We start from the raw sequence: 43,105 nt of genomic DNA on the forward strand, positions 1-43,105 counted from the left end.
CCCAGAGGGGAAACGGGCTGTGGCATCAGGTCAAACGCTTTGACAGTGTACCCGCCTGACGGCGGGTAACTGAAGTGACTTTAAACATACAAGGGAATAAATAATGCTCCCGTCGACTGTTTTCTCCCTCGCCCCTGTGGGGAGAGGGCCGGGGTGAGGGGAAGATTCGTTCCTGGCTCTCATCACCGGTACGGCAATAATTACGCCTCTATCAGCCCCTGCCCCAGATAATGTTGCTTATCCGGCACACCCGGCAGCGCGAAGAAATACCCGCCGCCAATCGGCTTCACGTACTCTTCCAACGCCTCGCCGTTCAGCCTGCCCTGCACCGCAAGGAAGCCTTTCTCAAGGTCATGCTGGTAGCAGACGAACAGCAGCCCCATGTCGAGCTGGCCGGACTTGGTGGCGCCCAGCGAATAGCTGTAACCCCGCCGCATAATCAGCCCCGATTGCGTCTCTTTCGTCCTTGGGTTTGCCAGGCGAATGTGAGCATCCAGCGCGATCACATCACCGTCAGGGTCGGCGGCGTAGTCCGGCACATCATGCTCATTTTTCATGCCCAGCGGCGCCCCGCTGTGCTTGTCACGCCCGAAAATAGTCTGCTGCTCTTTCAGCGGCGTGCGGTCCCAGGACTCGACGTGGAACTGAATAATGCGCACGGCCTGATAGCTGCCACCGGTAGCCCAGGCCGGCTCCTGCTGCTGCTTCGTCACCCACACCACGTCGTCCATTAGCGGCTTATCATGGCTGTCCGGGTTAGCCGTGCCGTCTTTGAAGCCCAGCAGGTTAATCGGCGTCTCTTTCCCCCGGCTGCGCGCCGCATGGTTGGAGATGAACCCTTCCCGCTTCCAGCGCACGCTGAGGAGATCTGGCGTGTGCTTAATAATATCGCGCAGCGCATGGATCACCGTGTCGTTGGTGTTGGCGCAAATCTGCAGCAGCAAATCGCCGTGGCACAGGCTGGCATCCAGCGAATCATTCGGGAAGCTGGTCATTGGCTGTAGCTTTTTCGGCATCTGCTTTTGCAGGCCAAAACGCTCGTCAAACAGCGAGCTGCCGGCGGAAACCGTGATCGTCAGGTTATCCGGGTAGATTTCCGCCCCAAGAATACCGGAGTCCATCGGCGGCAATCGTGGATTTGGCGTATCCGGTGCCGGGCCGCCGCTGGTCAGAAAATCAAAGCGAGAAGTCAGCAGGCGGAACAGACGTTCAAGGTCAGCTTTGTCGCTGGCCAGAACGTCAAACGCCACCAGCATCATGGCAGCCTGCTGAGGTGTCAGAATCCCGGCCTGGTGTTCGCCATACAACGGCTGGCTTTCAAGACGACCATCCGGAGGCAGCGTGCCCGGCGAAGAGGCCGGATTCGCCGCATGGGCCGCCATCGGGCAGCCGCCGCCCACGGCAAAAGCGCCCCCAAGGGCGCCCAGTGTTTTCAGCAGCTGGCGGCGCGCCGGTTGGTGCGCGCCGGTGTTATCCTTATTGCTCATGATGCTTAGTCCAGGCCCATCACGCCACGCAGCTGAGACAAATCTTCCGCAAGCGTGGTAATTGGCCCTTTCAGCGCCTTACGATCGTTATCCGTCAGCTTATCGTAGGTTTCAAACCCGTCTTTGGTGCGGTACTTCGCCAGAATGGCGTCAACTTTCTTGAAGTTGGCATCCACTTTCGCCAGCAGCGCCGGGTTCTCTTTGGTCAACTGAGGACGCAGCAGGTCAACAATTTTCTGTGCGCCGTCGACGTTCGCCTGGAAGTCCCACAGGTCAGTGTGGCTGTAGCGATCTTCTTCCCCGCTGATTTTGGTCGCCGCGACTTCTTCAATCAGGCCAGCTGCGCCACCAACCACTTTGCTCGGCGGGAAGGCCAGCTCGGAAACGCGAGTCTGCAGATCCAGCACGTCGGCGTTCAGCTTGTCAGCAAACTGCGCGGCGTCTTTGGTGGTGTTGTCGCCAAACAGGATCTTCTCCAGGCGGTGGAAGCCGGTGAATTTCGGGTCATCCGCTTTTTTCTCGAAATCGTCTTCACGGGCATCGATGCTGCTGTCGAGGTCAGAGAACAGCTCGGCGATCGGCTCAATACGCTCATAATGCTGGCGGGTTGGCGCATACAGGGCTTTGGCTTTCTCTAAATCGCCGGCTTTCACCGCGTCGGTAAAGGCTTTGGTGCCTTTCACCAGCTCAGCAACTTCAGCGGTCACATAAGCTTTGTATTCGGTGATTGGGCCGGTCAGAGCCAGCAGATCGGATTTAGGCGCTTCCTGTTTGCCGGTCGCTTTCACTACCAGCTTGCCTTTCGGGTTGGTCAGAAGGCCGCAGGTCATGTCGTATTCACCCGGCTGCAGGTTGGCGGTCAGTTTCTGGGAGAAGCCCGGTGCGATGTTCTCACGCTCTTCCACCACCATCACCCCTTTCAGGATCTCCCACTCCAGCGCTTTCTGGCTGTTATTCTGGATAATGAACTGGGTTTTCCCGGCGTTCACGGTCACATTCATCGGCTCACACTGTTTATCCGTGACGGTGACTTTTACCTGGGGAATGTCCGCTGCCTGCGCGGCAAACGTGGAAGAGACAAGCGCGAGCAGCGCAACGTGCAGTGCCTTCAGACGAAAATGTTTGGTCATGACCTATCCCTATTAAGCAATGAGTAGTTATCACTGAACGGCGGGTCGGCCCGCCGGAAATCAATTAACGAGCCGTATTGGTCGCCTGGTTGTTCACGCGCGGCGGCATAAAGAACAGCACCAGCGCCGGAATCAGATAGATGAAGTACATCGCCACTTCGCTCACGGTTGGGGTTTCCTGATAGCCAAAAATCCCCTCAAGTAAGGTGCCGGTAAGCGAGTGGGTGGAGAGCGTGTTGCTCATATCAAACGCGATATCCTGGAAGTGGTTCCACAGCCCGGCTTCGTGGAATGCGCGCACGGCGCCGGCGGCAAGGCCTGCGGCGACCAGCAGAATAAACAGACTGGTCCATTTAAAGAATGCCCCCAGGTTGAGGCGAATCCCGCCCCAGTAAATAAGGAAGCCTAAAACGATGGCGGTGGCCAGGCCGAGTATCGCCCCTAGCGGTGGCCAAATGCCAACGTCTTGTTGGAAAGCTGCCAGCAGGAAGAACACCGACTCCAGGCCTTCGCGCGCGACGGCGAAAAAGACCATCATGATCAGCGCCCAGCCGTGGTTGCCTTTGCTGTGCAGCGCGTTATCCACCGCCTGCTCCAGCTGCACCTTGACGTTGCGGGACACTTTACGCATCCAGAACACCATCCAGGTCAGAATAAACACGGCGATCACCGCCACGATCCCCTCAAACAGCTCCTGCTCTTTCTGCGGGAACTCGCCGGTGGTTTCATTGATAAAGATACCGAGGCCCAGGCAAAGTGCAGCGGCGGCAAAAACGCCAATCCACATCACGGCTATCCACTGGCCGCGCTGGGTACGCTTCAGGTAGCTGGCAATCAGGCTGACGATGAGCGCTGCCTCCAGCCCTTCACGCAACATGATGAGAAACGGAACAAACATGCCTGACACCTCAGATGTGAATACAAGTCAATTGACGTAAAGAAAAGTAAACCATAACGATTGTGATTATCATTAGCGCTGAAAAGAAAAACAAGATACGGGGATTACATATTTATGACCAGATGTAAAAAGGGCCGGATTAACCGGCCCTTCAGACTGATGAGAAATCTCTGGCGAGAGAAGGAATATCAGACATCTCGTTAAATAAAACAGGAAAATCAATTCATTGATTTTCGGCTGATAATCACAAAGAGGGAAAAACCACGCTTTTTTCCTCTTTGTCAGCAACTAAAAAGGGCCGGATTAACCGGCCCCTGTAAAATATTACTTGTTACTCTGGCTGCAGCTTGCTCGGCGGCGCGGTGTGATAAACCGCATCGGCTTCGGCGAAGCGTTTCTGCATGGAGGCTGAAGGTGCTTTGCCCAACAGGCTCACCGCCACTATCGCCAGGCTGGCGAAAGCGAAACCTGGAATGATTTCGTACAGCCCCAGCCAGCCAAACTGTTTCCAGACCAGCACGGTTGCCGCCCCGACAATCATCCCCACCAGCGCCCCGTTGCGGGTCATGCGTGACCACATCACCGAGAACAACACCACCGGGCCAAACGCTGCGCCAAAACCGGCCCAGGCATAGCTGACCAGGCCAAGCACGCGGTTTTCCGGGTTAGCGGCCAGGGCAATCGCAACCAGCGCCACCACCAGCACCATCATGCGCCCTACCCACACCAGCTCTTTCTGGCTCGCCCCTTTACGCAGGAAAGCTTTGTACAGATCTTCGGTAATCGCGCTGGAGCACACCAGCAGCTGGCAGCTCAGCGTGGACATCACCGCCGCCAGAATCGCGGAGAGCAGTATCCCGGCAATCCACGGGTTGAACAGAATTTGCGCCAGTTCGATAAACACCCGCTCGCCGTTTTGCGTCACCGCCCCGGCCTGCTCAGGGTTGTTGTTAAAGTAGGCAATCCCGAAGAAGCCCACCGCACAGGCGCCCGCCAGGCAGAGGATCATCCAGGTCATACTGATGCGGCGTGCGTTTACGATGGTGTGGTGTGAATCCGCCGCCATAAAGCGCGCCAGAATATGCGGCTGGCCGAAGTAGCCCAAGCCCCAGCCCATCAGCGAAACGATAGCGACAAAGTTCAGCCCTTTCAGCATATCGACGTTTTCGATGCTCTTCTGCTTGATCACCATCAGGGAATCATCGAGGCCGCCGACAGCAATGATCACCATTACCGGCGTCAAAATCAGAGCAAAGATCATCAGGCTGGCCTGCACGGTATCCGTCCAGCTCACCGCCAGGAATCCCCCCACGAAGGTGTAGAGGATTGTCGCCGCCGCCCCGGCCCACAGCGCCGTTTCGTAGCTCATGCCAAAGGTGCTTTCAAACAGGCGCGCCCCGGCCACAATGCCGGATGCACAATATATGGTGAAGAACAGCAGGATCACCAGCGCCGAGATAATACGCAGCAGGCGGCTGGAGTCTTCAAAGCGCCCGGTAAAGTAATCCGGCAGCGTCAGCGCATTGTTGTTCACTTCAGTGTGAACGCGCAGGCGCCCCGCCACTAATTTCCAGTTGATCCATGCCCCAAGGGTCAGGCCGATGGCGATCCAGCTTTCTGAAATGCCGGAGATGAAGATTGCGCCTGGCAACCCCATTAACAGCCAGCCGCTCATATCCGAGGCGCCCGCCGACAGCGCGGTCACCACGCTCCCGAGACTGCGGCCGCCAAGAATATAGTCGTCAAAGCTGCGGGTTGAACGCCAGGCGATAAAGCCGATGAGAATCATGCCAAAGATATAAACGAGGAAGGTCACCAGCATCGGTGTGCTAATTGTCATTCAGACTTCTCCATAGCTATTACGCCTGCTCTCTCTGACCAGGCTGCTTCGCGCCGGAACGAGGCGCTGTGTTGTTATCGTGATGTAATGGGGAATGCATCCTGCCGGAACCCTTTATTTTTCACAAACGATTTAACACGGCATTTACATCGTTTGCATCTGCCTTAGGTAAGCATTTTTCACCAGGTTGCACTTACTCACACTTTTAGCGGTTGCACCGTTTAAAAGTGTTAACTTCATCAATAAATCTAGCGTTCCGCTTCCCGCCCTGTCAGACGAATTTCTTATCTTACTGGTAACAAATCACCTTTTTTGCGAGCCCTTTATCGGCCTTGATTTAACAAGGTTGCACAAAGTTGCAACTTCATGGATATTGCTGGCTAACAAAGCACAACCCCGAATCATCATTAACCTGGAGACTGTCGTATGGGCACCACCACGATGGGCGTAAAACTGGATGAAGCGACGCGCGAGCGCATTAAAGAGGCCGCCTCGCGCATTGACCGCACCCCACATTGGCTGATTAAGCAGGCGATTTTTAATTACCTGGAGCGACTGGAAAGCAGCGATGAACTGCCTGAGCTGCCAGCCCTGCTGGCCGGGGCGGCCAATGAGAGTGAAGAATCTCCGGTGCAGCCTGAAGAAGTGGCGCAGCCGTTCCTCGACTTTGCCGAGCAAATTCTGCCGCAGTCCGTCAGCCGGGCCGCAATTACCGCCGCGTGGCGTCGCCCTGAAACCGACGCAGTCCCGATGATCCTTGAGCAGGCTCGCCTGGCCCCGGCCATCGCCGAACAGACGCAAAAGCTGGCTTACCAGCTGGCCGACAAGCTGCGCAACCAGAAAACGGCTTCCGGCCGCGCGGGCATGGTTCAGAGCCTGCTGCAGGAGTTCTCCCTGTCTTCTCAGGAAGGCGTGGCGCTGATGTGCCTCGCGGAAGCGCTGCTGCGTATCCCGGATAAAGCCACCCGCGATGCGCTGATCCGCGACAAAATCAGCAACGGTAACTGGCACTCGCACATTGGCCGCAGCCCGTCGCTGTTCGTGAACGCGGCGACCTGGGGTCTGCTGTTTACCGGCCGCCTGGTGTCCACCCATAACGAAGCCAGCCTTTCCCGCTCCCTGAACCGGATCATCAGCAAAAGCGGTGAACCGCTGGTGCGTAAAGGCGTGGACATGGCGATGCGCCTGATGGGCGAGCAGTTCGTGACCGGCGAAACCATCGCCGAAGCGCTGGCTAACGCCCGCAAGCTGGAAGAAAAAGGCTTCCGCTATTCCTACGACATGCTGGGTGAAGCTGCGCTGACTGCCGCCGACGCGCAGGCCTATATGGTTTCCTACCAGCAGGCGATTCACGCCATCGGTAAAGCGTCCAACGGCCGCGGTATTTATGAAGGCCCGGGTATTTCCATCAAGCTTTCCGCCCTGCACCCGCGCTACAGCCGCGCGCAGTACGACCGCGTGATGGAAGAGTTGTACCCACGCCTGAAGTCCCTCACGCTGCTGGCGCGCCAGTACGACGTTGGCATTAACATTGACGCCGAAGAAGCCGATCGCCTGGAGATCTCCCTCGATCTGCTGGAAAAACTCTGCTTTGAACCTGAACTGGCGGGCTGGAACGGCATTGGCTTTGTTATCCAGGCCTACCAAAAACGCTGCCCGTTTGTGATTGATTACCTGGTGGATCTGGCCACCCGCAGCCGTCGCCGTCTGATGATTCGCCTGGTCAAAGGCGCCTACTGGGACAGCGAAATCAAACGCGCCCAGGTCGACGGCCTGGAGGGCTACCCGGTCTATACCCGCAAGGTGTACACCGACATCTCTTACCTCGCCTGCGCCAAGAAACTGCTGGCCGTGCCGAACCTGATTTATCCGCAATTTGCGACCCATAACGCCCACACGCTGGCCGCGATTTATAACCTGGCCGGGCAGAACTATTACCCAGGCCAGTACGAATTCCAGTGCCTGCACGGCATGGGCGAACCGCTGTATGAGCAGGTGGTAGGGAAAATTGCCGACGGCAAACTGAACCGCCCTTGCCGTATTTACGCCCCGGTGGGTACGCACGAAACGCTGCTGGCTTACCTGGTGCGTCGCCTGCTGGAAAACGGCGCCAACACCTCTTTCGTCAACCGTATTGCTGACGCCACCCTGCCGCTGGACGAGCTGGTTGCCGACCCGGTAAGCGCGGTGGAAGCCATGGCCGCCAAAGAAGGCCAGCCAGGATTACCGCACCCTAAAATCGCCCTGCCAAAAGCGCTTTACGGCGCGGAACGTACCAACTCCAGCGGCCTTGATTTGGCTAACGAACACCGCCTGGCGTCGCTTTCTTCCGCCCTGCTGAACAGCGCCGCGCAGAAATGGCAGGCCACGCCTGTGCTGGAACAGCCGGTTATTGAAGGCGAATTAACGCCGGTGAAAAACCCGGCTGAGCCAACCGACATTGTGGGCTACACCCGCGAAGCCACGAGCGAAGAGGTTTCCCTCGCGCTTGAGAATGCCGTCAATCACGCGCCAATCTGGTTTGCCACCCCGCCGCAGGAACGCGCCGCTATTCTCGAACGCGCCGCCGTGATGATGGAAAGCCGCATGCAGCAACTGATCGGCATCCTCGTGCGTGAAGCAGGGAAAACCTTCAGCAACGCCATCGCCGAAGTGCGTGAGGCCGTGGACTTCCTGCACTATTACGCAGGCCAGGTCCGTGACGACTTCGACAATGAAACGCATCGTCCACTTGGCCCGGTGGTCTGTATCAGCCCGTGGAACTTCCCGCTGGCTATCTTTACCGGCCAGATTGCCGCCGCGCTTGCCGCCGGGAACAGCGTCCTGGCCAAGCCTGCGGAACAAACCCCGCTGATTGCCGCTCAGGGCGTGGCGATCCTGCTTGAAGCTGGCGTGCCTGCAGGCGTACTGCAGCTGTTGCCTGGCCGCGGTGAAACCGTCGGGGCACAGCTCACAGGCGACTCGCGCGTACGTGGTGTGATGTTCACCGGCTCAACTGAAGTCGCGTCTCTGCTGCAGCGTAATATCGCCGACCGCCTCGATCCTCAGGGTCGCCCAACGCCGCTGATTGCGGAAACCGGCGGCCTTAACGCGATGATCGTTGACTCCTCCGCGCTGACTGAACAGGTTGTGGTAGACGTAGTTTCTTCCGCCTTCGACAGTGCCGGGCAACGCTGCTCCGCCCTGCGCGTGCTGTGCCTGCAGGAAGACGTGGCAGACCACACGCTGCAAATGCTTCGCGGCGCCATGGCGGAATGCCGTATGGGTAACCCAGGCCGCCTGACCACCGACATTGGGCCAGTGATTGACGCTGAAGCGCAGCAGAATATTGAGAAGCACATCCAGGCGATGCGCGCCAAAGGCCGCACTGTATTCCAGGCCGTGCGTGAAAACAGCGTGGACGCGCGCGAATGGCAGTCCGGCACGTTTGTAGCGCCAACCCTCATCGAGCTGGAAAGCTTCGACGAGATGAAGAAAGAAGTGTTCGGCCCGGTGTTGCACGTGGTGCGCTACAGCCGCAATAATCTTGAGTCGCTGATTAAGCAGATCAATGCCGCAGGCTATGGCCTGACGCTCGGCGTGCATACCCGTATCGACGAGACGATTGCCCAGGTCACCGGCTCCGCCCACGTCGGCAACATGTATGTTAACCGCAACATGGTCGGCGCCGTGGTTGGCGTTCAGCCATTCGGCGGGGAAGGCCTGTCCGGCACAGGCCCTAAAGCCGGTGGTCCGCTGTACCTGTACCGCCTGCTGGCCAGCCGCCCGGAAAATGCGCTGCAAACTACCTTCAACCGCCACGATGCGGAAACCCCAGTGGATGCCTCCCTGAAGAGCGATCTGCAGGTTGCCCATCAGGCACTAAGCGAGTGGGCGACCAACCGCGAGGAGCTGAAAGCCGTTTGCCAGCAGTTTGGCGAGCTGGCGCAAAGCGGAACGCTGCGTGTGCTGCCGGGCCCAACCGGGGAGCGCAACACCTACGCCCTGCTGCCGCGTGAACGCATTCTTTGCGTCGCCGACGATGAGCGCGATGCATTAGTGCAGCTGGCGGCAGTCACCAGCGTGGGCAGCCGCGTGCTGTGGGCGGATGACAGCCTGCATCGCGACCTGGTGAAGCAGTTGCCTAAAGCCGTGCAGCAGCAGGTTGATTTTTCCAAGCAGGAAGATCTGCTGAAGCAGCCGTTTGAGGCGGTGATTTACCACGGCGACTCCGACCAACTGCGCAAACTTTGCGAAGCCGTCGCGGCTCGCACCGGAGCAATTGTTTCCGTTCAGGGCTTCGCGCGCGGGGAAAGTAACATCCTGCTTGAGCGTCTCTACGTAGAGCGTTCACTGAGCGTGAACACCGCTGCTGCCGGCGGCAACGCCAGCCTGATGACAATCGGTTAACACTCCGCTACCCTACGAGGGCTCTCATCTGAGAGCCCTTTTTTATTTGAGGACAGCGAAATGAAACGCGTGTGTTTACTTGTTGGCGGGCTGCTGCTGAGCGGAGTCGCCCTGGCCGACGGCTGTGATTCCGCCGCCACCCAGGCCGATATGAACCAGTGTTATGCCGCAGAGTATAAAAAGCAGGACGAGCGGCTGAATAAAACCTACAAAGAAGTGATGTCCCGGGCAACCGACAAGCAAAAAGAAATGCTCAAAAAGGCGCAGAACGCGTGGATTGCCTTCCGCGATGCAGACTGTGATTTTATGAGTTCTGGCGCGGAACAAGGTTCGGTCTACCCTATGGTACGCGCCAACTGCCTGGCGGATAAAACGCTGGAACGTACCGAGCTGCTGAAGGGCACGCTGGAGTGCGAAGAGGGCGACGTGAGCTGCGTCCTGCCCCCTAAGTAAGCGTCATTACCGCACCCGAATCCCCTCAATAATCATCCGCTGCACGTTTTCCACCGTGCGGCGGAAGAAATCTTCATCCTGCAGCGTGTTGCCGGTGACGGCCTCAACCTGGCTGGCAAAATCCGCATAGTGTTGAGTGGTGGCCCAAAGCATGAAAATCAGGTGGTGCGGATCGATCGCCGCCAGTTTGCCGCTGGCGACCCAGCCCGCAATGATCGCCGATTTCTCGTCCACCAGCGCTTTAAGGTCGCCCGTCAGCTCGCCTTTCAGCAGGGGCGCGCCCTGCAGCATCTCCAGACAAAACAGCTTAGAGGCCTGCGGGTAATCCCTTGAAACTTCGAGCTTGAGGCGAATGTATTCCCCAATTGCCACCAGCGGCTGCAGATCTTCCCGAAAGGCCCGCAGCGGTGCCAGCCAGATGTCCAGGATCTGCTTCAGCACCGCGATGTAGAGCGCTTCTTTGGAAGGGTAGTAATAAAGCAGGTTAGTTTTTGACACTTCGGCCCGCTCGGCTACCTGCTCAAGGCTGGTGCCGTGGATGCCGTATTGCGAAAAAAACGCCAGCGCAGCGTCAAGAATGGCCTGTTTTTTGGCGGCGACGGCTTTCGAGCGGCGTCCAGGGGTTTTGATATCATTGGCAGCGGCCATGCGAGCTCTCCTTTTTTTCGCTGGCCTGAAGTATAGCTCAGACGCCCTCGCCTTCGGTATCTTCCTGCCAGCCGCGCTCCGCGTTTGCCGCTTTCTTACGCTTGAGCTTTAACTCGCTCACCAACACGCCGAGCACGATCAACGCCCCGCCCACCAGAGCAAGCACCGGAAGGCGCTCGCCAGCCATGCGGCCAAAGATCCCCGCCCAAACCGGCTCACCGGTATAAATTACCGTGGCGCGGGTCGGGGACACACTGCGCTGCGCCCAGTTCATTGTTACCTGAATAATGGCGCTGAAAATCCCCAGCCCCAGGGCAATCACCACCAGGCCAGGGCTGAAATGCGGCACGCTTTCCCCGGCTGGGACCATCGCCGCGAACGACACCAGCGAAGCCGTTGCCAACTGCACCACGGTCACACGCTTGATATCCACTTTCCCCGCCCAGGCGCTGATCAGGATTATCTCGGCGGCAATGGCCACGGCACCTATAAGCGTAATGATTTCCCCTGCCCCCAGTGAGAGGCTGGTACCTTCCGGCCCGGCAAGAAAAATCAGGCCAACAAACGCCAGCGCGACGCCAATCCAGGACATCAGTCCCGGCATACGGCCAAGGCAAATCCACTGCAGGAGAGGCACAACGGGCACGTACATCGCGGTAATAAAGGCGGATTTGCTGCTAGGGATCGTCTGGAGCCCCCAGGTCTGCATGCTGTAGCCGATGGCAATCGCCACGCCGATCATCACCCCCGCTTTGATTTCAAGCCAGGTTAATCCGCGCAGCGATTTTAGCGACAGCAGCCCGACGGCAATGGCGGCGGTGGCGAAGCGCAGACCAACAAAGAAAAACGGGTCGCTCATCGTCATGGCGTACTGTACGGCCAGGAACGTACCGCCCCAGAACATGGTGATAAGGATAAGCAGAGCTTCCTGCGGCTTAATGGAGAATTTATAACGGCTTAATGGCGCAGACATGAGGGAGACCGGAAACATCAGGGTGAAAGTCGAGGGTCTATAGTGCTTCCAGTCACATTTTGTTGCAATGGGAAAATAGAAAACCGCCGGCTAACCGGCGGTCGGGGTATTTCAGCGCAAGCGTCAATCCGCCGTGCGCTTCACAAAGTCACGGCTATTTATTTTTGCTGCCGTGGCTATTTTTACCCCCTTTTTGACCAGCTTCTGAGGCGCGCTGCGGATCGTTTTTAAAATTACCGCCGCTGTGCTGGCCACCTTTCCGGCCTGCTTCTGATGCTCTTTCACGGTCTTCAGCGAAATTACCTGAACCACCACGATGGTTTGCCATTTCTAACCTCCGGATTTAGGACATCATATTGCATTCAATAAAAGAGAACGCTTTTGCTACACGGCCAGGCGGGCTTGCCGCCAACGTTACCGCGTGGGTCTAAGCTTAGTGCACCGGCGCGGTCGGACTTCTGTTCAGACATATCCAGAAACATGCCGGTGATCTTATCTTTTTACCCTTCAAACGTAACGCCATAAGCCCCTCTTATCCATGGTCAAAAAACAGCCAATAAAATGTTAGCTAATGCTACAGGGTCAAAATTTCATCTGCGCTTGTGATGTATCAAGGAAAGGTCACTCAGGTTTGCACTCTGCGCCACAGGTCATATCTTTAAAGGAGCGCAGTCAAACTGCAGTTCAACTGAGGAGTGAAGCAAGATGGCTAAAGTACTGGTGCTTTATTATTCAATGTATGGACACATCGAAACTATGGCTAAAGCCGTGGCGGAAGGTGCACAGAAAGTCGATGGGGCGGAAGTGACGATAAAGCGCGTGCCCGAAACCATGGCCCCGGAAGTCTTTGCTAAAGCCGGGGGCAAAACCCATACCGCGCCGGTCGCCACGCCGCAGGAGCTGGCCGACTACGACGCTATCATCTTCGGTACCCCTACCCGCTTCGGCAATATGGCCGGGCAGATGCGAACCTTCCTCGATCAAACGGGCGGTCTTTGGGCTTCCGGCGCGCTTTACGGCAAACTGGGCAGCGTATTCAGCTCCACCGGCACCGGCGGCGGCCAGGAGCAGACCATCACCTCCACCTGGACCACGCTCGCCCACCACGGGATGGTAATTGTGCCTATCGGCTATGCGGCGCAGGAGCTGTTTGATGTTTCTCAAGTCCGCGGCGGCACGCCTTATGGCGCCACAACCATTGCCGGCGGCGACGGCTCACGTCAGCCAAGTCAGGAAGAACTGGCAATTGCCCGTTACCAGGGAGAGCACGTCGCAGGCCTGGCAGTAAAACTGAAAGGTTAACGGAGGAGTGATGACCACATCGCAATCAAAAGCCCATCACGTTGGCGAATGGGCAAATTTACGCCAGACCTCACCCGAAATTGCAGAAGCCATTTTTGAGCTGGCGAAATACGACGAAAAGCTGGCCGAAAAAATTTGGGAAGAAGGGAGCGATGAAGTGCTGGCGCTCGCCTTTGCTAAAACCGATAAGGATTCGCTCTTCTGGGGCGAACAGACCATCGAGCGCAAAAACGTTTAATCTCTCCGCTGCCCCCTTTCGGGGGCAGCCTCTTCTTACTTCACGGCTTCATTAAGCACTTCGCTAAACTTATCCCACGAGCAGTAGCCGTTGGCGTCCGTCGGGCAGCCTTCCAGCTGCAGCGTGACGCGTTTTGGCGGATGCTTCAGGGTTAATACATCGCCATTTCGCAGCTGCTCGGCGCTCTGGTAAACGTATTCCACTTTCAGCAGGTCGCGATTGTTGGTTTTATCATGCCAGCGCTGGAACAGAATATTGCCGCCAATCGGGGTGCGCTCATACTGCCCCGGCAGCTGATAAGGCTTGAACTGCAGCGCGGTCAGCAGCGACGCAATGTTCGAGTCATGCCCCACCATCAGCGTCACTTTCGGCCCGGAAGCGGCCTCTTTTGACGTTAACGCGTTCTGAATGTATTTCACCAGCGGAGCCGCGACGTTACGGGCCACTTCCGGGGAGGTAAACAGCGTATCCTGGTAGCTGTTTTTAAGCTGGGAAAGCACACGCCACTGTTCCGCCGTTTTGATTTTTCCCCATGCCACCTGATCCATCGGGAAACCTTCGTAATATTGCAGCGTGAAGGCATCGACCAGGGCATTGCCCACCTTCAGGGAACCATTAACACCCGGCTCCTGAGTCGCATTAGCGCTAAAGACGTCTTTTGGCTCGTTCAGTTCACACTGCTGTTTCTCTTTGCAGGTTGGCGAGTTTTTATAGCCGACAATGTTCTCCAGCAGTTTATAGCTGTCCGCCAGCTTGTATTCGGTGCGCTGTTTTTCCATCGCCTGAACGGCGTTGGCTTTAAATTCTGGCGAGTCGTTGGTGATCACCGGGTTGAACACCGGGTCCATGGTGCCCATTTTCTCCTGATGGTGCACCGGCACATCGCAGCCAGGGAAAGCCCCGGTGATAAAGAATTGCGCGGTAGCGACGGTGCGCTGGAGGCTATTGGCGTAGGCATAAACGCTTTCCGGCGCAGGGCATTCACCGCTGGTTACCAGATTCTGGCTCGCCAGCCATTCACGCATGTAATGCCCCATATACACTTCCAGCACGCCGCCTTTAGTGGTGAGCTGCCCGCCCGGCACATCCCACTCCGGCCATGCCTGCGCGGTAGACTGTTCAAGCACGCTGCCGTTGTTGGCCAGCGGCGCGCGCAGGTTATGACGGCTCATCAGCAAAACCTGCTGAAGCTGATAGCCGTCCGGCACGGTGTCCGCTGTCGCCAGGCCTGGGGCAAGACAGGCGGCGGCCAGCAATGAGGCAACAATTTTCTTCTTCATTACTTATTCCTCAGGGGGTGATTAATAGAATGTGAAGAATATATTGTGACAGAAAAATGACAGCCGGCCTGCCTGACGGATCGCAAAAGCCCTATTATTCCGTTTGTTGTTTCAGCTGCGCTTCAAAGCGCTGCCGCGAGAGATCCACATAGCGTTGTAACCCGTCTTTGTCGATAAAGGCATTGCTATCTCCGGCGGCCAGTCTGGCCAGTTTCTCTGCCAGGTCAAAGCGCTCCCCTTTATTTGCCACAAAGATGTCCACTTTTTGTGCAGCGAGCGTGGCAAAGCTGCGGCGAATGTCGTTCACCAGCGTCGGATAATTTTTGTTCGCCACCAGATAATAGTCCGGCGTGGCGAGACTGTCGGCATAGATAAGCGAATGCCCGCCAGGCAGCGCAAACAGCCATGACGTACTACCCGGTAGGTGGCCTGGCGTCAGCAGCGCTGTCGCCGTTACGCCGCCCAGCTTTAGCGTCTCGTGGTCATGAACGATTTTATCCGTGGTGGCCGGTGGAAAGGGCAGCGCATCTCCCAGCGCAAAATCCTCTTTGCCTCCCCGCGCCATTTGGTCAGCATTCTCCCTGCTGGCAACCAGCTTTGCCCCGCTCCACTTTTTCAGTTTGGCTATGCCCCCGGCCTGATCGAGCCGGGCATGGCTGTTGAGGATGAACCGCACGTCGCGAATGTCGAATCCCAGAGAAGCAATATTCTCTTTGATGCCCCTGGCACTGGCGTCCAGCGCACCGTCGACGAGAATATGTCCCTCAGGCGTGGTAATCAGAATGGACGAGAGATTTTCGGTGCCTACATACCAGACATTTGCTGCCATGCGGAACGGTTTGACCGGTTTGGCCCAGCCTTCAAACAGCGAATAAGGCGGCGCGGCAGACAGCGGTTGAGCTGGATTTAATGCCGCAGAATTGCCGGCAGAGAAGACTGAAATCATACAGGTAAACAACAGGCTATAACGGTTCACAGGTGGCTCCTTTTTGTCAGGAGGCGCAGTATACTGCCGGGCAATTTAGTCCGATGCAATTGAGAAATGATGGCGTGAATATCCTGCAATTAGACATGAACCTGCTGAAGGTGCTGTACGTGATGTTAATCACCGGCTCGACCAGCCGAACGGCGCAGAAGCTGGCGCTTAGCCCGTCCGCCGTCAGCCATGCGCTCGCCCGCCTGCGTGACGCCCTGGGCGATCCGCTTTTTCGCCGGGAAGGCAATGCCCAGGTTCCCACACCTTTCGCACTCGGTATTAAAGAACGCCTTATCCCTCTCTTCGTGTCTCTGAATGAAGAATTATTTGGCGAAGAGCACGCCGAGGAGCGCCGCTTTCGTCTGGTTCTGCCCCCGGCGCTGAATGTGTTACTCACGCCGGAACTCGCCCGCAAAGGGCATCAGGCCGGGGCGATTATTGAATGCCTGACGTTTGAACGGCGTGCGTGGCGGGAAGAGCTGCTTGAGGGCCGAATAGATTTGCTGATTGCGATTGGCGATCATCAAAAACGCGTCAGCGCCCTGCATTATGAACGCGTAGGCAGCACGCGCCTGATTGCTGTTTTCGGCCAGCCGCTGTCCACCAGACTGAGCGGGCGTGAAGCTCTGGCCTTTGACGAACTGGCGCAGTTTGATCATTTCTACTGCCACCCCTGGCCACAGGGCATTAACGAGCTAGATCGCCAGCAGGCTCGTGCCGGGCTCGAACGCCGCCTGGCCTTTACCTGTAGCGACTACGGCCAGCTTGCTCCCGCCCTGCGCAATGCCCCGCTGATGGCTATCGTGCCGGCCCCATGGTTTGATACCCTGAATGACAAAGCCCAGCTGTTTACGCTGCCGCTGTGCGGCGATCAGGCTATTGGCAGCCTGTTTTTGCAGTACCGGACCTCCACCGTGGAATGGAAGCAGCGCCTGATAGATAGCCTGCGCCGCACGCTGGCCGCCTGGTATCACTGAAATTACCGCTCAGTCTGCCAACAAAAAGTTTTATAATAGAACCTGACAAGCCCATCAGGAGGAATGATGAAACGCAAAAGCCTTGAAGACAGCGTCTGCTCGGTTGCCCGCACGCTGGACGTGATCGGCGACTGGTGGTCATTATTGATTATCCGCGACGCGCTGAACGGCATGTCTCGCTTCGGTGAATTCCAAAAAAATCTCGGCATCGCCAAAAATATGCTGACCGTTCGCCTGAAACAGCTCGTCGATAACGGTATTTTTGAGCTTCGCCCGGCTTCGGACGGCAGCGCCTGGAACGAATACGTGTTGACGGAAAAAGGCCGTGCGCTACAGACCGTTTTAGCGGCACTTTCACAATGGGGCTGCGAAAACCTCTACGCCAAAGATGAGACTCGCAGCGTCCTCGTCGACAGCCAGCAACATCGCCCTATCCGCAAGCTAACCCTGCAGGCCGAAGATGGTCGTGAGCTAAAACCGGAAGAAATCATCACCCTGGCACGCCCTTCCTCCTGACCAATAAGCATCTGTTATTCAGGTGCTTACTCATAGTCCCTTTAGCAATTTCTGCGCATAACGAAAAAATAGCCTCTAATTTGGTTGCATAATAAAACCAACAAATCTATATTCATCTCAAGGTTTCATTATGAAACCATATTAACGTTACTCTACTTCTTGTGAGGTGTTTTATGGCTAGCTCTCGTTCTATTGCGGTAATTACCGGCGCGTCTTCCGGTATTGGTGCGGTTTATGCCGATCGTTTTGCGGCCCGAGGTTTTGATCTGCTGCTGGTTGCCCGGCGCGAAGATCGCCTGCGCGATCTGGCCGCGAAGCTTGAAGCCCGCCACGGCATAACCGTGACTACGCTAAAAGCCGATCTGGTTAACGACCAGGACATTGCCGCCGTTGAGGAGGCCCTGAAAGATCCACGCATCAGCGTGCTGGTTAACAACGCGGGCACCGCCCACAGCGCAGCGTTTACCGCCGCCAGCGTGGAACAGCACCAGGCACTTATCACGCTGAACATCACGGCGTTAACTCGCCTGAGCCATGCCGCCCTGCTCAATTTCCAGCAAAAAAACAGCGGGACGCTGATCAATATCTCCTCGATTCTGGCGGTGCAGAGCTGGGTAGGTAGCGCCGTATACAGCGGCACAAAAGGTTATGTTTTGAACCTGACGAAAGTTCTGCAGGCCGAAGCTGTCGGCACCGGCATTCGTATTCAGGCTGTGCTGCCCGCGGCTACGGCAACGGAAATTTGGGATCGGGCTGGCGTGTCGGTGGACTCCCTGCCGGAAGGTGCAGTCATGAAAGTGGATGATTTGGTGGATTCCGCTCTGGCCGGGCTGGACAGCGGAGAAGCGGTCACCATCCCACCATTGCACGATCTCAGCCTGTGGGAAACCTATGCCACTACGGCGCAGGCGATGTTTGATGCAACGGCAGTTGGGCAGCCGGCACCTCGCTACGCCCGCTAATTTTCACGGGTAGATGTCGGCGGCATCTGCCCATCATTTACTGACAGGCCGTCACGTCTCGCTATAATGAGGCAAATTCCTGCCAATATGATGCTGTGATGAAACTGTTTTACTATTCAGCCGCCGGCATGGTTGCCGCGCTGATTGTGCTCTGGGGAGCGCTGATTGTGGACAGCGCCAATATCCTGCAACACATGTCTGAGCTGATGCACTACATCGAAGATTTGTTCAAACCTCGTGAGCGCTAGCGGTTAAATGTAAGCGCCTGGCCGTGAATTCCCCCGGCAACAGACTCTCCGTCCCAGACGAGGTGGCCATTCACCAGCGTGCTTTCAACCACACCGCCCTGCAAGGTGTGCCCTTCGAAGGGTGACCAGCCGCATTTGTAGGCAATGTTGCTGCCCTCAATACTGGCGCGTTTCCAGGGGTTAATCACCGCCAGATCGGCCCAGTAACCTTCCCGAATATAGCCGCGATCTTTAATCTGAAAACGCTCGGCTACCGCGTGGCTGGTTTTTCTGACGATCAGTTCAGGCGTGAAAATCCCTCTGGCACACATATCAAGCAACGCAGGCAGCGCGTGCTGCACCAGCGGCAATCCCGACGGAGCCGAGAAATAATCATTCTGCTTTTCCGCTAGCAAGTGCGGCGCATGGTCGGTCGCAATAATATCAATCACGCCCGCCTGAACCGCCTGCCATAGTGCCTGCTGGTGTTCCTGGCCCTTCACCGAAGGGTTGCACTTCAGCTTGTGCCCAAGCGCGGCATAATCATCCTGATTAAAATAGAGATGATGGATACAGGCTTCCGCCGTAATTGTTTTTCTGCGTAAGGCCTCGAGCGTGGGTGCAGGTTCAAACAACGCCAGCTCATCAGCCGTGGTGATATGCAGCACATGCAGCCGCGTGCCGTACTTTTTCGCCAATGCAACCGCCCGGGAAGATGAAAGCAGGCAGGCCTCAACCGAGCGAATAGCCGCGTGTTCTGCGGCCGGGATCTGCTCCCCATATCGCTCCCGCCACAGCGCCTCATTACGTTTGATCGTCGGCGTATCTTCGCAATGCGTGGCCACCAGCCCCGGCGCATGCTGGAAAATCGCCTCCAGAATGCGTTCATCATCCACCAGCATGTTGCCGGTGGAGGCACCCATAAACACTTTTACGCCACAGGCCGCACCGGCTGGCAGCGCCTTAAGTTCTTCCAGATTGTCGTTGGTGGCACCGAAATAGAAACTGTAATTGGCCAGTGAACATTCAGCGGCCCGTTGAAATTTGCCTTCCAGCGCCTGCCTGGTGGTGGTCGGCGGTGAAACGTTGGGCATTTCCATATAGCTGGTGATCCCGCCCATCACCGCCGCGCGTGACTCACTGGCTATCGTGCCCTTATGCATCAACCCGGGTTCGCGAAAATGCACCTGATCGTCGATCATGCCCGGCAGCAGCCACTTCCCGGCAAGATCGCGCACATTCCACGTGGCGCGAGCCGGGATCGCAGCGGCTATTTTTTCAATGCGTCCACCCACAATCAGCAAATCACCTTGAAAACGCCGCCCCTCATTCATCATCAGCGCGTTAGTCAATAGCAAAGGTTTCATCAGTCGTTCTCTCCGGCGTAAAAAGGTTGCGCTAGCGTCGGGCAACCATCACAACAATAAACAGCCCGCCAATTCCGGCGGTAATTATGCCGATGGGCAATTCCTGCGGCGCAACCAGCACCCGGCTGGCCAGATCACCGCCGCACAACAAACAGGCCCCGGCCAGGGCACACAAAGGCAGCAGCCTGGCGTGCTTAATGGCGGAAAAATGGCGGCAAAGATGCGGCACCATCAGCCCGACAAAGCCAATCACGCCGGTCAGCGATACAAAAATGGCGGTCGAAAAAGCGCAGCACAGAAAAATTTCGGTGCGCAGGCGGTTGACGTTAATGCCCAGCGAAAATGCGGTGCGATCCCCCGCAAGTAATCCATCCAGCGATCGCCATCTCAGCAGGCAAAATATGGCCAGCAGCAGTAAACCGCCCAACGCAAATCCCAGGTTATCCCACCGCGCCAGCCCCAGGCCGCCGAGCGACCAGAATAAAACCGAGCTGGCCGTGCGCTGGTCACCGGCGAATATCAGGTAGCTGGTTAGCGCCCCGAACAAAAAAGAGATAGCCAGCCCGCAAATAATCAGCGTTTCAGCACCCCGCTCGCGTTTGAGCTGGAATAACGACAGCACCGCGACGGAAGAAAGCAGCCCGCCGCCAAAAGCCGCCGCCGGTAGCGTCCAGACGCCGAAGAAGTCTCCAAAGCGGGTAAAAACCAGCACGGCGCCAGCAGATGCGCCCGAAGAAAGCCCGAACAAAAAAGGATCCGCCAGCTCATTGCGCGTGGCCGTTTGCAGCAGCGCACCCACCACCGCCAGCCCCGCACCGGTCATCAGGGCGAGCAGTGTTCTTGGCAGCCGGATGTCCAGCACAATCCCACGGATCATCGGCGAAATGTCCGTGCCAGTGGGTTGAAGCGCGTTTATCACCTGATTCAGACTGAGCCGGACCGATCCTTCCGTTAAGCTAAGCGCCGTAAACAGCATGACGAGAAACCCAGCCAGACATGCGGCCCGGCAATAACGAGAAGCTAAAAACATCACTGTGCCGTGAACAGAGCGTGAGCGAGCTTCTCAACCGCGGCGATATTTGCCGGGCCAGGCGTCAACTCGGCGTACTGCAGCTTAAGATAGCGGTGTTGTTTCACCGCCGGGGTGAGCTTCATCAGCGGGTGGCGTTCAAGAAACTGCCGCAACGAATCTGCGCCGCCGCCAGTCTGGTAATCCAGCAGGATGATGACATCCGGCTCTGCCGCCGCCACATTTTCCCAGGAGGTTGTGCCCCAGCTGGTGTCCAGCCCTTCCATGGCGTTTTTGCCGCCTGCGGCCTCGATAATGGCCTGCGGCATGGCGTATTTTCCGCTGGTGAACGGCTTGTCTTCCCCGGAGTCATACACAAAGACTTTCAGTGGCCTTGCGCCCGGCTGCGCTTTGGGGAGTGCCGCCAGCCGCGCTTTCCAGCCATCAACCAGCTTCTGAGCAGCCTCCGCCTTACCAAAAATTTTGCCAAGCGTAAGCTCATCGTTATAGAGCAGATCCAGGGTCGCTTTGGTTTTGCTTTCGCCGGAAATCGCGCAGCTTTCGCTGAGCACAAAGGTTTTGATGCCGTATTTGGCAAGGCTCTGGGGTGTGACGTCGCCCCCTACTTTCATGCCGTAATTCCAGCCTGCAAAAAAGAAATCGGGTTCGGCGGCCAGCAGCGTTTCAAGCGAGGGATACTTGGGCGCAAGCTCGGGGATCGTCCCCATTTGCCGCTTAAATTCAGGCGTCATTTTGTACCAGCCGGAGATCCCGGTCAGGCCCACAATCTGCGGTTGCAAATCCAGGGCGAAAGCCATCTCCGACATGTTCAGGTCGTTGATTACCGCCCGCTTTGGTGCTTCGGTAAAGACAATGGGTTTACCGCAGCTAGTGATGGTCACCGGGAAGCCGGAAGCAAAAGCGGCTGAAGAAACAAAGGCAAGCCAGAAGCCTGTAGCGATTTTTAACATCATAGCGATCCCTGAAAATTTATCGTGGGCGTGAAGGTTCAAAAAAACGGACTCGTCTGCCTTGTTGGCCAGGATGGTCGACGGTAAAGCTGTCGAGGCCGAAAATAGGACGAAGGATTTCGGTATTCAGCGCCGCATCGGGCACGTTAAAAGCCTGCTGTTGCCCCGCCGACAAAATAAGGACCTTGTCGGCAAACCCTTCAATTAAGTTGAGATCGTGCAGGACGGCGATAACCGTTGTGCCACGAGCTTTGACCAGCGCCAGCAGTTCTTCCCGCGCCGCCAGGTCCAGGTGATTAGTCGGTTCGTCCAGCAATAGCAGCCGGGACGTTTGCGCCAGCGTTCGCGCCAGAATCGCCCGCTGTCTTTCCCCGCCGGACAGGCAGGCCAGCGATTTATGCCGCATCCCGAGCACACCAACCTCTTTCATCGCCCCACAAACAATGCAGCGGTGTTCTGGCTCGGGCATATCCCGGGCAAACGGGAGCCTGCCTAAGGCGACATAATCTTCAATGGACAAACGCAAATCGGGGAGATCGTTTTGCGACATGACCGCCACGAGCTTTGCCCGCATCAGAGGGGGGAGCTTACTTAAGGCGCGCCCTGCAAGCGTTATCTCCCCTTCGGCCTTTAACTCCTGGCCCAGCGCCCGCAGCAGCGACGTTTTGCCGCTGCCGTTTGGCCCAATTACGCTGAGCCGCTCCCCTTTTCGCAGCTGAAAATGAATCGCCACCGGCCAGGCTGTGCCCTGCGGACGGGCAATCGCCCGCAGGGAAACGCTTAACTCTGGCTCTGCGGATGAAAAAGACATGCTCAGAACTCGTTGCGCAGCAGCTGGTAACCTTCCACCAGCTTGACGTTGGTATTGGCCACCTCTTCAGAAAACTGTACCGAGGCCGGGTCAACCCGAGAATATTGGGTTAAATCAGAGTCGGGCCCTACGCGCTCGGTGGACGGAATATAGGTTTGCGGCGGCAATGTCACCCCATCCACCACCGCGTTGTAGCGAATGACGCAGCCAGTTTGTACGTGGCAGTTAAACAGCACGCTGTTAAAGCCGATAAACACCCGCTCGTCGACCCGACAAGGCCCGTGCACGATCGCCCGGTGGGCAATCGACGTGCCGCTGCCAATGGTCACCGGTGCTCCACTTTTCGAGTGAATAACCACGCCGTCCTGAATATTCGAATGGGAATGGATCACGATAGGATCCATGTCACCTTCGGCGTTAAGCTCGTCGGCGCGGATCACCGCGTAAGGCCCGACATAAACATAGTCATGAATAATGACCCGGCCACAAATAACCGCCGTGGGGTCGATGTACGCTTTGGGAGAGACCTGCGGCAGATGGCCTGAAGGGTTTTTACGCAGCATGATGATTTCCTGTCCAGTGAATACGAGCCACCGCGTTGTGGGCATGGAGGCTTTCCTGATGCTCAACGCGGAGGGTAAAAGCGGCGCTAAAAGAGGCGTCCAGCATCGCCTTGTTCAGGCGGCGAGCGGCGTCTTCGCAAAACATTAAATTTTGGCCGTTGGCCTGGGCGAAAGCTTGCTCGTCACTGCGCTTAACCACCGTTTGTACCGCCGTCCCGAGCGCGGCCTCGCAGCGGTCGATAAGCGCCAGAAACGGCAACGTGGCGACATCCGGCTTCAATTGGCAGCTTACCCACGCCCAGCTTCTTTGGCTGTGGGGCGTACCTGGCATGCCTTTCTCGCCCAGCCAGGCCAGCATTTCATCGACAGACACGCCATCCTTTCGCGAGCCAAAGTCCCGCTGAAACTGCTGCTGAGCGAGATTGCGACTCAGTGCCGCCGAGGCCGGACAGGTAGATGAATACGGGATCCCGACCCGGATCGTGACGGCAAAATCTTCCCCACGCTCCGCCAGGATGCGGATGGGATAAGCTTTCCAGCCAAAGTGATTTGAGGTTAAAGATTTGCGCGACAGCAGCAGTTCGCCGGCAATTTCTACGCTCGCGCGGTCGCTGCTGCGCTGGTGGGAGACCAAAAATTCACCCAGCAAATGGCGCAATACCCCAGGCGTAATTTCGCCCTGAGTTAGCTCATCCAGCAGCAGATAGATTCGGGACATGTGAATGCCCTTTTCCGCTTCCGGGGAACTGAGAAGATTGATCCCGGCGTTGACTTTCGCCGTCAGCGGGCGACCCGCCACTTCCACCGGAAGATCGATTTGTTCCATGCCGACCCAGGACAGAGTCGTGTCGAATTCGTGGCTTCTGAGTGACTGAATATCAGGCAGCATTTTGGGGCATAACATTGGAGTGACCGTCATATCGCACATCGTCTTATTTTGAATTTGTTACGTTATAACATAACAAAACAAATTTATGCAAAGCGACGTTTAACCGTAAAGCGAAACCGTCCGGTCACAGGAGAAAACTCGGTGAAAAACCGCTGACTGGCTCGATATATCTTATAACCGGGCAAGTGTTGCCCGAGTGTTCACACAATGATAGCATCATGTAAACAGCCATTTAGACGGCTAGACTGTTAAACTAAAAAGCATTGAGGAATACCGTATGTGGCAAGAAAGGCTCGCGCAGTTGGTCACCACCTGTCATTGGATTGGCGCTAAGGGCTGGGCTCCGGCGACCGGCGGCAATATGTCCATTCGTCAGGATGCCGAGTGGTGCTGGCTGAGTGAATCCGGGCGCGACAAAGGCAGCCTGACTAGCGAGGATTTCCTGCAGGTAGATATTGCCACTAATCAGGCGCCATCGGGGCGTAAACCCTCCGCCGAAACCGGGCTGCACACGCTGGTTTATCGTCTGTTTCCTGAGGCCAATGTCGTGCTTCACGTTCACACCGTGAACGCCACCGTGCTGTCGAGAATTGAGAAAGGCCCTGCGCTGAACATCAGCGGCTATGAAATGCAAAAAACCCTGACCGGCCAGCAGACGCACCTGGACACGGTGCCCATTGCCATCTTCGATAACGATCAGGATATCGACGCGCTGGCACAACGCATTGCACATTATGCCGAACAGGCTCCCCTGAAATACGGTTTCCTGCTGCGTGGCCACGGCCTGACCTGCTGGGGCAAAGACGTTGCCGAAGCGCGCCGCCAGCTTGAAGGGCTTGAATTCCTGTTCGAATGCGAAATGCAGCGCCGCCTTTACGAGCGCGATTAACCGTTATCTTCCTGTGTCTGTTCGCTAGCGTGAGGCTTGAGGTATGGAGTATTTCCTGGGTATTGATATCGGCACGTCGCGGGTCAAAGCCGTGCTGTTTGACTGCAATTTTCATGCGGTCGCCAGCGCGGCGGAAAACACCTCTCCCACACTTTCCCCACAGGGCTTTGCCGAACAGGATATGGAACAGCTTTGGCTGTCCGTCGTGCGTACGCTACGGCAAGTAGCCGACAGCCCGGCATTGCAGCAAGGCAAACTCAAGGCCATCGGCCTGGCGGGCCAGGGGGAAGGTGTCTGGCTGAGCGACAAAAACGGCGATCCCGTGGGCCCGGGCATACTCTGGAGCGACACCCGCAGCCGGGCGCTGATGGACGAATTATTGCAATCGCCGGGACTCGACAAAGCGCTGTTCGATGAAACTGGCTCTCAGCTGCAGCCGTGTAACACTAGCCTGCAGCTCTGCTGGCTCAAGCGAAATCAGCCCGAACGCCTGGCCGCCGCCGACTATATTTTCTTCGCCAAGGACTGGATTCGCTTCCGGCTGACGCAAGTCGCCGCCCTTGAGCTGACTGATACCAGCGCTTCGCTGCTGAACCAGTCGAGCGGTAAGATTTCCGATTTCGCGCTTCAGGCGCTGGGCATCGACGACCTGAAAACACGTTTTCCGCCCCTGCTTCGCCCTGACGCCCAGGTCGGTAGCTTGAGTGAAGCCGCCGCGCTGCTTTGCGGCCTGCCGCCCGCCACACCGGTTGCTGCAGGCGCACTCGATGTGTGCAGCGCAGCGCTGGGCTGTGGGGCCATTCATGACGGCGATATTTATACCATTCTCGGTACCACCTGCTGCACCGGCGTGGTTTGCCACGGGCGCGAAACCGTCAGCAGCGGCACACGCTTTGTCACCCATACCGAACAGGGCAGCTTTATTAACCTGTTCCCGATGCAGGCCGGGACGCCCAATATCGACTGGCTACAGCAGCACATTTCGCTGACGCCGGACCTGGTGGCGCTGGAAAAAGAGATTGCTGCTATTCCGCCGGGCAGCGGGGGCGTTTTCTGGCAGCCTTATCTGAACGGCGAGCGCGCACCGTTTTACAGTCCTACTGCCCGCGCAGGGTTCTTTGGCGTCGACCAGCACACGTCCCGCGCGGCGCTTCAGCGCGCCGTTTTTGAAGGACTGGCCTACGCGATTGTGGATTCGCTCACGGGCTATGCCAACGAGGGCGATCTTTACCTCACTGGCGGCGGCGCGGCTTCCGCCACGTGGCTGCAAATTATCGCCGACTGTACCGGGCGCACCGTTATTTCCAGCCACTTTAATGAGCTCAGCGCCCGGGGCGCGGCGCTACTGGCAGCCCGAAGCGTAGGCGCGCTGGAACACTATCCGGCTATCGAACAAACCCGCTATCAGCCCCAGCCTCAGGCTCATGCTGCCTATCGGGCGCTGTTCCCGGTGTTCCGCCTGCTGCGCGAACAGCTCCAGCCGGTGTGGCAGGCGAGACACCAGGCTTTACAACGTCTTTCTCAGGATAATGCACAATGAAAATCGTCTTTACCGCCGAGTATGCGGGCAGCCTTGAACCGTTTAGCCAACTGGGCGAACTGATTGTCGAAGGCTGGGCCATCGGTAAACCTAAACTTCAGGCCTCACAGATTATCGACCTCGCCCACGATGCCGAGGTGATTGTCACCAGCTATGACGATATCACCGCCGAAGTGATCCACAGCTGTCCTAAGCTGAAAGTGATTGCCTGCACTCGCGCCAACCCGGTAAATATTGATGTTCTGGCGGCTCGGGCACGTAATATCACCGTGCTTTACACACCAGGACGTAACGCCGATGCCGCCGCCGAACTCACGCTGGGCCTGATGCTCGGCCTGATGCGCCATATTCCACAATCCCATGCAGCCCTGAAGCGCGGCGCATTTACCCGCGAGAGCCAAAGCGAGCAGCAAACCCAGTCTGGCCTGCGCAAAGATGTGGTCTGGGACGTCAGCCCGGAAAGTCCTTATGAAGTGTTCAAGGGCGGTGAACTACGCAATAAAACGCTGGGGCTGATTGGCTATGGCAATATTGGCCGCCGCGTGGCGCGCATTGCCCGCGCTTTTGGGATGAATATTTTGGTGGTGGATCCGTTTGTCGCCGCCGAAGATATTGACGAGCCGGGGCTGCATAAAACCACGCTCGAAGCTCTGTTCCGCGAGTCAGACATTGTCAGCCTGCATTTGAGCAGCGGGCCGCACAGCGACGGCCTGGTCAACGCGTCCCTACTGCAAAGCATGAAGCCGGGCGCGAAGCTTATCAATACGTCCCGCGCCTCCGTGGTGGTGGAAGCCGATCTCATCGAAGCCTTGCGTCACGGGCCACTCGGCGGCGCGGCGCTGGACGTTTACCATCAGGAACCGCTGTGGCGTGACCATCCGTTTATCAGCGAGCTGGATAACGTCATCATTACACCACACATCGCCGGAGCCACCCGGGAAAGTATCCAGAAACACACCGCGATGATTGCCGCCGATCTTCAGCGGTTTGCGGCTGGTGAGCCGCTACTGTACGCCTGGCGCTAAAACAGAAAAACGGCCCCGAAGGGCCGTTTTTTATGCCAGCAAAGGCGTTATCGCCATAAAATCCTGCAAATGCTCCCAGTTCACCACGCCCGCGTCGGAGCCTAATCCGGTCGCCACCAGCGCGGCAGTCGCAGACGCGACCCGGCAGGCTTCATCTTCCGAAAGTCCCCTGGCCAGGGCGGCAATAAACCCGCCGCAATAGCTGTCTCCGCAGCCAGTGGTATCGCTGGCAATCACGCTCCAGGCCGGGAAATGCCGGGTTTTCACGCGGCTGAATAGCCAGGAGCCGCGCACGCTGTCTTTAAAAATGCAGCATTTTGCGCCCAGCCCCAGGAAGAAATCCGCAATCTCTGCTGGCGCCTGTCGCCCGGAGATAAACGCGGCTTCTTCGAGTGCGGGCATAAAATAGTCCACATGAGGCAACAGCGGGCGTAAGAGCGCCAGCGTATTGCTATCCGGTGCGATTAAATCAAAGCTGGTGATGACACCCCGCGCTTTCGCCGCAGCCAGTAAACGAGCGCTCTGGCCGCTATCCATACTCGCAAGTAGCCCGGTGCCACCGTGGTGAAGGTAACGCGTGTTGAGCACCTTATCGAAATCGGCCTCAGCGACGAACAGCTCATCCGATGCGCCCCGGCAGTGCAGCGCAGGCCGCTCGCCGTTCGGACGAATGGGCAAAATCGTCGCCGACGTCTCTTTTTGCGACGTGCGCTGGATCAGCGAGCAGTTAATCCCCAACCGGCGATAGCTGCCCAGAATAAATTCAGCTTTTTCGTCCTCGCCCAGGCAGGCCACGGTTGACGTGCGAATGCCCAGCTTGGCGGCATTCACCAACGCTCCGGCTGCGGTTCCCGCCGGGTTGAGGCGGATTTGCTCAATAAACTGTACGCCACCGCCGGAGGGGATTTCCACTACAGGGCGGCCAGCAATGTCCAGAATGGTCAGGCCCACAAAAACAGCGTCAAATTTGCTCATAACGCCCTCACCGGTGCTGCTGGCGCAGTCGCGCCTGCCAGAATGAAACGGCCAGCGCCACCACCAGGATCACGCCCACCAGCGCATCTTTCACCAGGTAGTTCAGCCCCATCAGGTTAAGCCCATTATCAATAATCGCGAGGAACAGCACGCCGCCAAGCGTCCCCCCCATGCTCACGCGCCCCTGCCGCTGAAAAGCGGTGCCGATAAACACGGCGGCAATAGCATCCATCAGGTAAGACTGCCCGGCGAGAGGCGTGAACTGCCGCAGGTTGGCGGACAGAATAATACCGCCCACAGCACACATTGCCGAAGCGGCAATCAGCACCCAGAACAGGGTTCGCTTATCGGCTATCCCGGCTATACGCGCGGCTTCACTGTTTTGCCCAATCGCACGCACCCGCTTACCAAACAGCGTCCGTTCGGTCAGCAGCCAGGCCGCCAGCCAGACCACCAGCACGATAAGCACCGGCGTGGGGATCCCCCCAACATTACCCACGGCTAAATCGTGATATTCCGGGGCCATGCGCCGCCAGGAAATCGCCCCGCCGCCGTCGGTGTAAATACGCTCGGCGCTGCTGGCAATAAACCAGGTGCCTAGCGTCGCCAGAAACGGCTTAATGCGACAGGCGAGGATAAGAAAAGCGTTGACCAGGCCTATCACCACGCCGCCCAACAGGGCGCACAGTACTGCCACCTGCCAGGGAAGCTGCCAGGTTTTGAGCGCAATTAAAGCCATCATAGCGCCAAAGTCGATAGCCACGCCGACGGAGAGATCGATCGCCCCGGCGCTGACAATCAGCGTCATCGCCAGCGCCACAATCAGCAGAATGGCGCTGCCCTGAAGCAAATTGCTCCAGTTATCCAGCGTCAGGAAAACGGGGTTTGACCAGCTAAACAGGACGATGAAAAACAGCGTGACCAGCGCAAAACCCGCGCGCGACAGCCAGGCCAGCGGTTTTCTCCCGGACTCACCGGTCGGAAGCGTTGCCGCCAGAGCAGAAAAAACTTTCATTATTTGTTGGCTCCTTTCTGCTGCAGGGCTGAAGCCGCAAGCACCACGAGAATCAGCACGCCTTTAATGGCCCCCACCCAGAAAATATTCACCCCCAGCAGCCCCAGGCCGTTAGACAAAGCGTTGACCAGGATAGCGCCCAGTAATGCCCCCCAAACGGTGACTACCCGGCGGCGTGAAAATGCTGCGCCAAGGAAGGTCGCCAGCACCGTCTCCATCAGTAAAGGCGTAGCGGTTCCGCTGGAACTGCCCGACCCCTGCGCCAGCAGCGGGAAGACCGCCAGCCCGGCCGCAACGGCGGCAATAAGCCAGGACGCGAGGATAAGACGGCGCACGTTAAGCCCGGACATCTGCGCCATGTCTTTGCTGCCCCCCGTCGCCTGCAAATGCTGGCCAAAACGGGTGTGATGCAGCAAAAGCTGGAAGCCCACGAAGACCAGCAGCAGATAAATCAGCGCATAAGGGATGCCCAGCACGCTGCCGTCGCGAAACGCCACCATCAGCGGGTCGCTGACGCTAATCCGGCGCTGCCCGGTCAGCAGATCGGTCAGGCCGGTAAAGGCCACCGAAGTTGAGAGCGTCGCCAGCAGTGGGGGCAGCCCGGCGATCAGTACTAACAGCGCATTGATGCCTCCGCACAGCAGACTCAGCGCTGCCACCAGCAGCAGTAGCAGCGGCCACGGCGTCAGCCACTCGCTCATGCCCAGGCTTAACAGCGCCACGCCGAACACGGCGATGGCCGGGAGGGAAAGATCGATCCCGCCGGAAACGACGTCATCTCCTCCGGCAGCAATCACGCAAACAAGGCCAAAACTCAGGATTGCCAGCGGCACGCTTTGCACCAGCATCAGGCTAATGTTCTGCCAGCTAAGGAACCACGGCGATTGAATGCTTAACCAGACCAGCAGGCCAATAAACAGCAGCAGCGGGAATTTTTCAAACAACGCAACGGAGCGACCTGCCCCAAAACGACGAATTTCAGTCATCATGCTGCATGCTCCTGCCCACCGTTAATCGTTGCCAGTAGCGCGTCAAGCGTCAGTCCCTGAGTGGGCAAGTTCGCCACCAGTTTCCCGCGCCACATCACCAGAATGCGGTCGCACAGGCCCAGCAGTTCGGTTGCGTCGCTGGAAGAAACCAGCACCGAACGCCCCTGTTCGGCAAGTTGTCGGGTGCGCTGATAGATATCACTGCGTGCGCCGATATCGACGCCGAGCGTGGGCTCATCAAGAATAAACAGGCGGGCGTCAGTTCCGAGCCAGCGGGCAAGAATCACCTTTTGCTGATTCCCTCCGCTCATAAAGCGCACGGGCAGCGCCGGGAGTGCAGGACGAATACTCAGCCGCGCAATCCAGTCCTGGGCTTTTTGCAGCGCCCGGGAGCGGTGCTCCCAGCCCAACGTTGCCGTGTCCGGCAGCGACGCAAGGTTGATATTATCGGCCGCCGAAAATGGCAGGATCAGCCCCTGATGGCGGCGGTCACGAGGTACAAGCGCCATACCGGCCCGGATAGCCTGCCGCGGGGAGCGAATACGGCGGGAGCGCCCGTCTATGACGATCTCGCCCTTTTTCGCCGTGTTCAGTCCGTAAAGCGTATCCACCAGCACGTCCCTCCCGGCGCCCAGAAGCCCCGCCACGCCGACAATTTCACCTTTGCGGATTTCAAAGCTAATGTCCTGCAACTGCTGCCCGTCAGACAGCGAACGCACTTCAAGCAGCGGTGTTTCTCCAGCCGTGGCATCAGCCTCGTGCTGACGAGGGGTATAAAGTCGGTCAATTTCTCTGCCGACCATCATATGAATGACGACATCAGTATTCTGCAGCAGGTCGCGATCCGGGTAGCCCACGACTTCCCCGTTGCGCAGCACGGTGCCTGCATCACACAGCGCAGCGATTTCGTTGAGATAGTGGGAGATGTACAGAATCGCGATGCCCTGCTCCTTGAGGCGCAGGATCGCGTCAGACACCAGGCTCGCTTCGTGAGCTTCTAGCGGTGCCGTAGGTTCGTCGAAGACCACCAGCTTTGCCGCGCCGTCAATCAGCGCCCTGGCGATTTGCACCAGCTTACGCTCGGCCAGGCTCAGTTGCCTGATCAGACGGTCTGGGTCGAGATCCAGTTGCCAGGTGCGGAGGAAAAAGTCTCTCGCCGCCTCTCGCATACGGCGGCTGTCCAACAGCCCACCCACCCGGCGATATTCCTGCCCCAGAAACACCGACTCGGCAACGGTAAAGTGTGGGATTAGATTGAGTTCCTGATGGATAACGCGTATTCCTTGGGCCTCAATCGCCGCAGGCTTACCAAGCGGAAGCGGGACGCCGTCAAGCGTGGCCTCGCCGCCATCAGCCTGGTAAACCCCAGCAAGAATTTTAATTAAGGTAGATTTGCCCGCGCCGTTTTCACCGATAAGCCCATGAATTTCGCCAGGGCCTATCGTCAGCGTGACCGCGTTTAACGCGGTCACATTGGCAAATCGTTTACTGATGCGGTCCATCACCAGACCGCGCTGCGTTTTTGTCGCGTTCACTACTTCAGCTCACCGTAACCCAGTTTTTTGTACACGGCTTTGGCTTCATCCGGGCCTTTCACCGGGATAACCGGGATAAAGGTCTGAATTGGCAGCTTCTGCCCTGCGAAGTAACGCGCCACGTTTTCGGCAGACGTCTGGCCAATCAGATGAGGCTGCTGGGCAACGTTGGCCACCAGCGGGCTGTCTTTTTCCGCCATGATTTCCAGCGTTTCCGGGCCTGCGTCGATGGCGGTGACCTTCACATCTTTATCACGCCCGGTCTCTTCCAGCGCCTGTACGATACCGATGGCCGGCTGGTCCCAGCAGGCAACATGGATAGCGTCCAGCTTGCCTTTCGGATACTGACTAAGTAATTCGAGGGTTTTCTTACGGGCATCCTCCGGCGAGTTAGCGAATTGTTCTGCCAGCTCCGGTTGAATAATTTTAATGTCCGGGTAGTCCTTCAGGACATATTTCCATTGGTCATAACGTATGCCGCAAATACGTAATGAATTAGAGAAGGCATTAAATACCGCGACATTACCTTTGCCGCCAAGCGCATCAGCCATATAACGACCAATGGTTGAGCCCAAAGTGTAGTTGTCAGATGTCGTGTTATTCACGGAATACTGAGAAACATGGTCAACGGTAAAAACCGGAATACCGGCATCGCGCAATGCTTTAAATTTAGGCTCAACGGCACTGTCGCCCAAAATACTGATTACGGCATCCACCTTACGGGACAGCAGGATATCGTGGTTATTGGCATGAACCTGGTTGTCCCTGCCACCATCAACGCCGATAACCTTGCCGCCCAGTTTTTCCACTTCTTCGGTCGCGCCCTTATAGGCTTCGCGATCCCAGAAGTGCTGAGTTCCTACGACGGCGACCCCGATTGTTTTCCCCTGTAATGAGAGCGTGTCTGCGGCGAAAGCAGCACCTGATGCCAGCGACACCAGGCCTACGGCGGCAGACAGAAGTCTTTTTTTACCCTTCATTGCTATAGTTATCCTGTAGTTATTATTCACACTTACGCCTGATGATCCGGGTTTCAGCCTGGCAGCTAAGGCTTATTCCGCTACACTTATTTGAGGCAATAAATGTCGCGAGCGCCCTGGCCTCCGGCAAAAAAAAGACCATTAAGCGACAGCATGACAACAAGCATTATCAAGCCAAAATAAAAAATAGATATATCTTATACTTTCACAGCCATGTCATTAAGTCACTTTAGAATGAGGTAAACAAACATGAAAAAAACACATGTAAAACAGACAACAAGAAAATAATTCAACCACATTAAAATCACGGGTTAATTATTTTAGCGTGAAAACCAAACCCCTTAAAATAAAATTAAACGATGATATATTCTCGACAGTTAATTATAAATTCTGTCGACTAATATAAATGAAACAGTATTCGCTAAAGTTCGACCAATTTGCCTTATTTTTCATCGCCGGATGAATTTCCTCTTTGTTCCCACCTCCCCGTATGATGCCGCATCAGCCCTATTGAAAACGCATGGTATAAGCATGAAAGCGGAACATCAGCTGGCGGTAATGCACTGGGGAACCTATCAGGTCACCACCGAGGGCGATCGTATCGCCGCCGTTTCTCCCGTCTCATGGGACAAAAATCCTTCCCGCATCGGCCAGTCTCTGGCGGATGCCGTCACCGGGAATACCCGGATTCGTCGCCCGGCGGTTCGTCTCGGCTACCTGCAAAATGGCCCAGCCTCACGCGAAGGCAGAGGGAAAGAGCCGTTTGTTGAGGTGAGCTGGGAACAGGCGTTGGATCTGCTGGCACGGGATCTCCGCTCGGTGCAGGAGCGATGTGGTAACGAAGCGATTTTTGGCGGCTCTTACGGCTGGGCCAGCGCCGGGCGCTTTCACCATGCCCAAAGCCAGCTGCATCGTTTTCTTAAAGGCTTTGGCGGCTACACCGCCAGTACCAATACTTACAGCAGCGCGGCAGGAGAAAGAATTCTGCCACATATTCTTGGCCCGCTGAGCCCCCTGCATAAACAACACACCCATTTCTCCGTGCTGGCAGAACATTGTGAGATGTTTGTGGCCATCGGCGGATTGCCGCTCAGAAATGCTCAGGTTAACGGCGGCGGCGCAAACGACCACATGCTGAAGCACTGGCTTGAACGTCTGGCGCAAAATGGCGTGCAGTTCGTGAACATCAGCCCGGTACAAAACGATCTCAGCGCCGTAGAAAGCGCCCGCTGGCTGGCGATTCGCCCCGGCACCGATACCGCACTGCTGCTGGCGCTTTGCCATACATTGATTGCAGAGTCCCTGCACGATGCAGCCTTTATCCATAGCCATACCGTTGGCTTCGAACAACTGTGCCGCTATCTTTTCGGCGAACACGACGGCGTGCCTAAAACCGCTGACTGGGCGGCAGATATCACCGGCATTGATGCCGAACAAATCTTAACGCTCGCGCGTACCATGGCGGGCAAGCGCACTATGATCAATATTTCCTGGTCCATTCAGCGTGCTCGCCAGGGAGAACAGGCGTACTGGGCAACCGTGGCGCTGACTTCTCTTCTCGGCCAGATAGGCACGCCTGGTGGAGGTTTGGCTTTCGGCTATGCCTGTACCAACCTTGCAGGTGCTGCGCGCGTGCCTTTTTCCGGGCCTCGCCTTCCCGCAGGAGAAAACAAGATAAAAACGGCTATTCCCGTGGCTCGCCTGTCGGACATGTTGTTACATCCCGGCGGTGAATATGAATTTGATGGCAAGCTCTGCCACTATCCCGATATTCGCCTCGTCTATTGGGCTGGCGGCAACGCTTTCCATCATCATCAGGATCTTAACCGCCTCGTTGAAGCCTGGCGTCGGCCGGAAACCATCGTTGCCCACGAGCAGTACTGGACGGCGCAGGCGAAGTTTTCCGACATTGTGTTGCCGGTGACAACATCTCTTGAACGCGACGATATCGGCAGCGGTAGCCATGATGGCTTTATGATTGCCATGCGCCAGCAGATCCCGGCCCTCGCGGAAGCGCAGGATGACTACACTATTTTCTGCGCGCTCGCGAAAAAACTGGGCTTTTACGAGGCCTTCAGCGAAGGGAGGACCGCCGCCGACTGGTTGCCGCATCTGTATGAATCTTCACGGGAGAGAGCGCAGGAAGACGGCGTAGAGCTTCCCACTTTTGACGCCTTCTGGGAGAAGGGAAAACTGGAGTTCACGCCGCCCGCTAAGCCACAAGTTTTTCTGGCCGATTTCCGAGCAGATCCGCAACAATTCCCGCTGTCCACGCCGTCGGGAAAAATTGAGCTTTATTCAGAAACCGTGGCCGGGTTCGGCTACCGGGAGTGCCCGGGCTTTCCCTTCTGGGATGAAGAAGAGGCCGCTTATCAGCAACTGCAGGCCATGCAATGGCCTTTGCACCTGCTTTCCAGCCAGCCACGCACCCGGCTACACAGCCAGTACGACCACGGCAGCGTGAGCCGGGCCACTAAAATTCAGGGGCGAGAGCCGCTGTGGATACACCCGACTGATGCGCACAAACGCGGGATCCAGGAAGGGAAAGTGGTAAGAGTCTTTAATGGCCGGGGGGCCATTCTGGCCGGTGTTCATATCAGCGATCAGATCCTGCCGGGGGTGGTTCAGATCTCAACCGGGGCCTGGTATGACCCAATGGATCCTTCCACGCCGGGCTCTTTAGATAAACACGGCAATCCGAATGTGCTGACCGAGGATCGCGGCTCTTCGCGCCTGGGTCAGGGTTGCAGCGCCCAAAGCTGCCGGGTAGAAATCGAGCTTTGGCAAGAAGCTCTCCCGCCGATTACCGCGTTTGATCCCCCCGCGTTTGTGGCCTGAGAGGTTACGCAAGAGCCTCCCGAAACGTCTCCGCGAGCATCTCTTTCAGAAATGCAACGCAGGCGCTGACTTCGCGGGAGGCTTTATTTATTGGTGGATACAGCAAAAACGCGGTAAACGGTGGCACGGTGTATTCCGGCAGTAGCGCGACAAGCTGGTCGTTTTTCAGCGCTTGTTGGCACACTTGATACTGCAGCACGCCGAGCGCTTCACCTGCCATTAGAAACGTGTAGAGCGGCCGCCAGTGATTGGCGCTGAACACCACGTTCAGCCGGGCGCTAACAATCTGGTTATGTTGCGAAATAAGCGGCAGACGGCTGTCGTTAAACAGGCCGGATACCCGCGCAAAAGCATGGTGAATCAGGTCGTCGGGGGAAGCTGGCGTGCCATTTCGCGCCAGATAATCTGGTGAAGCCACCAGCACCCGCCGCATATTACCCAGCGGATACGCCACAAAATTGCCCTCACCCGGATCACCAAGCCTGAGTGAAATATCAACGCCCTCCGTCACCGGATCGACGACGCGATCGTTCAGGACCAGTTCAATATTCAGTTCCGGGTGTTTTGCTCTCAGCTTTAACAAGGCAGGCATCAGGACTTCTTCACCCGCCCCATAAGGTGCAGCGATGCGAATCAGCCCTTTTAGTCCAGTTCGCTCATCCACAACTGCCAGCGCAAGGTCTGCCGCAGAGATCACCACTTTACTGCGTTCATAGAATAGCGCTCCACTGTCGGTCAGGGACATTCGGCGCGTGTTTCGCCGCAGCAGACGGGTGCCAAGGTGAGCTTCCAGCCGCTCTATCCTCTCACTCACCGCCGGCTGTCCGATGCCGATATCGCGCGCGGCGGCGGACATACTGCCCCGCTCCACCACCCGCACATAGATGCGCATTGCCGCCAAAAGATCCATGCATTGAGTATATCGGTTAATCCGATAGATGAAAGTAGCGGTTGAGACCTACTGCGCCAGTACGATTTAGATAAAACTGATGCCTTGTGGTGCTTATAGCCCCTTTTCAGCCCTTATTAATCAGGAATATCATCATGACAGAAATCAGACTTTATCTTTTCCAGTCCGGCACTCAACGCTGTAAGTATCACGATATCAGGATGAATCAGGGTGAAGGAAGACACTATGAAATCCCTGTCCCCTGGTTTCTTCTGACTCATCCTCAAGGCCACACGATTATTGACGGCGGGCTGGCGGCGGAAGGCCTGGCCGATCCTCTGGCATATTGGGGAAATGCAGTCGAACATTACCAGCCGTTAATGACCGAAGAACAGGGATGTGTGGCTCAGCTCCGTGCGCTGGGCATTCAGCCGGAAGAGATTCGCTATGTATTGCTTTCCCACCTGCACTCTGACCACACCGGCGCGATTGGGCGCTTCCCAAATGCATTGCATATCGTGCAACGGCAGGAATACAACTATGCCTTTCAGCCGGACTGGTTCACCGCAGGCGCCTATTGCCGCAAGGATTTTGCCCGCCCGAATCTGAACTGGCAGTTGCTGGATGAGGACGGTTTTGATTTGTACGGCGACGGGGCGCTGCGCTGCATTTCGACCCCGGGACATTCGCCGGGGCATCAGTCGTTTCTGGTGACGCTCACCAGCGGCCAGACCTTCATGCTGGCGATTGATGCGGCCTATACGCTGGATCATGTTTATGACCGTGCGCTTCCGGGCTTGATGACCTCAGCCAGCGACGCGGCGCGTTCGGTGGCAAAATTGAGGCACCTGACCGAGTGCAACGGGACAAGGCTGATTCCCGGCCACGATCCCGATGTCTGGCCGCAGTTTACCCTGGCACCGGCGTGGTACGAGTAAGTCAGGTTTCATCTTCGCTGAGCGGCACCGGCAAATTAATCGTCATCAGCAACCCGCCTTCCGCTGGCAGGCTGGCGTGGATATCCCCGTGGTGCGCGTGGCAGATTTCTCTGGCAATAGAAAGCCCAAGCCCGCTACCGCCTGAATCTCTTGCCCGCGAACGTTCTCCACGGGTGAAACGCTCAAAAATATGAGGCAGATAATCCCCGGCGACGCCCGGCCCGGTATCAAGAAACTGGATTTCAATGCACTGGTCAAGATGACGAAAACAAATGGACATGCGATCGCCCCTGCTGCAATAGCGAAGCATGTTCTCAATGATAATGGTGAAGACCTGCCCCAGGCGAGCTTCATCCCCTGTGTAATAGAATTCATCCTCCGCCTCAACGGCGACCGACATCCCGGCCGCTTCCAGCTGGGGTTTTAGCCATGCTAGCCGCTCGTTCAGGACTTCAGAAAGCGAAAATACGCCGTGCTGGAGCGAGAGCTGCCCCGCGCTCGCCAGGGAAAGGAAATGCAAATCATCGGTCAGGTGACTGAGGTTTTTTAGCTGGGTCATCACCATATTCAGCTGTTTTTCATCCGCCGGAAACACATGATCGATCATGCCCTGCAGTCGTCCCATCGCGGCGGTGAGCGGTGAACGTAGTTCATGTGCAGCCGCTACGTGCGCGGCCTTCAGTTCCCGCTCGTACAGCGCCAGCTGGCTGATCATTTTATTGAAGTTGCTGGCAAAGCGAGTCACCTCCGCCGGGCATTCATCTACACGTTTCGCCTGTTGATTGAAATCCCCCTGGGCCACTATCTCCGCGACGTCCGTCAGGCTGCGAAACTGCGCGGCAAGCGGGCGCGTGGCTCGTAAACAGCTGACAATCACAAACGGGGTCGCCATCGAAATAAAGATGAACAGCCAGCCCCAGTTGAGAGAGCTGATGGAAGGCGTGCTGTATTCAATTCCCCAGCGAGCGTCCACAATTTGATGGAAACGAACAATGTCTAAATCAGGGTTCGCCCGCAGCGTCAGAAACTCCTGGTAAGCGGCAGGCGACATGTGGTGCACAACCCAGTAATACTGCACCGCGTAGATGCTCCACATCGCCAGCACGATGAAAAACAGGACGCTGACGGCCACCACGATGATACGAATCGATATCCACACCAGGAGCGATTTGCTCTTTTTGTTGTTCATGGTTTGCAGAACCTGTAGCCAATGCCGCGCACGTTCAGAATGAGATTATCGATTCCCGCTGCCTCAAGCTTTTTCCTTAAGTTATAGACATGCGTGTCCACCACTCGCTCCAGAGCGTCACTTTCCGGGAGGCACTCTTCGAGCAAAAACTGGCGGCTGAGCGGCCTCGTCGGAGCACGCATTAGCGTTTTCAAAATAGAAAACTCGGTTAGCGTTAAATCCAGGCGTAACGGGGGAGCTCCCTCAGGTAAAGCCTGTGCCACCATATTGGTAACATCAACCTCCAGTGCACCCCAACGTAAAATATCTTCTGCGGGGAGTTGGTTGGCCTGACTGCGCCTGAGCACGGCCTGTACCCTGGCCATGACTTCGCCGGGATTGTAAGGCTTGACCACATAGTCATCGGCGCCGTAGCGCAAAGCGCCGATCTTGTCATAAGGCTCGCCCATGGCGGTGATCATGATGACCGGGGTATTGCCCTTTCGCCTGACGGCCGCAAGAATTTCCGTGCCGTTCATCCCGGGGAGCATGACGTCCAGCAAAATAAGATCGGGCTTCCAGGTGACCACCGTATTCATACCCGCCAGGCCATCCCCTGCCACCGAAACGCTATAGCCTTCGCGTTTAAGATAGGCCTCTAACACATTTGCCGCGTCGGCGTCGTCTTCAATCACCAGGACCCGTTTATTTTTCATTAAATGTTACCTTGACAGTTTCTTCACAAATCCCTGGTTGTTCATTGATAAGCCCCCAGCATAATCCTTTTACTGACTGAGTTAAGTATGCACAAAAATATAAACACCTGACGATGAGAATCATAATGTTAACGAAGAAAAGCATAAAATACCTAATCACGCCGCTGATAATCTCCGGTATTTCATCTGCGTATGCAAGCGAATTTAATTCTGATGAAACCGTGACGACCTTTGGCCTTGGTGCTATATCCTCGCCACGATACAGCGGAGCTAATGAACAAAGCACCAGTGTTATCCCATTGATGCATATTCAGAGGAACAATATCTTTTTTGATTCTATGAATGGCTTTGGGATTCACCTTCAAAGCGACAAAGGTTTATATATAGAGCCAACCCTGGGTTACGATTCAGGTCGCACGGATAAAAACTCTGGTTGGCGAAAAGGCTCAAATAAACTTAAAGGTATGGGGGATATTTCTTCCACGGTCAATTCGGGTATAGCGTTGGGATGGGCAGCCGCCCCCTGGCTGGTTTTTGAAGGTAAAACAACGCTGCCGTTAAACGATGGCCAGGGCGTATCTTATTCCACATCAATTAATTATATTCCTATTATGAACGAAGATAATACGCTGACATTTCAAGCCAGCGCGTTATTCGGTGATGCTCGTTACATGAATACCTGGTATGGGGTCAATGAACAGCAGCACAGCCGTTCAGGTTTCTCGCGCTACAACAGCGCCGGCGGGTTTTACGGCACGGATACCAGCCTGACGCTGACCCATCAGTTCAGCGAGCACTGGGGAGGCTTGTTTAGTCTGAGCTATGCCTGGCTTGATAAAAAGGCTTCCAACAGCCCCATCGTTATGAGAAAAGACGGCACAAGCGGCACGCTTGCCATCAATTATACTTTCTGATCGCTTATGCCATCGTGTATTCATTAAAACAGCAGGCCGAAGTTCAATTATGAAGATCGCACTTATTGTGATTTTCATCTTCGTGGCATTTCCCTCCTCAACGGGAATCCATGATATTAAAGCGTGCCTGTATGCAAAGGGTGATTTTAACGCCTGTAATAATACCCACGTTAAAAGCATACATTCAAAACATCACACTAAATCACCCTTATATAAAAACAACATCAAACGTTGTAATACAGATAAAACAAAAAATCTTAATCATTATTTTTTATCCTGCCATCTTAGAAATTTCATTAAGTCGCTACTGCTGCGTTCAACGCATAAATAATCATTTACTAACAGAGAGAGATAAGAGCATGAAAATTTCCGCCAAAGTCATTGAAACCATCTCCGGGTGGATCGATAACAATATTCACCGACGATTACGAATAGAGGATGTTGCTCGCTATTCTGGTTATTCCAAATGGCACTTCCAGAGAATTTTTTTATATTATAAAGGCGAAAGCATAGGCCATTACATCAGAATCAGAAAATTACAGCTGGCGGCACAAGATCTCAAAAACACCCAAGAGCGAATCGTCGATATTTCGGTAAAGTACGGATTTGATTCGCAGCAGAGTTTTAACCGACTTTTTACCCGCAGCTTTAAGATGTCGCCAGGAACTTACAGAAAGGCTAAAGGTGTACGGGGGTGATGTACGAAGCCTGCACTTACGGCGCGTTGTCCCGCCCCCGGGGGAGAAATCGGAGTGATCACCAGCGACCATGTGATAAAAATGCCCTTAATCACATGGCCCTGATCTAAAACCTATTGCCTCATTCCACCTATGTTAAAACAGCCATCCACCATAATTTCCTGTCCTGTAACATAGCTGGCATCATCAGAAAGTAGCCATGCCACTGTGCCAGAAATGTCATCAGGAACACCATTGCGTTGTAATAATGAACGTGAAGCGAGTGCATTAACTGTATCTTTGGGTAATGCTGAGGCTGCCATTGGCGTGAGAATGACCCCGGGGCTAACAGCATTAACTCTTATGCCCCGGGGACCACATTCCACGGCCAGTGTGCGCATTATTGCAAGCAACGCTGATTTAGTTGCTGCATAAATCCCGGCTCCGGGCATTACCCCCCCGTGGTCCAGGAAGCATTGATCAGAATAGCGCCTTTATTTATCAGGGGCAGACAATGACGGATTGTCAGAAATGTTCCTTTGAGATTAGTTTCCAGTGGCTCACTGAAATCTGCTACTTCGGCTTCACCCAGTGGTTTAAAACCGCCCAGATATCCTGCATTCGCAAACAAAGCATCCACATGCCGGAAAACAGAACCCATCTGTGTAAAGGTCTCTTTTACCTGGCTTTCATTTCTGATATCACAGGGGAAAACCTCAGCAAAACCACCGGTATGTTTTATTTCATCCCGTACTTCTTCGAGTATCCCCGACTGTCGGCCAAGGAGCATTACCTTTGCACCTTCTGATGCGAGCCTTATTGCCGCCGCCCGTCCCATGCCGCTACCGGCTCCTGTAACAACAACAGTTTTGTCCACGAAACGTAATTTATTCATAATTTCTCCGGATGTAGTGAAGCGCATCAGGGATGGTAATAAAATACTTTTTTAAAGATAATTGGCCTATAAATTTAATAACTTTAAAGTAAAGGTATCGAATGGATCTTTTCCGGGCGATGACTGTTTTTGCCGAAGTGGCCAAAGCCGGATCAATGAGTGCTGCTTCAAGAAAGCTGCACATTACCCCGGCAATGGTGGGCCAGCATATAGCGGCACTGGAAGATCGGCTGGGAATGCGGCTGCTGAATCGGACAACGCGCAGGCAGAAGCTGACCGATTTCGGGAGAAGTTATCTTGAACAGTGCCATGACATACTGGAAAGAGTTGCTATATCCGAAACACAGGCAGAAGGATTGCAGCATTCCTTTGGTGGAAAACTGAGGCTAACCGCTGCGGTATCTTTCGGCACAGAATGTCTCATACCCGCACTGCAGCGTTACAGGAAAATGGCACCGGATGTTGAAATCGAGATTACTCTGACTGACAGCGTCATTGATCTGGTTGATGAAGGGATAGACATTGCTTTCAGGATTGGGGAACTTGATGACAGCAGTATGATTGGCAGACCATTAATGCCATATCGTATGGCAGTTTGTGCATCACCGAACTACCTGAATGTATATGGAACCCCTGAACATCCTTCTGAACTTATCGGGCATCAGCTGCTTTCTCTCTCTACGTCATCCCGTTCACCATGGAAGCTGAGCAGAGGTGAAGAGAAAGTTGAAATTCCTGTAGAGAGTAAATTGACTGTTAACAATGGGCAGGCGCTGCGGATGGCGGCCCGATCGGGACTTGGTATTGTTATGCAGCCAGAAATACTTCTGTCGGAGGACATAATCTCAGGGAGACTGGTACGTCTGTTTCAGGGATGGCACATAAGAGAAAGGCAGGTATGGCTGTTATATCTCAGGAATAAAAGAATGACACCCAAAATTCGGGCTTTTATTAATTTCTCACTTGAGGAATTTTCTTCCGGTAACGTTTGAGCAAATACACATAATCCGCACTACGGATTATCACGGAACCGCCGATTTTTGACAAAACAACGACAGGTGTACCTCGCCTATCTGGCTGGAATACGGTCTCGCTTGAAGCGAGAAACGAATTAACATCCCCTAAATAGCTGCGCCTAATACCGCTACACTTTTGCCAGTCCATGTTTACCGCCGGGGAATGGGCTAGCGGTTTCCATAAAGTGCCTTACCTTTTG

General features: G+C 55.9%; 42 protein-coding genes. 16 read left to right on the forward strand and 26 right to left on the reverse strand.

Annotated elements, in window-relative coordinates:
• Positions 1–200: 200 nt before the first annotated feature.
• From efeB to putP, 4 genes are all read right to left on the reverse strand, one after another.
• Positions 201–1,487: an iron uptake transporter deferrochelatase/peroxidase subunit gene (efeB, locus tag B9Y90_RS20530; protein ID WP_085542371.1), complete on the reverse strand. Its 1,287-nt coding sequence runs from the start codon at positions 1,485–1,487 to the stop codon at positions 201–203.
• A gap of 5 nt (positions 1,488–1,492) precedes the next feature.
• Positions 1,493–2,617, reverse strand: coding sequence for an iron uptake system protein EfeO (efeO, locus tag B9Y90_RS20535; protein WP_039291717.1), 1,125 nt, complete (start codon positions 2,615–2,617; stop codon positions 1,493–1,495).
• Between the two features lie 64 nt (positions 2,618–2,681).
• The gene (efeU, locus tag B9Y90_RS20540) at positions 2,682–3,515 is read right to left on the reverse strand and encodes an iron uptake transporter permease EfeU (RefSeq protein WP_085542372.1); all 834 of its coding nucleotides are present in this window, start codon (positions 3,513–3,515) and stop codon (positions 2,682–2,684) included.
• A 331-nt stretch (positions 3,516–3,846) separates the two neighbouring features.
• On the reverse strand, positions 3,847–5,355 hold the full coding sequence (gene putP, locus B9Y90_RS20545) for a sodium/proline symporter PutP (RefSeq protein WP_039291714.1): 1,509 nt from the start codon (positions 5,353–5,355) through the stop codon (positions 3,847–3,849).
• Positions 5,356–5,781: 426 nt separating this feature from the next.
• Between putP and putA the strand changes: the two genes are divergently transcribed.
• Positions 5,782–9,744, forward strand: a complete 3,963-nt coding sequence (gene putA / locus B9Y90_RS20550) for a trifunctional transcriptional regulator/proline dehydrogenase/L-glutamate gamma-semialdehyde dehydrogenase (protein WP_085542373.1) — start codon at positions 5,782–5,784, stop codon at positions 9,742–9,744.
• Between the two features lie 60 nt (positions 9,745–9,804).
• Positions 9,805–10,197, forward strand: a complete 393-nt coding sequence (locus B9Y90_RS20555; RefSeq protein ID WP_085542374.1) for a lysozyme inhibitor LprI family protein — start codon at positions 9,805–9,807, stop codon at positions 10,195–10,197.
• A gap of 6 nt (positions 10,198–10,203) precedes the next feature.
• On the opposite strand, the gene rutR is transcribed toward B9Y90_RS20555, so the two are convergent.
• The 3 genes from rutR to B9Y90_RS20570 form a co-directional block, all read right to left on the reverse strand.
• Positions 10,204–10,845 carry an HTH-type transcriptional regulator RutR gene (gene rutR / locus B9Y90_RS20560; protein ID WP_039291708.1) on the reverse strand — a complete coding sequence of 214 codons (642 nt, stop codon included), beginning with the start codon at positions 10,843–10,845 and terminating at the stop codon, positions 10,204–10,206.
• Between the two features lie 37 nt (positions 10,846–10,882).
• Positions 10,883–11,818, reverse strand: coding sequence for a DMT family transporter (locus B9Y90_RS20565; RefSeq protein WP_085542396.1), 936 nt, complete (start codon positions 11,816–11,818; stop codon positions 10,883–10,885).
• Positions 11,819–11,972: 154 nt separating this feature from the next.
• Positions 11,973–12,146, reverse strand: coding sequence for a con-10 family general stress protein (locus B9Y90_RS20570; protein ID WP_008455651.1), 174 nt, complete (start codon positions 12,144–12,146; stop codon positions 11,973–11,975).
• Positions 12,147–12,523: 377 nt separating this feature from the next.
• On the opposite strand from B9Y90_RS20570, the gene wrbA reads away from it, so the two are divergent.
• Positions 12,524–13,120, forward strand: coding sequence for an NAD(P)H:quinone oxidoreductase (gene wrbA / locus B9Y90_RS20575; protein ID WP_039291705.1), 597 nt, complete (start codon positions 12,524–12,526; stop codon positions 13,118–13,120).
• A 10-nt stretch (positions 13,121–13,130) separates the two neighbouring features.
• A complete protein-coding gene (locus B9Y90_RS20580; RefSeq protein ID WP_085542375.1) occupies positions 13,131–13,358 on the forward strand; it encodes a YccJ family protein in 228 nt (75 codons plus the stop codon).
• 35 nt (positions 13,359–13,393) lie between these two features.
• Here the strand turns inward: B9Y90_RS20580 and agp are convergent, their stop codons facing one another.
• Both agp and B9Y90_RS20590 read right to left on the reverse strand, forming a co-directional pair.
• Complete coding sequence (agp, locus tag B9Y90_RS20585; RefSeq protein WP_085542376.1) at positions 13,394–14,638, reverse strand: bifunctional glucose-1-phosphatase/inositol phosphatase; 1,245 nt, start codon at positions 14,636–14,638, stop codon at positions 13,394–13,396.
• A 94-nt stretch (positions 14,639–14,732) separates the two neighbouring features.
• On the reverse strand, positions 14,733–15,614 hold the full coding sequence (locus tag B9Y90_RS20590; protein WP_085542377.1) for an HARLDQ motif MBL-fold protein: 882 nt from the start codon (positions 15,612–15,614) through the stop codon (positions 14,733–14,735).
• Positions 15,615–15,688: 74 nt separating this feature from the next.
• Here B9Y90_RS20590 and B9Y90_RS20595 point away from each other — a divergent pair, with 74 nt between their 5' ends.
• The 4 genes from B9Y90_RS20595 (at position 15,689) to B9Y90_RS26940 (ending at position 18,317) form a co-directional block, all read left to right on the forward strand.
• Complete coding sequence (locus tag B9Y90_RS20595; protein ID WP_085542397.1) at positions 15,689–16,591, forward strand: LysR family transcriptional regulator; 903 nt, start codon at positions 15,689–15,691, stop codon at positions 16,589–16,591.
• Between the two features lie 66 nt (positions 16,592–16,657).
• Positions 16,658–17,107 carry a winged helix-turn-helix transcriptional regulator gene (locus B9Y90_RS20600; RefSeq protein WP_085542378.1) on the forward strand — a complete coding sequence of 150 codons (450 nt, stop codon included), beginning with the start codon at positions 16,658–16,660 and terminating at the stop codon, positions 17,105–17,107.
• Between the two features lie 173 nt (positions 17,108–17,280).
• Positions 17,281–18,069 carry an SDR family NAD(P)-dependent oxidoreductase gene (locus B9Y90_RS20605; protein WP_085542379.1) on the forward strand — a complete coding sequence of 263 codons (789 nt, stop codon included), beginning with the start codon at positions 17,281–17,283 and terminating at the stop codon, positions 18,067–18,069.
• 98 nt (positions 18,070–18,167) lie between these two features.
• A complete protein-coding gene (locus B9Y90_RS26940; RefSeq protein ID WP_156108033.1) occupies positions 18,168–18,317 on the forward strand; it encodes a hypothetical protein in 150 nt (49 codons plus the stop codon).
• Here the strand turns inward: B9Y90_RS26940 and B9Y90_RS20610 are convergent.
• The 6 genes from B9Y90_RS20610 to folE2 are packed head-to-tail and all read right to left on the reverse strand — an operon-like array spanning position 18,314 to position 23,936.
• Complete coding sequence (locus tag B9Y90_RS20610) at positions 18,314–19,663, reverse strand: dihydroorotase (RefSeq protein WP_085542380.1); 1,350 nt, start codon at positions 19,661–19,663, stop codon at positions 18,314–18,316. The two genes, B9Y90_RS26940 and B9Y90_RS20610, sit on opposite strands and share 4 nt — an antisense overlap.
• Positions 19,664–19,694: 31 nt before the next feature.
• Positions 19,695–20,693, reverse strand: a complete 999-nt coding sequence (locus B9Y90_RS20615; protein WP_085542381.1) for a FecCD family ABC transporter permease — start codon at positions 20,691–20,693, stop codon at positions 19,695–19,697.
• Positions 20,693–21,643 carry an ABC transporter substrate-binding protein gene (locus B9Y90_RS20620; RefSeq protein WP_139827430.1) on the reverse strand — a complete coding sequence of 317 codons (951 nt, stop codon included), beginning with the start codon at positions 21,641–21,643 and terminating at the stop codon, positions 20,693–20,695. The genes B9Y90_RS20615 and B9Y90_RS20620 overlap by 1 nt, the downstream gene beginning before the upstream one ends.
• A 19-nt stretch (positions 21,644–21,662) precedes the next feature.
• Positions 21,663–22,454: an ABC transporter ATP-binding protein gene (locus B9Y90_RS20625; RefSeq protein ID WP_085542383.1), complete on the reverse strand. Its 792-nt coding sequence runs from the start codon at positions 22,452–22,454 to the stop codon at positions 21,663–21,665.
• 2 nt (positions 22,455–22,456) lie between these two features.
• Complete coding sequence (locus B9Y90_RS20630; protein ID WP_039291676.1) at positions 22,457–23,017, reverse strand: LbetaH domain-containing protein; 561 nt, start codon at positions 23,015–23,017, stop codon at positions 22,457–22,459.
• Positions 23,007–23,936 carry a GTP cyclohydrolase FolE2 gene (gene folE2 / locus B9Y90_RS20635; protein ID WP_085542384.1) on the reverse strand — a complete coding sequence of 310 codons (930 nt, stop codon included), beginning with the start codon at positions 23,934–23,936 and terminating at the stop codon, positions 23,007–23,009. The genes B9Y90_RS20630 and folE2 overlap by 11 nt, the downstream gene beginning before the upstream one ends.
• Before the next feature lie 247 nt (positions 23,937–24,183).
• Here folE2 and B9Y90_RS20640 point away from each other — a divergent pair, with 247 nt between their 5' ends.
• The 3 genes from B9Y90_RS20640 to B9Y90_RS20650 are packed head-to-tail and all read left to right on the forward strand — an operon-like array spanning position 24,184 to position 27,360.
• Positions 24,184–24,795 (forward strand): methylthioribulose 1-phosphate dehydratase, encoded by a 612-nt coding sequence (locus B9Y90_RS20640; protein ID WP_039291670.1) that lies wholly within the window; start codon positions 24,184–24,186, stop codon positions 24,793–24,795.
• A gap of 43 nt (positions 24,796–24,838) precedes the next feature.
• Complete coding sequence (locus tag B9Y90_RS20645) at positions 24,839–26,335, forward strand: FGGY-family carbohydrate kinase (protein WP_085542385.1); 1,497 nt, start codon at positions 24,839–24,841, stop codon at positions 26,333–26,335.
• Positions 26,332–27,360, forward strand: a complete 1,029-nt coding sequence (locus B9Y90_RS20650; RefSeq protein ID WP_085542386.1) for an NAD(P)-dependent oxidoreductase — start codon at positions 26,332–26,334, stop codon at positions 27,358–27,360. The genes B9Y90_RS20645 and B9Y90_RS20650 overlap by 4 nt, the downstream gene beginning before the upstream one ends.
• A 30-nt stretch (positions 27,361–27,390) precedes the next feature.
• On the opposite strand, the gene B9Y90_RS20655 is transcribed toward B9Y90_RS20650, so the two are convergent.
• Genes B9Y90_RS20655 through B9Y90_RS20675 form a run of 5 tightly spaced genes read right to left on the reverse strand, consistent with a single transcriptional unit; the run spans position 27,391 to position 32,854 of the window.
• Positions 27,391–28,335, reverse strand: a complete 945-nt coding sequence (locus tag B9Y90_RS20655; RefSeq protein ID WP_085542387.1) for a carbohydrate kinase family protein — start codon at positions 28,333–28,335, stop codon at positions 27,391–27,393.
• Between the two features lie 7 nt (positions 28,336–28,342).
• Positions 28,343–29,350, reverse strand: coding sequence for an ABC transporter permease (locus B9Y90_RS20660; protein WP_085542388.1), 1,008 nt, complete (start codon positions 29,348–29,350; stop codon positions 28,343–28,345).
• Positions 29,350–30,339 (reverse strand): ABC transporter permease, encoded by a 990-nt coding sequence (locus B9Y90_RS20665; RefSeq protein WP_039291654.1) that lies wholly within the window; start codon positions 30,337–30,339, stop codon positions 29,350–29,352. The genes B9Y90_RS20660 and B9Y90_RS20665 overlap by 1 nt, the downstream gene beginning before the upstream one ends.
• Complete coding sequence (locus B9Y90_RS20670; RefSeq protein ID WP_085542398.1) at positions 30,336–31,841, reverse strand: sugar ABC transporter ATP-binding protein; 1,506 nt, start codon at positions 31,839–31,841, stop codon at positions 30,336–30,338. Before B9Y90_RS20670 ends, B9Y90_RS20665 begins: the two co-directional genes overlap by 4 nt.
• Positions 31,842–31,873: 32 nt before the next feature.
• Positions 31,874–32,854, reverse strand: coding sequence for a sugar ABC transporter substrate-binding protein (locus B9Y90_RS20675; RefSeq protein ID WP_039291649.1), 981 nt, complete (start codon positions 32,852–32,854; stop codon positions 31,874–31,876).
• Between the two features lie 531 nt (positions 32,855–33,385).
• Between B9Y90_RS20675 and B9Y90_RS20680 the strand changes: the two genes are divergently transcribed.
• Positions 33,386–35,692 carry a molybdopterin-dependent oxidoreductase gene (locus B9Y90_RS20680; RefSeq protein ID WP_085542389.1) on the forward strand — a complete coding sequence of 769 codons (2,307 nt, stop codon included), beginning with the start codon at positions 33,386–33,388 and terminating at the stop codon, positions 35,690–35,692.
• Positions 35,693–35,696: 4 nt separating this feature from the next.
• On the opposite strand, the gene B9Y90_RS20685 is transcribed toward B9Y90_RS20680, so the two are convergent.
• Positions 35,697–36,584, reverse strand: a complete 888-nt coding sequence (locus B9Y90_RS20685; protein ID WP_139827429.1) for a LysR family transcriptional regulator — start codon at positions 36,582–36,584, stop codon at positions 35,697–35,699.
• A gap of 152 nt (positions 36,585–36,736) precedes the next feature.
• Here B9Y90_RS20685 and attM point away from each other — a divergent pair, with 152 nt between their 5' ends.
• On the forward strand, positions 36,737–37,519 hold the full coding sequence (gene attM / locus B9Y90_RS20690) for an AttM family quorum-quenching N-acyl homoserine lactonase (RefSeq protein WP_085542391.1): 783 nt from the start codon (positions 36,737–36,739) through the stop codon (positions 37,517–37,519).
• A 1-nt stretch (position 37,520) separates the two neighbouring features.
• Here the strand turns inward: attM and B9Y90_RS20695 are convergent, their stop codons facing one another.
• Together B9Y90_RS20695 and B9Y90_RS20700 are read right to left on the reverse strand one after the other, a co-directional pair.
• Positions 37,521–38,708 (reverse strand): sensor histidine kinase, encoded by a 1,188-nt coding sequence (locus tag B9Y90_RS20695; RefSeq protein WP_085542392.1) that lies wholly within the window; start codon positions 38,706–38,708, stop codon positions 37,521–37,523.
• On the reverse strand, positions 38,705–39,403 hold the full coding sequence (locus B9Y90_RS20700; RefSeq protein ID WP_039291636.1) for a response regulator: 699 nt from the start codon (positions 39,401–39,403) through the stop codon (positions 38,705–38,707). The genes B9Y90_RS20695 and B9Y90_RS20700 overlap by 4 nt, the downstream gene beginning before the upstream one ends.
• Positions 39,404–39,528: 125 nt before the next feature.
• On the opposite strand from B9Y90_RS20700, the gene B9Y90_RS20705 reads away from it, so the two are divergent.
• Entirely contained in the window at positions 39,529–40,317 is a 789-nt protein-coding gene (locus tag B9Y90_RS20705; protein ID WP_085542393.1) for a MipA/OmpV family protein, read from the forward strand.
• Positions 40,318–40,676: 359 nt separating this feature from the next.
• On the forward strand, positions 40,677–41,015 hold the full coding sequence (locus tag B9Y90_RS20710; protein ID WP_085542399.1) for a helix-turn-helix domain-containing protein: 339 nt from the start codon (positions 40,677–40,679) through the stop codon (positions 41,013–41,015).
• A 113-nt stretch (positions 41,016–41,128) separates the two neighbouring features.
• Here the strand turns inward: B9Y90_RS20710 and B9Y90_RS27125 are convergent, their stop codons facing one another.
• Both B9Y90_RS27125 and B9Y90_RS27130 read right to left on the reverse strand, forming a co-directional pair.
• A complete protein-coding gene (locus B9Y90_RS27125) occupies positions 41,129–41,446 on the reverse strand; it encodes an SDR family oxidoreductase (protein ID WP_217808990.1) in 318 nt (105 codons plus the stop codon).
• Positions 41,446–41,889, reverse strand: a complete 444-nt coding sequence (locus tag B9Y90_RS27130) for an SDR family oxidoreductase (RefSeq protein WP_217808991.1) — start codon at positions 41,887–41,889, stop codon at positions 41,446–41,448. Before B9Y90_RS27130 ends, B9Y90_RS27125 begins: the two co-directional genes overlap by 1 nt.
• Before the next feature lie 101 nt (positions 41,890–41,990).
• Here B9Y90_RS27130 and B9Y90_RS20720 point away from each other — a divergent pair, with 101 nt between their 5' ends.
• The gene (locus tag B9Y90_RS20720) at positions 41,991–42,881 is read left to right on the forward strand and encodes a LysR family transcriptional regulator (protein WP_085542394.1); all 891 of its coding nucleotides are present in this window, start codon (positions 41,991–41,993) and stop codon (positions 42,879–42,881) included.
• Positions 42,882–43,033: 152 nt separating this feature from the next.
• On the opposite strand, the gene B9Y90_RS27360 is transcribed toward B9Y90_RS20720, so the two are convergent.
• Positions 43,034–43,105, reverse strand: a 72-nt coding sequence (locus B9Y90_RS27360) for a hypothetical protein (RefSeq protein WP_254902722.1), incomplete at its 5' end; no start/stop codon positions are given.

Source organism: Cedecea sp. NFIX57, from assembly GCF_900177785.1.
Classification (GTDB): Bacteria; Pseudomonadota; Gammaproteobacteria; order Enterobacterales; family Enterobacteriaceae; genus Cedecea; species Cedecea neteri_C.

What these genes read in the sequence shown, in the direction of transcription:
- efeB (WP_085542371.1), bottom strand. Translation starts at nt 1,487, where the DNA reads ATGAGCAATAAGGATAACACCGGCGCGCACCAACCGGCGCGCCGCCAG.
- efeO (WP_039291717.1), bottom strand. Translation starts at nt 2,617, where the DNA reads ATGACCAAACATTTTCGTCTGAAGGCACTGCACGTTGCGCTGCTCGCG.
- efeU (WP_085542372.1), bottom strand. Translation starts at nt 3,515, where the DNA reads ATGTTTGTTCCGTTTCTCATCATGTTGCGTGAAGGGCTGGAGGCAGCG.
- putP (WP_039291714.1), bottom strand. Translation starts at nt 5,355, where the DNA reads ATGACAATTAGCACACCGATGCTGGTGACCTTCCTCGTTTATATCTTT.
- putA (WP_085542373.1), top strand. Translation starts at nt 5,782, where the DNA reads ATGGGCACCACCACGATGGGCGTAAAACTGGATGAAGCGACGCGCGAG.
- B9Y90_RS20555 (WP_085542374.1), top strand. Translation starts at nt 9,805, where the DNA reads ATGAAACGCGTGTGTTTACTTGTTGGCGGGCTGCTGCTGAGCGGAGTC.
- rutR (WP_039291708.1), bottom strand. Translation starts at nt 10,845, where the DNA reads ATGGCCGCTGCCAATGATATCAAAACCCCTGGACGCCGCTCGAAAGCC.
- B9Y90_RS20565 (WP_085542396.1), bottom strand. Translation starts at nt 11,818, where the DNA reads ATGTCTGCGCCATTAAGCCGTTATAAATTCTCCATTAAGCCGCAGGAA.
- B9Y90_RS20570 (WP_008455651.1), bottom strand. Translation starts at nt 12,146, where the DNA reads ATGGCAAACCATCGTGGTGGTTCAGGTAATTTCGCTGAAGACCGTGAA.
- wrbA (WP_039291705.1), top strand. Translation starts at nt 12,524, where the DNA reads ATGGCTAAAGTACTGGTGCTTTATTATTCAATGTATGGACACATCGAA.
- B9Y90_RS20580 (WP_085542375.1), top strand. Translation starts at nt 13,131, where the DNA reads ATGACCACATCGCAATCAAAAGCCCATCACGTTGGCGAATGGGCAAAT.
- agp (WP_085542376.1), bottom strand. Translation starts at nt 14,638, where the DNA reads ATGAAGAAGAAAATTGTTGCCTCATTGCTGGCCGCCGCCTGTCTTGCC.
- B9Y90_RS20600 (WP_085542378.1), top strand. Translation starts at nt 16,658, where the DNA reads ATGAAACGCAAAAGCCTTGAAGACAGCGTCTGCTCGGTTGCCCGCACG.
- B9Y90_RS20605 (WP_085542379.1), top strand. Translation starts at nt 17,281, where the DNA reads ATGGCTAGCTCTCGTTCTATTGCGGTAATTACCGGCGCGTCTTCCGGT.
- B9Y90_RS26940 (WP_156108033.1), top strand. Translation starts at nt 18,168, where the DNA reads ATGAAACTGTTTTACTATTCAGCCGCCGGCATGGTTGCCGCGCTGATT.
- B9Y90_RS20610 (WP_085542380.1), bottom strand. Translation starts at nt 19,663, where the DNA reads ATGAAACCTTTGCTATTGACTAACGCGCTGATGATGAATGAGGGGCGG.
- B9Y90_RS20615 (WP_085542381.1), bottom strand. Translation starts at nt 20,693, where the DNA reads ATGTTTTTAGCTTCTCGTTATTGCCGGGCCGCATGTCTGGCTGGGTTT.
- B9Y90_RS20620 (WP_139827430.1), bottom strand. Translation starts at nt 21,643, where the DNA reads ATGTTAAAAATCGCTACAGGCTTCTGGCTTGCCTTTGTTTCTTCAGCC.
- B9Y90_RS20625 (WP_085542383.1), bottom strand. Translation starts at nt 22,454, where the DNA reads ATGTCTTTTTCATCCGCAGAGCCAGAGTTAAGCGTTTCCCTGCGGGCG.
- B9Y90_RS20630 (WP_039291676.1), bottom strand. Translation starts at nt 23,017, where the DNA reads ATGCTGCGTAAAAACCCTTCAGGCCATCTGCCGCAGGTCTCTCCCAAA.
- folE2 (WP_085542384.1), bottom strand. Translation starts at nt 23,936, where the DNA reads ATGACGGTCACTCCAATGTTATGCCCCAAAATGCTGCCTGATATTCAG.
- B9Y90_RS20640 (WP_039291670.1), top strand. Translation starts at nt 24,184, where the DNA reads ATGTGGCAAGAAAGGCTCGCGCAGTTGGTCACCACCTGTCATTGGATT.
- B9Y90_RS20645 (WP_085542385.1), top strand. Translation starts at nt 24,839, where the DNA reads ATGGAGTATTTCCTGGGTATTGATATCGGCACGTCGCGGGTCAAAGCC.
- B9Y90_RS20650 (WP_085542386.1), top strand. Translation starts at nt 26,332, where the DNA reads ATGAAAATCGTCTTTACCGCCGAGTATGCGGGCAGCCTTGAACCGTTT.
- B9Y90_RS20655 (WP_085542387.1), bottom strand. Translation starts at nt 28,335, where the DNA reads ATGAGCAAATTTGACGCTGTTTTTGTGGGCCTGACCATTCTGGACATT.
- B9Y90_RS20660 (WP_085542388.1), bottom strand. Translation starts at nt 29,350, where the DNA reads ATGAAAGTTTTTTCTGCTCTGGCGGCAACGCTTCCGACCGGTGAGTCC.
- B9Y90_RS20665 (WP_039291654.1), bottom strand. Translation starts at nt 30,339, where the DNA reads ATGATGACTGAAATTCGTCGTTTTGGGGCAGGTCGCTCCGTTGCGTTG.
- B9Y90_RS20670 (WP_085542398.1), bottom strand. Translation starts at nt 31,841, where the DNA reads ATGGACCGCATCAGTAAACGATTTGCCAATGTGACCGCGTTAAACGCG.
- B9Y90_RS20675 (WP_039291649.1), bottom strand. Translation starts at nt 32,854, where the DNA reads ATGAAGGGTAAAAAAAGACTTCTGTCTGCCGCCGTAGGCCTGGTGTCG.
- B9Y90_RS20680 (WP_085542389.1), top strand. Translation starts at nt 33,386, where the DNA reads ATGAAAGCGGAACATCAGCTGGCGGTAATGCACTGGGGAACCTATCAG.
- B9Y90_RS20685 (WP_139827429.1), bottom strand. Translation starts at nt 36,584, where the DNA reads ATGCGCATCTATGTGCGGGTGGTGGAGCGGGGCAGTATGTCCGCCGCC.
- attM (WP_085542391.1), top strand. Translation starts at nt 36,737, where the DNA reads ATGACAGAAATCAGACTTTATCTTTTCCAGTCCGGCACTCAACGCTGT.
- B9Y90_RS20695 (WP_085542392.1), bottom strand. Translation starts at nt 38,708, where the DNA reads ATGAACAACAAAAAGAGCAAATCGCTCCTGGTGTGGATATCGATTCGT.
- B9Y90_RS20700 (WP_039291636.1), bottom strand. Translation starts at nt 39,403, where the DNA reads ATGAAAAATAAACGGGTCCTGGTGATTGAAGACGACGCCGACGCGGCA.
- B9Y90_RS20705 (WP_085542393.1), top strand. Translation starts at nt 39,529, where the DNA reads ATGTTAACGAAGAAAAGCATAAAATACCTAATCACGCCGCTGATAATC.
- B9Y90_RS20710 (WP_085542399.1), top strand. Translation starts at nt 40,677, where the DNA reads ATGAAAATTTCCGCCAAAGTCATTGAAACCATCTCCGGGTGGATCGAT.
- B9Y90_RS27125 (WP_217808990.1), bottom strand. Translation starts at nt 41,446, where the DNA reads ATGCCCGGAGCCGGGATTTATGCAGCAACTAAATCAGCGTTGCTTGCA.
- B9Y90_RS27130 (WP_217808991.1), bottom strand. Translation starts at nt 41,889, where the DNA reads ATGAATAAATTACGTTTCGTGGACAAAACTGTTGTTGTTACAGGAGCC.
- B9Y90_RS20720 (WP_085542394.1), top strand. Translation starts at nt 41,991, where the DNA reads ATGGATCTTTTCCGGGCGATGACTGTTTTTGCCGAAGTGGCCAAAGCC.